The 57671-nt window shown below is 53.0% G+C and carries 43 protein-coding genes (1 of these 43 running past the window's edge); 19 read left to right on the top strand and 24 right to left on the bottom strand.

Annotated features, from left to right (window positions below; genetic code table 11):
• Window positions 1–2420 carry the end of a hypothetical protein gene (locus Q0W37_RS06025; RefSeq protein ID WP_297699730.1) on the top strand. It extends 5104 nt beyond the left edge of the window, so only the last 2420 of its 7524 coding nucleotides appear in the window; its start codon lies off the left edge, out of view; the stop codon is at window positions 2418–2420.
• Window positions 2421–2547: 127 nt separating this feature from the next.
• Here the strand turns inward: Q0W37_RS06025 and rfbA are convergent, their stop codons facing one another.
• Window positions 2548–3435, bottom strand: coding sequence for a glucose-1-phosphate thymidylyltransferase RfbA (rfbA, locus tag Q0W37_RS06020; RefSeq protein WP_297699728.1), 888 nt, complete (start codon window positions 3433–3435; stop codon window positions 2548–2550).
• A gap of 25 nt (window positions 3436–3460) precedes the next feature.
• On the bottom strand, window positions 3461–5557 hold the full coding sequence (locus Q0W37_RS06015; RefSeq protein ID WP_297699726.1) for a polysaccharide biosynthesis tyrosine autokinase: 2097 nt from the start codon (window positions 5555–5557) through the stop codon (window positions 3461–3463).
• Window positions 5558–5636: 79 nt separating this feature from the next.
• Here Q0W37_RS06015 and Q0W37_RS06010 point away from each other — a divergent pair, with 79 nt between their 5' ends.
• From Q0W37_RS06010 to Q0W37_RS06000, 3 genes are all read left to right on the top strand, one after another.
• A complete protein-coding gene (locus Q0W37_RS06010) occupies window positions 5637–8237 on the top strand; it encodes an RNA helicase (RefSeq protein ID WP_297699723.1) in 2601 nt (866 codons plus the stop codon).
• Between the two features lie 156 nt (window positions 8238–8393).
• Window positions 8394–9686: an aminotransferase class I/II-fold pyridoxal phosphate-dependent enzyme gene (locus Q0W37_RS06005; protein ID WP_297699721.1), complete on the top strand. Its 1293-nt coding sequence runs from the start codon at window positions 8394–8396 to the stop codon at window positions 9684–9686.
• 98 nt (window positions 9687–9784) lie between these two features.
• Window positions 9785–11074 (top strand): citrate synthase, encoded by a 1290-nt coding sequence (locus Q0W37_RS06000; RefSeq protein ID WP_297699719.1) that lies wholly within the window; start codon window positions 9785–9787, stop codon window positions 11072–11074.
• Window positions 11075–11230: 156 nt separating this feature from the next.
• Here Q0W37_RS06000 and Q0W37_RS05995 read toward each other — a convergent pair whose 3' ends face one another.
• Complete coding sequence (locus Q0W37_RS05995) at window positions 11231–13423, bottom strand: NADP-dependent isocitrate dehydrogenase (RefSeq protein ID WP_297699717.1); 2193 nt, start codon at window positions 13421–13423, stop codon at window positions 11231–11233.
• 373 nt (window positions 13424–13796) lie between these two features.
• On the opposite strand from Q0W37_RS05995, the gene pelA reads away from it, so the two are divergent.
• The 5 genes from pelA (at window position 13797) to Q0W37_RS05970 (ending at window position 21314) form a co-directional block, all read left to right on the top strand.
• On the top strand, window positions 13797–15533 hold the full coding sequence (gene pelA / locus Q0W37_RS05990) for a pectate lyase (RefSeq protein ID WP_297699716.1): 1737 nt from the start codon (window positions 13797–13799) through the stop codon (window positions 15531–15533).
• A gap of 1 nt (window position 15534) precedes the next feature.
• On the top strand, window positions 15535–17631 hold the full coding sequence (locus Q0W37_RS05985; RefSeq protein WP_297699714.1) for a pectinesterase family protein: 2097 nt from the start codon (window positions 15535–15537) through the stop codon (window positions 17629–17631).
• An 84-nt stretch (window positions 17632–17715) separates the two neighbouring features.
• Entirely contained in the window at window positions 17716–18630 is a 915-nt protein-coding gene (locus tag Q0W37_RS05980; RefSeq protein WP_297699712.1) for a hypothetical protein, read from the top strand.
• Window positions 18631–18644: 14 nt separating this feature from the next.
• Window positions 18645–20129 carry a pitrilysin family protein gene (locus tag Q0W37_RS05975; RefSeq protein WP_297699710.1) on the top strand — a complete coding sequence of 495 codons (1485 nt, stop codon included), beginning with the start codon at window positions 18645–18647 and terminating at the stop codon, window positions 20127–20129.
• A gap of 63 nt (window positions 20130–20192) precedes the next feature.
• Window positions 20193–21314: an adenosylhomocysteinase gene (locus Q0W37_RS05970; protein ID WP_297699708.1), complete on the top strand. Its 1122-nt coding sequence runs from the start codon at window positions 20193–20195 to the stop codon at window positions 21312–21314.
• Window positions 21315–21352: 38 nt separating this feature from the next.
• Here the strand turns inward: Q0W37_RS05970 and Q0W37_RS05965 are convergent, their stop codons facing one another.
• From Q0W37_RS05965 to Q0W37_RS05935, 7 genes are all read right to left on the bottom strand, one after another.
• Window positions 21353–22948: a lamin tail domain-containing protein gene (locus tag Q0W37_RS05965; protein ID WP_297699707.1), complete on the bottom strand. Its 1596-nt coding sequence runs from the start codon at window positions 22946–22948 to the stop codon at window positions 21353–21355.
• A gap of 14 nt (window positions 22949–22962) precedes the next feature.
• A complete protein-coding gene (locus Q0W37_RS05960; protein ID WP_297699705.1) occupies window positions 22963–23811 on the bottom strand; it encodes a polyphosphate polymerase domain-containing protein in 849 nt (282 codons plus the stop codon).
• Window position 23812: 1 nt separating this feature from the next.
• Window positions 23813–25213 carry a hypothetical protein gene (locus Q0W37_RS05955; RefSeq protein WP_297699703.1) on the bottom strand — a complete coding sequence of 467 codons (1401 nt, stop codon included), beginning with the start codon at window positions 25211–25213 and terminating at the stop codon, window positions 23813–23815.
• Between the two features lie 62 nt (window positions 25214–25275).
• Window positions 25276–26340, bottom strand: a complete 1065-nt coding sequence (locus tag Q0W37_RS05950; RefSeq protein ID WP_297699702.1) for an HlyD family efflux transporter periplasmic adaptor subunit — start codon at window positions 26338–26340, stop codon at window positions 25276–25278.
• A gap of 10 nt (window positions 26341–26350) precedes the next feature.
• Window positions 26351–27034 carry a DUF4956 domain-containing protein gene (locus Q0W37_RS05945; RefSeq protein WP_297699700.1) on the bottom strand — a complete coding sequence of 228 codons (684 nt, stop codon included), beginning with the start codon at window positions 27032–27034 and terminating at the stop codon, window positions 26351–26353.
• 240 nt (window positions 27035–27274) lie between these two features.
• Entirely contained in the window at window positions 27275–28303 is a 1029-nt protein-coding gene (locus tag Q0W37_RS05940) for a VWA domain-containing protein (RefSeq protein WP_297699698.1), read from the bottom strand.
• 12 nt (window positions 28304–28315) lie between these two features.
• Window positions 28316–29419: a VWA domain-containing protein gene (locus Q0W37_RS05935; protein ID WP_297699696.1), complete on the bottom strand. Its 1104-nt coding sequence runs from the start codon at window positions 29417–29419 to the stop codon at window positions 28316–28318.
• Window positions 29420–29741: 322 nt separating this feature from the next.
• Here Q0W37_RS05935 and Q0W37_RS05930 point away from each other — a divergent pair, with 322 nt between their 5' ends.
• From Q0W37_RS05930 to Q0W37_RS05910, 5 genes are all read left to right on the top strand, one after another.
• Complete coding sequence (locus Q0W37_RS05930) at window positions 29742–31457, top strand: TolC family protein (protein WP_297699694.1); 1716 nt, start codon at window positions 29742–29744, stop codon at window positions 31455–31457.
• 48 nt (window positions 31458–31505) lie between these two features.
• Complete coding sequence (locus tag Q0W37_RS05925; protein ID WP_297699693.1) at window positions 31506–32504, top strand: HlyD family secretion protein; 999 nt, start codon at window positions 31506–31508, stop codon at window positions 32502–32504.
• Between the two features lie 52 nt (window positions 32505–32556).
• Complete coding sequence (locus Q0W37_RS05920; RefSeq protein WP_297699691.1) at window positions 32557–33804, top strand: ABC transporter permease; 1248 nt, start codon at window positions 32557–32559, stop codon at window positions 33802–33804.
• Window positions 33801–34991, top strand: a complete 1191-nt coding sequence (locus Q0W37_RS05915) for an ABC transporter permease (RefSeq protein ID WP_297699689.1) — start codon at window positions 33801–33803, stop codon at window positions 34989–34991. The genes Q0W37_RS05920 and Q0W37_RS05915 overlap by 4 nt, the downstream gene beginning before the upstream one ends.
• Before the next feature lie 113 nt (window positions 34992–35104).
• Window positions 35105–35821 carry a zinc metallopeptidase gene (locus Q0W37_RS05910; RefSeq protein ID WP_297699687.1) on the top strand — a complete coding sequence of 239 codons (717 nt, stop codon included), beginning with the start codon at window positions 35105–35107 and terminating at the stop codon, window positions 35819–35821.
• Between the two features lie 57 nt (window positions 35822–35878).
• Here the strand turns inward: Q0W37_RS05910 and Q0W37_RS05905 are convergent, their stop codons facing one another.
• The 3 genes from Q0W37_RS05905 to pgk form a co-directional block, all read right to left on the bottom strand.
• Window positions 35879–37384, bottom strand: a complete 1506-nt coding sequence (locus Q0W37_RS05905; RefSeq protein WP_297699685.1) for a segregation/condensation protein A — start codon at window positions 37382–37384, stop codon at window positions 35879–35881.
• 121 nt (window positions 37385–37505) lie between these two features.
• On the bottom strand, window positions 37506–38111 hold the full coding sequence (locus Q0W37_RS05900; RefSeq protein ID WP_297699683.1) for a hypothetical protein: 606 nt from the start codon (window positions 38109–38111) through the stop codon (window positions 37506–37508).
• A 218-nt stretch (window positions 38112–38329) separates the two neighbouring features.
• Window positions 38330–39586 carry a phosphoglycerate kinase gene (gene pgk / locus Q0W37_RS05895; protein WP_072801299.1) on the bottom strand — a complete coding sequence of 419 codons (1257 nt, stop codon included), beginning with the start codon at window positions 39584–39586 and terminating at the stop codon, window positions 38330–38332.
• 581 nt (window positions 39587–40167) lie between these two features.
• On the opposite strand from pgk, the gene Q0W37_RS05890 reads away from it, so the two are divergent.
• Both Q0W37_RS05890 and Q0W37_RS05885 read left to right on the top strand, forming a co-directional pair.
• The gene (locus tag Q0W37_RS05890) at window positions 40168–41202 is read left to right on the top strand and encodes a hypothetical protein (protein ID WP_297699680.1); all 1035 of its coding nucleotides are present in this window, start codon (window positions 40168–40170) and stop codon (window positions 41200–41202) included.
• Window positions 41196–41561: a dihydroneopterin aldolase gene (locus Q0W37_RS05885; RefSeq protein WP_297699678.1), complete on the top strand. Its 366-nt coding sequence runs from the start codon at window positions 41196–41198 to the stop codon at window positions 41559–41561. The genes Q0W37_RS05890 and Q0W37_RS05885 overlap by 7 nt, the downstream gene beginning before the upstream one ends.
• A 3-nt stretch (window positions 41562–41564) precedes the next feature.
• On the opposite strand, the gene Q0W37_RS05880 is transcribed toward Q0W37_RS05885, so the two are convergent.
• Entirely contained in the window at window positions 41565–43100 is a 1536-nt protein-coding gene (locus tag Q0W37_RS05880; RefSeq protein ID WP_297699676.1) for a YifB family Mg chelatase-like AAA ATPase, read from the bottom strand.
• A 9-nt stretch (window positions 43101–43109) separates the two neighbouring features.
• Window positions 43110–43433: a SpoVG family protein gene (locus tag Q0W37_RS05875; protein WP_297699674.1), complete on the bottom strand. Its 324-nt coding sequence runs from the start codon at window positions 43431–43433 to the stop codon at window positions 43110–43112.
• Between the two features lie 222 nt (window positions 43434–43655).
• Here Q0W37_RS05875 and Q0W37_RS05870 point away from each other — a divergent pair, with 222 nt between their 5' ends.
• A complete protein-coding gene (locus Q0W37_RS05870) occupies window positions 43656–44186 on the top strand; it encodes a carbohydrate-binding family 9-like protein (RefSeq protein WP_297699672.1) in 531 nt (176 codons plus the stop codon).
• A gap of 26 nt (window positions 44187–44212) precedes the next feature.
• Here the strand turns inward: Q0W37_RS05870 and Q0W37_RS05865 are convergent, their stop codons facing one another.
• From Q0W37_RS05865 to Q0W37_RS05830, 8 genes are all read right to left on the bottom strand, one after another.
• Window positions 44213–44968 carry an acyl-[acyl-carrier-protein] thioesterase gene (locus Q0W37_RS05865; RefSeq protein WP_297699670.1) on the bottom strand — a complete coding sequence of 252 codons (756 nt, stop codon included), beginning with the start codon at window positions 44966–44968 and terminating at the stop codon, window positions 44213–44215.
• Between the two features lie 197 nt (window positions 44969–45165).
• On the bottom strand, window positions 45166–46896 hold the full coding sequence (locus Q0W37_RS05860; RefSeq protein ID WP_297699668.1) for a maltotransferase domain-containing protein: 1731 nt from the start codon (window positions 46894–46896) through the stop codon (window positions 45166–45168).
• Window positions 46897–46939: 43 nt separating this feature from the next.
• Window positions 46940–48259, bottom strand: coding sequence for a carbohydrate binding domain-containing protein (locus tag Q0W37_RS05855; RefSeq protein WP_367186246.1), 1320 nt, complete (start codon window positions 48257–48259; stop codon window positions 46940–46942).
• Window positions 48256–49104, bottom strand: a complete 849-nt coding sequence (locus Q0W37_RS05850) for a TIGR02147 family protein (protein WP_297699666.1) — start codon at window positions 49102–49104, stop codon at window positions 48256–48258. Before Q0W37_RS05850 ends, Q0W37_RS05855 begins: the two co-directional genes overlap by 4 nt.
• 56 nt (window positions 49105–49160) lie before the next feature.
• Window positions 49161–49790: a GNAT family protein gene (locus Q0W37_RS05845; RefSeq protein ID WP_297699664.1), complete on the bottom strand. Its 630-nt coding sequence runs from the start codon at window positions 49788–49790 to the stop codon at window positions 49161–49163.
• A 77-nt stretch (window positions 49791–49867) separates the two neighbouring features.
• A complete protein-coding gene (locus Q0W37_RS05840) occupies window positions 49868–50635 on the bottom strand; it encodes a tetratricopeptide repeat protein (RefSeq protein WP_297699662.1) in 768 nt (255 codons plus the stop codon).
• On the bottom strand, window positions 50632–52440 hold the full coding sequence (locus Q0W37_RS05835; protein WP_297699660.1) for a BatD family protein: 1809 nt from the start codon (window positions 52438–52440) through the stop codon (window positions 50632–50634). The genes Q0W37_RS05840 and Q0W37_RS05835 overlap by 4 nt, the downstream gene beginning before the upstream one ends.
• A gap of 820 nt (window positions 52441–53260) precedes the next feature.
• Complete coding sequence (locus tag Q0W37_RS05830; RefSeq protein ID WP_297699658.1) at window positions 53261–54295, bottom strand: CofH family radical SAM protein; 1035 nt, start codon at window positions 54293–54295, stop codon at window positions 53261–53263.
• An 80-nt stretch (window positions 54296–54375) separates the two neighbouring features.
• Here Q0W37_RS05830 and Q0W37_RS05825 point away from each other — a divergent pair, with 80 nt between their 5' ends.
• A complete protein-coding gene (locus Q0W37_RS05825) occupies window positions 54376–55452 on the top strand; it encodes a hypothetical protein (protein ID WP_297699656.1) in 1077 nt (358 codons plus the stop codon).
• Window positions 55453–55506: 54 nt separating this feature from the next.
• On the opposite strand, the gene Q0W37_RS05820 is transcribed toward Q0W37_RS05825, so the two are convergent.
• Complete coding sequence (locus Q0W37_RS05820) at window positions 55507–56097, bottom strand: hypothetical protein (protein ID WP_297699654.1); 591 nt, start codon at window positions 56095–56097, stop codon at window positions 55507–55509.
• Between the two features lie 278 nt (window positions 56098–56375).
• Here Q0W37_RS05820 and Q0W37_RS05815 point away from each other — a divergent pair, with 278 nt between their 5' ends.
• The gene (locus Q0W37_RS05815; RefSeq protein ID WP_297699831.1) at window positions 56376–57431 is read left to right on the top strand and encodes a branched-chain amino acid aminotransferase; all 1056 of its coding nucleotides are present in this window, start codon (window positions 56376–56378) and stop codon (window positions 57429–57431) included.
• Window positions 57432–57671: the final 240 nt, after the last annotated feature.

Below are 57671 nucleotides of genomic sequence, written 5' to 3'. Positions count from 1 at the left end.
AGTTTGATGAATGTGTAGAAGACGCCAATTTGTTGAGTGAAGATCTGGAATTGGGCTCGAATTTGGAATCGACGGTTACGTTTGACCCTCCAGTAAATTTGCGTGCAACGACATTGAATATTTTGTTGGAAAATAATTATAACAACGAAATTGAAATATGGTTGGAAAGTAAACATGATGGAGAATTTGAAACGAACTGGATTGATTTCAAGGGATTTATTAAGAGCCAATCCGCGTTGATGAAAACGAATGTGGGCGGTTTTGATGTCAATGCTGAAATGACTGCCGGCGCCGATGGCTTTGACCCTGAAAAGGTTGGAAAGCTTGTTTTCAAGAATTTGGGAACCGCGACGAATGTTGTTGTGAAGCAGGTCGTTGCCAATTGTAAAAATACAGTGGGCGTTTCGGAATGTAAGGCAACTTATAAAAACGATGACGGTCAATGGGAAATCTTAGCTGAAATTGTCAATAAAGACAAGGTGACCGCTTATGCTGTCAATGCCGTTGTGGAAGAAGGTACAGGGTGGAGCATTCCTTCTACATCTGCAACGCCAACCTGGGAAGGTGATGGAAATCGAGCGAAATTCACCAAGGCGGATAACCCTTATGCAGGTAATCAGGGAAAATCTTACAAGGTGTCTGTGTCTGTACGTAATAAGGCCGGTACAGAAACGGCGACAGCTTGCTCTGTTTCTCCGGATCCAATCAGTTCTATTTATGCAAGTTGCAGTGTAACTCCTGCGAAGAAAAAGCAAGGAGAGGGTTTGCCGCAATTCTCCTTTACGCATAGCGGTTGCCCGGAAGCAGGATGTGATTATGACATTTATCTGAATTCTACTCAAAAGCTAAACGATTGTTCTTCTGTAAACGATTGCTCCGGAAATAGTAAGAATGTTACGGTGAACAAAACCCCTGCGGGAAATACGGAAACGGATAATTACCCTGCGGGAACGTACACCTATACGGTGCGAAGCCCAGAGGGATCGTCTGCGCCATTCCCTGAATGTAGTGCAACTTTTGAAATCGAAGAAAAGACTGTCACGAATGACGATGTGAGAACGGAATGTGCGTTCGATGCCGCTGTGTCTCAGCCTGGTGCCCAGGCGACATTCAGATTCTCTGTGAATGAAAAGGGTATCAACATCTGCAACCGAGATTATAAATTGATGCGCGGAACAGATAAAGTTGCTGAAGGAAGAACCAGTTGTGGATCCAATGAATCGATCAATATTTCTGGTGCGCTTACTGTAAAGTCTGAATCGTTTGTGCTGTATGTGAAAGACAATGATCAAAACTACCAGACTTCTTGCACAGCAACAACCTCGGTTGCGGACATTGGATTGACTTGTTCAAATAATGGAAGCTTCCATATTGATGTAGCAAACCCCTGTCAAAATAATGCCTGTGCGTATCAGGTGAAGAAAACATATAAGGGTACTACAACCTCTTTGTCTGGGGCGTCTGGACAGAATCTTGGCAATGCAAGCTATAATTTTGATTTTACAGGTTATGGCACATATGTGTTGTGGTTGAATGGTGAAGCGACAGATTGTTCTGTGGCAATGTCCATAAATAAACCTAGTTTTTCGTGCCCGACCGCAGTGGGTGTTACAATTGGGGATCCTGTGACGTTTACTTTAGGAAGCGTTACTGGATGTGATGAAAATGAAAACGATTGTAGCTATGCAATTGGTGGTACCAGTGTGACAGGGACGGCGTACAAGAGTGGCGCTTTGACAGCGTTTACTGACAATACTGTAACTACTGCAGGAACCAAGAGCTATACTGTTGAATTGACAAATGAATCTGGAACAACCTCTCATGATTGCTCGGTTGTGTATGATGCCGGTAATACTGGTGGAGGAAATGCAACGTGTAAGGTTCGTAATAACAATAATAAGGATAGTGTTATGGTGGGTGAAACGAATCTTAAATTAAGTGTTTCAGGAATGAAACCTGCACCGACTAGTGACGTAAAGATTCCTATGATTTGTGCAAACCAAACGTTGGCAGAACCTTTGTGTAGAACGGGTGGTTCCTGTGATGATGTTAATTTTACGGCGCCTTCCACACCTGGAAAGTATATATGTTCTTTCCAAAAGGACGGCTTTAATCCTTGTAAAACATTGCCTACGTTCTATGTTGTACCTCCTGTTAGCTGTAGCATTTCTGAAGAGAATGTCGCTGCAGGTACACAAATCACCTTCTCGGGTACAGCAAATACAAATTATGGAGCCCAATCGAATTCCTGCGGATTTAAGATAAATGGAAATTGGCTGAATAATGACCAAAACCAGAACTTTACTACGAAAACATTGAATTATACAGTTAATTCAACAACGACATTTAGTGTTGTTTGTACGCAAGGACAAGCTCCAGAAGCAACGAGAATCTGTTCGAAGACTGTAACTGTGTACTAACCTTTCTTAAATCAGTAGAGCCCCGCCCGCATTTTTTGCGAGGCGGGGTTTCTCTTTAAAAAAAACGAGTCGCGTTTATGCGGCTCGCTTTTGCGTATAGTCTTTTGAATGGGTTGAGGCTTGTTGCTTAGTAGCGGATTTTGCCTTCGGCGACCTTGCGCAGGTGCTGGCCGTAGGGGGACTTGCCGTACTTGGCGGCGGATTCCAAAAGCTTTTCCTTGCTGATCCATCCGTTGATGTAGGCGATTTCTTCGACGGCGCTAATCTGAATGCCCTGGCGGTTTTCGACCATCTTCACGAATTCGCCTGCTTCGATGAGGCTGTCCATGGTTCCGGTGTCGAGCCATGCAAATCCGCGGCCCAGGAGTTTCACGTCGAGTTCGCCCTTGTCCAGGTAGACGCGGTTCAGGTCGGTGATTTCAAGTTCGCCGCGGGCGCTGGGCTTCTGGTTCTTTGCAAAACCCGATACGCGGTTGTCGTAGAAATAGAGGCCCGTGATGGCGTAGTTGCTCTTGGGTTCCTTCGGCTTTTCTTCGACCGAAATGACCTTGCCACTTTCGTCGAATTCCACGACGCCGAAACGTTCGGGGTCTTCTACGTAATAGCCGAATACGCTTGCGCGACCTTTTTCTTCGGCGTTCTTGACGGCTGCCTTCAAAAGCGGGCTGAAACCGTTGCCGTAGAAGATGTTGTCGCCGAGTACCATGGCGCAGCAATCTTTCCCGATGAATTCTTCGCCGAGGATGAATGCCTGGGCAAGTCCGTCGGGGCTGGGCTGTACTTTGTATGAAAGGTTCAGACCCATGGCGGAACCGTCGCCGAGCAGACGTTCAAAGTTCGGCAGGTCCGTCGGGGTAGAAATGATAAGGATGTCCCTGATGCCCGCGAGCATGAGTGTCGAAAGCGGGTAGTAGATCATGGGCTTGTCGTAAACAGGCAGAAGCTGTTTGGACGTCACCATGGTGAGCGGGTAAAGCCTAGTGCCGGAGCCCCCGGCGAGAACGATTCCTTTCATATTTCTCCTTCGTCGGTTAATTCTGTTAGTACTTTCCGTACTTGTAGCCATACCCTTCAGTGCGGCTGTGTTCATATTTGTTGATGACGAACGATGCGTGGGCGGTGCTGTTGCCCTTGAGAATCTGCGACATACCGTCCTTGATAGCTTCGATCGAATGCTTGTTGTATTCGATGACCATCACCACCTGGGCGGCAACGCGACAAGCAAGGGCTGCGTCGGTCACCAGCATAATGGGTGGCGTGTCCACAATGACTAGGTCATATTCGCTCTTGAATTTTTCGATGAGTTCGGCGTAGTGCTTTGAACCGAGGAGTTCTGCCGGGTTTGCGGGAACGTTTCCGCACGGCATGACGAACAGGTTTTCGACTTCGGTGGCGAAGATGACGTCTTCGGCCTTGACCTCGCGGAGCAGGACCTGCGAAAGGCCCTTGTTTCGCTTGATGCCGAATTCCTTGTGGAGGCGGCCCTTGCGCAGGTCTGCGTCGATCAGGAGAACTTTTTTACCGAGCCCGGAGAACAGGGCGGCGAGGTTCACGGAGATAAAGCTCTTGCCCACACCGGGGATAAGTCCACTTACGCCAATGACGGAGCTGCTTTCGTCCATCATCGAGAATTCGAGAGAAGAACGCAGGGCTCGCAGGGCTTCCACGGCGACGTCGTCGGGTTCCACCACGGCAAGCGGTCTTGTTCCCTTGGTTCCTTTCGGATTTCCCTTGGGGACCTTGGCGTACACGGTGTAGCCCGTTTCCTTTTCGATGAAGTTTGCGCTCTTGACACCGCTGCTGAGCTTGGACTTGATCGAAACGATGGATGCTCCGAGCAGGAATCCGATGAACAGGGCGATGCTTAGAATCATGCGCTTTTTGGGCTTTGTCGGCTTGGAGACTTCTTCGGCGAAGTCGACGATTCTGACGGAGCCAACTTCGCCTGCTGAAACGAGCCTTAGCTGCTGGATGTTGTTGAGGAGAGAGGTGTACATCACCTTGGTGAGTTCAACTTCGTTCTGCAGCTTGAGAACTTCTTGCTGGGTTGCGGGCAACTTGCGGACTTCGTTGGAAGTGCCGGCGAGTTCACGCTTCAGGGCATTTTCCTGGTCTTCGAGGGTCTTTACGGAGGGGTGCTCGGCGTGGAACAGGCGAATGGCTTCTTGCTTTCTTTGCTGCAGGTTAAGAATGTCCTGTTGCAATTTCATGCGGCGTTGCAGCACCAATTGTGTTTCTGCATTGATGTCGACCGAACCCACGCGGTTGCGGTAGGTGTTGAGGTTCAGCAAAGAGGAGTCCATTTGGGCCTTGACGTCGGGCAATTGCTTTTCCAAGAATTCAAGCGTCTTTTGGGCTTCGGCGTTGCGTTCTTCGACGTTCTGGCGCAGGTAGGACGAAGCGACTTCGTTCAGGATTTCGACGCCACGGTCCGGATAGATGTCCTGGTACGAAAATTCGAGAATGCCTGTCTTTTTGCCTTTTTCGTGGACATCGAATGCCGCGCGGAATCTGTCGATGGCGTCAAGGCGCTTGCTCTTGGTGACAGCGAAACGTTGACCTTCGCGGACTTCGGCCTTGAGGATTCCGAACGAGGCGGAATCACCGGCATAAGTGAAGTGATAGGTCTTGGCGACTTCGCCCGAAAGAACGAGACTATCTTTGTAGTCGTGCAAATCGAAATTGCCCAGGGTGTCCTTGATGACCAGAATCCAGGGCTCTTCGCGGAAGTCGGAAGGCAGGTTGTCTTTATTGTAGTTGAAGTTGCTGAGTTCGACGCGGCCTTCCCTATGGAGGAGTCGATCGAGTTTGTTCAGCGGCTCGGCATTTATATCGAGGCGCATTTTCTCGACGGCGGAGCCCATGACCTGGCGGCTCTTGATGAGTTCCATTTCGGTTTCGGCGGGGCTGCTTGTTGCAAACAGGCTGCCGAGTCCACCGATAAGTCCACCGGTTTTGTCGTTCTTGGATTCTATCTGCAAGAGTGCGTCTACCTGGTAGACGGGGCGAATCCACATGGCGACAAAGAGTCCTACGATTCCGGCTAGAAATAAACAAGGTACCATGATGTACCAGTTTTTAGCCAGTTCTTTTATTAGTTCGTTAATATCGGTTTCTTCTTTTTTCTTTGTCGCCATAAAATGGTTGTCCTCTAACACAATGTGGTGCAAAATTTAGAAAAAACGCAAAGCCCGTAAAAAATCTATCTTTGGCATTATGAGTGAAAACGCCCGTGCAATTCTTAAGGATTTCTTACCTAAAACTCCGCTTGGTAGCGGGGATGGCGCCGAGGTACTGTTGGAGTCGTTCTTGTCGTGGGCCGAGGCTCGCGGGACAACTCTTTACCCTGCACAGGAAGAGGCTATCCTGGAATTGTTGGATGGGAAAAACGTTATCCTGAATACGCCTACGGGTTCCGGAAAGTCGATGGTCGCTTTGGCTCTCCACTTCGACAGCTTGGCCCATGGCCGTCGTAGCGTTTACACGTGCCCCATCAAGGCCTTGGTGAACGAAAAGTGGATGGCTCTCTGCAAGGAATTCGGTGCTGAAAACGTGGGCCTTTCTACGGGCGATGCAACGGTCAATCACGATGCCCCGATTCTTTGCTGCACGGCGGAAATTTTAAGCAACATGGCGCTGAACGAAGGCGAACAGCTTACGATTACCGATGTGGTGATGGATGAATTCCATTACTATTCCGACAAAGAACGTGGTGTCGCTTGGCAGGTGCCTCTGTTGACGCTTCCGCAGTCGCGTTTTCTGCTGATGAGCGCCACTGTTGGCGCTACGGAATTTTTCGAACGCGACATGACGAAGCATACGGGCCGCGAATCGGTGACGGTGCGCTCTTCGCAGCGTCCTGTTCCGCTTGATTTCAGCTATTCAGAAACCGAAATTTCGAATACGGTGCAGAAGCTTGTTTCGGGCGGAAAGGCGCCCGTTTACGTGGTGCATTTTACGCAGGCGGCCGCGGCGACCAATGCGCAGAATTTCATGAGTCTGGACCTTTGCACCAAGGAAGAAAAACAGGCGATTAACGACGCAATCAAGGAAGTCCGATTCAGTAGCCCCTACGGCCCCGAAGTCAAGCGTTGGCTTAAGCAGGGTATCGGTCTGCATCATGCGGGACTTTTGCCCAAGTACCGCATTCTCTGCGAAAAACTCGCGCAAAAGGGCTTGCTCAAGGTTATTTGCGGTACCGATACGCTGGGCGTTGGCGTCAACGTGCCCATTCGAACGGTGCTGTTTACGCAGCTCTGCAAGTACAGTGGTGACAAGACGGCGATTCTGACCGCTCGTGATTTCCACCAGATTGCAGGCCGTGCGGGCCGCAAGGGCTTTGACGATATCGGCTACGTGGTGGCGCAGGCTCCCGAACATGTCATCGAGAACTTGAAACTCGAAGCGAAAACGAAACAAACGGGTAAAAAGTTCCAAAAGAAGAAACCGCCTGAACATGGTTACGTTCCCTTTGACGAAAGTACATACAAACGATTGATTGCCGCTTCGCCGGAACCGCTGACATCGAGTTTCCAGGTGAATCATGGAATGCTTTTGAACATTCTGAGCCGTCCTACGGATGGTTGCGTTGCCATGCGAAACTTGCTCAAGGATTGCCACGAAAGCGCCGCCAGCAAAAAGCAGTTGCAGCATCGTGCCTTCCAGCTTTTCAAGAGTCTCGTCAAGAAGAATATCATCGAATTCGTGACGCCGATTGCGCCGGGTTATAGCAAGCTCCGCGTGAATATGGACTTGCAGGACGACTTTTCGATGAACCAGCCGCTTTCGCTGTACTTGGTCGATACGCTCCCGAAGCTAGACCGTGAAAGTCCCGAATACGCTCTCGATGTAATTACTTTGTGCGAAAGTATCGTCGAAAATCCCGAAGCGATTCTGCGAATCCAGCAGAACAAGGCACGAAACGCCCGCCTCGATGAACTCAAGGCGCAGGGAATGGAATTCAACCAGCGCATGGAAGAAATCGAGAAGGTGGAATACCCCAAGCCGCTTCGCGATTTCATTTACGACACCTACAACGCCTTTGCCGAAGAACACCCGTGGGTCGACGTGAACATTGAGCCCAAGAGCATCGTGCGCGAAATGTTTGAGAACTTCAGCACCTTCAGCGGCTACGTGAAGCAGTACGGCTTGCAGCGCATGGAAGCGATTTTGCTGCGTCACCTGAATAGCGTTTACAAGGTGCTTTCGCAGACGGTTCCCGATGGTTACAAGAACGAGGAACTCCTCGATATGCAGGACTACCTCGGCGACATGATTCGCCGCACCGATTCGAGCTTGCTCGAGGAATGGGAAAAGATGGCGCACCCCGAAGATTACCAGAAGCGCCTGGAAGCGGCGGGGGCTACAGAACTCGAAACAGCTTTTGGTGCAGACAAGGTGGCCGCTGACATCACCTACGATAAGAAACATTTTATTGTCATGGTGCGCCAGCGCATTTTCCAGCTGATGTCGGCCTTGCAGAAACGGGCCTACGGCGATGTGCTTGATATGCTTGCCGACGACCTTGCCGAAGGTCAGATGCTCGTGGACGGCGAAGGGAAACCTTGGACTGAAAACGGCCTTATGGAAATCATGGCGGCTTACACCGCGGAACATCACAATTTCCGCCTCGATGTCGAGGGCCGCTCGCTGCACCATACGATTGTCACCTACGAAGGCGAAATCATGTACGTTCAGCAGATGCTGCAGGACGAAGAAGATTTCAACGACTGGAGCATCGATTTCGAAGTGAATCTTGCCGAATGTCGCGATGCCGGTATGCCGCTCCTTAAAATGGTCCGCATAGGCGAAGTGTAAGCAATTTGCAATTAGAAAAAACAGGTGATTTTTTCTATCGCTGCCCTAAAGGGCAAGATAGGGCAGCTCGGCAATGCAAGTTCTAGCAAGCTAGCCCTTGCGCTGCACTCGCTTTTTTCTATCTTTGCACCCGCAAAAATTTAAAAGGACACCACTATGAACTACAATCCTTTAGCACAGGCTCTCAACGCCGAACTTTCTGCCAACGGCTGCAAAGTTCTCGACATGCTCTCTGAACAGGGCAAGGCAATCTTCTTCCCCCGCAAGGGAATCTTGGGCCAAGGCGCCGAAGCCAAGGGCTCCGAGATCAATGCTACGATCGGTACCGCCCTCGAAGACGATGGCAGCCCGTTGGTGCTGGATTGCGTTCTCAAGTCCTTGAACCTCCCGAAGACTTCTTTCTTGTATGCCCCGAGCTTCGGTAACCCGGACCTCCGCAAGGCCTGGAAGGAACAGGTCATCATCAAGAACCCGACCCTCAAGCAGAAGAGCTTCAGCAACCCGGTCGTGACCTGCGCCCTCACTCACGCCATCAGCTGCGCTGGTTACATGTTCCTCGACGCTGGCGACGAAGTGATTATCCCGGACCTGTACTGGGACAACTACGAACTCGTGTTCGAAAACGCCCGCGGTGCCAAGATCAAGACTTTCAACACCTTCAAAAACGGCGGCTTCGACACTGAAGCCCTCAAGGCCGCTCTCGAAGCCAGCAAGGGCGACAAGAAGGTCGTTCTCCTGAACTTCCCGAACAACCCGACCGGTTACACCGCTACCGAAACTGAAGCTGTCGAGATCGCCAAGATCCTCACCGAATGCGCAGCCAAGGGCAACAAGGTGGTGGCCCTCCTCGACGATGCTTACTTCGGACTCGTGTACGAAGAAGGCGTGACCAAGGAATCCCTGTTCGTGAAGCTCGTGGACGCTCACGAAAACCTCCTCGCCGTCAAGCTCGACGGTCCGACCAAGGAAGATTATGTATGGGGCTTCCGCGTGGGCTTCGTGAGCTTCGGCTTCAAGGGTGCTACCGAAGCACAGCTCAAGGCTCTCGAAGACAAGGCCGCCGGTACCGTCCGTGGCAACATCTCCAACGCCCCGAGCATCAGCCAGAAGATCCTGCTCGCCGCTTACCAGAGCGAAGAATACGCCAAGCAGAAGGCTGAAAAGTACGCTACCCTCAAGAAGCGCTACGACATCATCAAGGAAGTCTTGGCCGTCCATCCGGAATACAAGGACGCCTTTGACCCGATGCCGTGCAACAGCGGTTACTTTATGTGCATCAAGCCGAAGGGCGTTGACGCAGAACAGCTCCGCGAAAAGCTCATCAAGGACTACAGCACCGGTACGATCATGCTTTCTGGCCTGATTCGCCTCGCATTCTCTGCCGTGCCGACTGAAAAGCTTCCCAAGCTGTTCGACAATATCTATAATTGCATTTTGAAGATGAAGTAAACAGTGGTTAGTAAACAGTGAGCAGGTACGCAAATTGAAATTTTCTTTAGCGTTCCTAACCACCAACCACTAATCACTAACCACTCATTGGAGGAATAATGTCCGACAACGCCATTTTAAGTTACAACGGAAAGAGCGTCGAGCTCCCTGTTGTTGAAGGTGCTGAAAACGAACACGGTCTCGACATCTGCAAACTCCGCAAGGAAACCGGCCTGGTGACCTTGGATTACGGCTACCTGAACACCGGTAGCACCCGTAGCGCTATCACTTACGTGGACGGCGAAAAGGGAATCTTGCGTTACCGCGGCTACAGTATCGAAGACCTTGCCGAAAAGGCGACCTTCCCCGAAACCGCCTGGCTCCTGATTTACGGTGAACTGCCGACTCAGCAGCAGCTGGCGCGTTTCCGCACGTTGTTGACCGAAAACGCCCTCCTCCACGAAAACCTTCTGCACTTCTTTAGGCAGATGCCGCCGAGCGCCCACCCGATGGGCATTCTGAGCTCTATCGTGAACGCCGTGGGTCTGTTTACGCCGCGTTTCTACGACGACGAAAACATCGCCGACGTGTTCGACCTCACGACTGCAAGCCTGATTTCGAAGATCCGCACGATTGCCGCCTTCTCTTACAAGGCGAGCATCGGCGAACCGTTCGTGTACCCCGAAGCGGAACGCAGCTACTGCAGCAACTTCCTGAACATGATGTTCAGCAGCAAGGCGCGTTCCTACCACCCCGATCCGATCATGGAAAAGGCGCTGAACACGCTTCTGATTGTACACGCCGACCACGAGCAGAACTGCTCTACGTCTACGGTGCGTATGGTGGGTAGCTCTCACGCTAACCTGTATGCAAGTATCTGCGCGGGCATTTGCGCCCTGTGGGGCCCGCTCCATGGTGGTGCAAACCAGGCCGTGCTCGAAACGCTCCTGCGCATCCAGCAGAGCGGCATGACCATCGAACAGGTGATGGACAAGGCTAAGGACAAGAACGATCCGTTCCGTCTTTCCGGTTTCGGCCACCGCGTGTACAAGAGCTACGATCCGCGCGCGAAGGTTCTCAAGAAACTCATGTACCAGGTGTTCGAACGTGAACATTTCCACGATCCGCTGCTGGACATCGCGCTCAAGCTCGAAGAAGCCGCCCTCAAGGACGACTACTTCATCGAACGCAAGCTCTACCCGAATGTGGACTTCTACTCGGGCATTCTCTACCGCGCCATGGGCATTCCGACGAACATGCTTACGGTGATGTTCGCCATCGGCCGACTCCCCGGCTGGATCGCCCACTGGAAGGAAATGCACGACGATCCGAATTCCAAGATCAACCGTCCGCGCCAGATTTACACGGGCCACACGGCTCGCGCCTGGGTCGACCGCGACAAGCGATAGGTATTTGGCTGTCGCATAAATCATAATTGCGATTTGCGATAAATTAAAAAGCCGCCGACAGGTTTCTGTCGGCGGCTTTACTATTAAATGTTTCGACGCATTAGACGCATTATGTGCGACCACCTTGAAGTGGTCGCGCATTTTGCGGAGTGCGAATTACAGCGCGTCGATGACGGCGTTGAATTCTGCAACCGGGCGGAGCCACTTCTTCAGAAGTTCCGGCTTCGGCAGGTAATAGCCACCGATGTCGGCGGGTTTGCCCTGCTCGGCAGCAAACGCGGCGACAATCTTCTGCTCGTTTTCGGCGAGGGCCTTTGCGACCGGGGCGAACTTGGCGGCAAGTTCCGCGTCATCCTTCTGGGCGGCAAGAGCCTCTGACCAGTAGAGGGCCAGGTAGAAGTGTGAGCCGCGGTTGTCGAGTTCGCCAATCTTGCGGGCGGGCGTGCGGTTGAATTCGAGAATCTTGCCGTTCGCCTCGTCGAGCGTGTCGGCAAGGACTTTAGCCTTCGCGTTACCGGTTGTCGAGGCGACCTGTTCGAATGCGGGCACGAGCGCGAAGTATTCGCCGAGGGAATCCCAGCGGAGATAGTTTTCGGCGAGGAACTGTTGCACCTGCTTGGGAGCGGAGCCACCTGCACCTGTTTCGAAGAGTCCGCCGCCAGCCATGAGCGGAACGATGCTGAGCATCTTGGCGGAGGTTCCGACTTCGAGAATCGGGAAAAGGTCGGTGAGATAGTCGCGCATCACGTTGCCGGTGACGCTGATGGTGTCGAGACCGGCCTTAGCGCGGGTCATGGTTTCCACGATGGCGTCCTTCGGGCTCATAATCTTGATAGAAAGACCGTTCAGGTCGTGGTCCTTCAGATAAACTTCCACCTTCTTCTGGATTTCGCGGTCATGGGCGCGTTGCGGGTCCAGCCAGAAAATGGCAGGCGTGTTGCTCACGCGGGCGCGCGTGACGGCGAGCTTGACCCAGTCGCGGATCGGAGCGTCTTTCGCCTGGCACATACGGTAGATGTCGCCAGCTTCGACTTCCTGCTGCAGGAGCACTTCGCCGTTTGCGTTCACGGCGCGGATGACGCCCTTGCCCTTTGCGATAAAGGTCTTGTCGTGGCTGCCGTATTCTTCGGCGCCTTGGGCCATGAGGCCGACGTTCGGAACAGTGCCCATGGTTTTCGGGTCGAAGGCGCCGTTCTTCTTGCAGAATTCAATGGCGGCTTCGTAGATGCCGGCGTAGCAGCGGTCCGGAACGCAGGCTTTGACTTCCTGCAGCTTGCCTTCCTTATTCCACATGCAGCCGGAGTTGCGGATCATCGCGGGCATTGAGGCGTCGATGATGATGTCGCTAGGTACGTGCAAGTTGGTGATACCCTTCGCGGAATCAACCATCGCGAGGTCCGGGCCAGCGGCGAGCGCGGCGTCAATGGCTGCGCGAACTTCTGCCTCGCGAGCATTACCTTCCAGGCGCTTGTACAAGTCTCCGAGACCGTTGTTCGCATCAATGCCGAGTTCCTTGAACAGGTCGGCGTACTTCACGAATACGTCCTTGAAAAACACGCGCACGAATGCACCGAACAGCACCGGGTCGGACACCTTCATCATGGTGGCCTTCAGGTGCACCGAGAATAGCACACCCTTCGCCTTGGCGTCGGCCATCTGTTCAGCGATAAACTTTTCAAGAGCGGCCATGCGCATCACGGTCGCGTCGAGGATTTCGCCTTCGAGGAGCGGCTTTGCAGCGCGCAGTTCCGTGACGGCGCCAGCTTCATCCACAAATTCAATCTTGAAAGTGTCGGCCTTCGCAAGCGTGATGGACTTTTCGTTGCCGTAGAAGTCGTTTGCAGACATGCTCGAAACGTGAGTCTTCACCGATTCGTTCCACACACCGTTGCTGTGCGGATTGTTGCGGGCGTAATTCTTCACAGCCTTGGGAGCGCGACGGTCAGAGTTACCCTGGCGCAGCACCGGGTTCACGGCGGAGCCCTTCACCTTGTCGTACTTGGCGCGGATGGCCTTTTCTTCGTCATTGGCAGGTGCGTCCGGATAGTCGGGCACATCGAAACCGTTCTTCTGTAGCTCGGCAATGGCTGCCTTGAGCTGCGGCACCGAAGCAGAAATGTTCGGGAGCTTGATGATGTTTGCGCTCGGGTCTAGCGTGAGCTTGCCCAAGAAATCCAGGTCGTCAGATGCCTTGCCGAAAGCGGCCAAAATGCGGCCCGGCAGGGAGATGTTCTTGGTTTCGACATCGATGTCAGCGGCCTTTGCAAAACCGCGCACGATGGGGAGCAAGGATTGAGTCGCCAAGAACGGCGATTCGTCAGTCAGGGTATAGTAAATCTTGGTATTCATACGAGCCCAAAGATAGAAAATTCAGGGCGTTCCCCTGCTTGCCGGGTCGGGCTATACTCGCTCCGCTCGCCGAGCCTGTAGTCTCGGCCCTTCGGGTAACTATCCCTAACGCTATATCGGCTCCAGAGATAAGCTCATCTCGCTCACATGGCCTCGGGCTTCGCCCGACGAATGTTCGCTCAATGACTTATCTTCTTCCGCCTTGCGTCTTTAATCGTGGACTTCTATTCGTGTAAAAATCTGGGAAACATTGTCGTTTCTGGTTAATTTTTGTCTTAAAATGTAGACAGAAATATTTTTGTAATTACCGCTTTTCCCGAAAATAACATAGATTTAGAAGAGAATTTGCGCGGTTTCGCGGGATGAGGTTTTTATGAGTGTTTGGAAATGGTCGGCGCCGGTATTGGGCGTGCTCGGTTTAGCGTTGTCGTCGTTTGCGGCGGATTATGTTCCCCCTTCGACGGCTGTTTCGAAGATTAATTCTTATCGCGGTTATTCGGAGCTTACCAAAGCCGCGGGCAGCATGGATATCGACCAGTACACCTACAACATGACCACGTGGCAAATAAGCAACGGCGGTTTTTACAAGGCGATGGCCGACAAGTACAAGAGTGCCTACTCCGGCGGACAAAAGTCGGAATGGCGCGCCAAGGATGGCAGCGACCTCGGCACAATCGACAACAACGCGACTATTCAAGAAATGCGCTTGCTTGCAGTGCGTTACAAGGAGACGACTAACAACAATTACAAGGTCGCTTTTAAGACGAGCTTCAACAAGGCAGTGAACTTTTTGCTGACCATGCAGCGTTCCAAGGGCGGGCTTCCGCAGGTGTGGCCCAAGCGCGGTAACTATTCGGACCAGATTACGCTGAACGACAACGCCATGATTCGTGCAATGGTCACCATGATGGACATCGCGAACAAGACTTCGCCTTTCGATAGCGACATTATTGACGAGGCTACTCGCAGCAAGATGCAGGGCGCGCTGGACAAGGCGATTGACTACTTGCTCAAGGCACAGATTGTGAACAACGGGAATCTGACGGTGTGGTGCGCCCAGCATGACACGAACAGCCTCGCTCCGGTAGGTGCCCGCGCCTACGAACTCCCGAGCAAGTCCGGCAACGAATCGATGGGCGTAGTGTGGTTCCTGATGAACTGGCCGAAACAGACCGAAGCGATTCAGAATGCAGTCAAGGGCGCCATTGCTTGGTACAAGAAAAACAGGTTGAAAGACAAGGCCTTTAGCAAGACGGCCGGCGTTGTAGACAAGTCGGGCTCTTCGCTGTGGTTCCGCTTTTATGAAGTGAATAGCGACGACTACTTCTACTGCGACCGCGGTGGCGCAAGCACCAAGACGCAGGACTTCAGTAAAATTAGCGAAGATCGCCGCACGGGTTACCAGTGGGCGGGCGACTACGGCAGCGCAATCCTTTCGACGGAAGCTGCATATTTGGAAGCGCTTGAAAAGGCGACGGGCACTTATGTGGAGCCGCCTCCGCCGGCGGCACTTTGCGGGAGTGATTCCTGCAAGTCATTCATCGATGGCGTGAGCTTTGTAGATATCAAGGGCGTCAGGGAAACGACAAATTCGGGTTTTGTGGGCGAGGGTTATGCCAACGTGGATAACGAAAAGGGTAGCTTCGTAACTTACGGTGTAACGGCTGCGAAGGCGGGTAAGTACACGCTGTACATCAACTTTGCAAATGGGAAAACAGATGCTCGTGGCTACAGCATTAGCGTGGGTGACAAGGAACTTTTGACCGACGGTAGCATGGAATCGACCGGTGCCTGGACGTCCTGGAAAACGCAGTCGGTGGAAATCGATCTTGATACGGGCTACAGCGAACTCAAGTTTACAAGCCTCTCGAGTGATGGTATGGCGAACATCGATTACATTGGCTGGATGAGCGAGGACTTGTACGCTGGTAAGGTGGATTTGTCGGAGCTGGGAGATAGTACAACTGCGATTGGTGCGCGCGGCTTCCGTTCTGTTCAGCCGGCGAAGGACCGCTATTACATTGTCTTTGGTCGCGTGGGTGGTGCAAGTGCAGGCGTTTATCTGCAACGCAAGAACGGCAAAATTTTCCGCGTGAACGGAGCGAGATGACATGTTGAATAAAGTTTTTCTTTGTGCCACTTTGGGCGTGGCGATCTCCGTATCCGCTGTCGAAAAAAAGAAAATCAATTTTGTGCTTGGTGTCGATGGTGACTTCAAGGCAGCGCTTGCGGCTGCAAAAAGTTCGGGCGCATCTGAAAGCAACCGCTTCGTTATTTTTGTTCCCGATGGCGAATATAATATTAGGCCCGTGACGGGTGATGGAAACGGCAAATCGGTTTTTGACGCTTCAAACGTCTCTATCGTTGGACAATCGGTAGACAAGACGATTATCTGGAATACGACGGACTCCGAAGGCATCAGCACCACGGCGACGCTTTATTTCCCTAAAAACAATAATATGTACATGCAGGATATTACCCTGCAGAATAGGAGCACTGCTTGCGGACAAAGTGCTTGTAGGCAGGTGGCTCTGCAACAGAACGAAGGCGACAAGTTTGTCTTCAAGAATGTGCGGCTGCTGAGTGGCCAGGATACCTACTACACCAAGAAGGGACGCACCTATTGGGAAGGCGGCGAAATCGATGGCACGGTAGACTTTATCTGCGGTGGTGGCGATGTGTTCTTTGAAGGAACCAAGCTCGTGATGACGCGAGACGGCGGCTACATTACCGCTTCGCAGAATCCGGGGAATTGGGGGTACGTATTCAACAACGCGATCATTACCGTAAGCAATGGCGGATTCAATGGGACTTTCTATTTGGGACGTTCCTGGGGACATGCAAAAACGGTCTTTTTGAATACGAAGATGATTGCGCAGCCCAAGGGCGAAGGCTGGGCCGAAGATATGAATTCCGCTCCGCAGGTATTTGGCGAATACAACAGCAAGGATGGTAACGGCAATGCGGTAAATACAAGCTGGCGCAAAACTTACTTTAACGGCGGTAAAGACAAATCGACGGCGACTACGCTCAAGACGGTTTGGAACGCAAACGATGCTGCCAACTACACGCTCGCAAATGTCCTCAAGGGAAGCGATGATTGGGATCCGACCCAGTTGACGGCTCAGGTGAGTGCTCCGAAAATTGAACAGGAGGGCGCCGAAATTGTCTGGAACAATGACGATAATGCTCGCGCCTGGGTTGTGTTCGTAAACGGCAAGTACAAGGCGAATGTCATTACGCCGAGTTTCTCGCTTGATGGCGTTGCGACGGGTTCCAAGATTACGGTGCGTGCAGCGAACAGCGTGGGTGGCCTCGGTGCCTATTCGAACGAAGTTGAAACTGTTGAAGCGAATGTGAATTACTACAAGGTAACGCTTGGTGATGCCATTGGCGGCAAGGTGGAAACCTCGCTTTCGGGAAGCAAGGTGGCAGAAGGTAAAACTGCGACATTCACAGCGAAGCCGAACGAAGGTTGGGCTTTTGCGGGCTGGAGCGGAAAGAGCGCTAGCTTGATTGATGCAGGCGAAGCCTCGGTCGAAATCACGGCAATGGGCGACATCGAACTTATCCCGAGTTTTTCAGCAGAGGGAACGACGGTGTTCCAGGTGGAAGACGGAATCATTACGAATGCCGCTGCAGAAAGCAACAATGCGGGCTTTAACGGAAACGGCTTTGTGAACTATGGGGCGGGAGACCTCAGTATGGTCTTGGTTCCTGTTTATGCCGAGGTGGGGGGCCAGTACGAAGTTGTGGTACGCTATGCGAATGGAAGTGGCAAGGCCCGTAGTCTCGCGGTGGCCGCTCCAGGAACTTGCTCTGCCGGAATTGACGGTTGCGAAGATGCCGAAACATTGACTTTCGAGGCGACGGCCAACTGGACAACCTGGGAAACGCTTTCGCTCGATACGAAACTTCCCCAGGGTGCAAGCTACATGACGTTTGCGACCATTGGCGGTAACGACGGCCCTAACCTCGATCAGCTGGAACTGAAGCTAATCAAGGCGGACGAAACCACGTCAATTCGCGGGCTTGCAACGCCTACTCTGCAGCGAAATCCGACAACTCGCGTGCGGCTGTTTACTTTGACGGGACAGTTGCTGCGCGAAGGAGCTTCGCTAGAGACGGAAAATCTTGCTCCGGGCTTGTATTTGATGCAGAAGGGCTACGGCTCCGTATTCCGTCATCAAATCATCCGCGTGAAATGACTCGTCCGGTTTTTCTCTCGTCTTTCGTCTCTCGTCTGTAGGGCGTAGCCCGTTCTTTTGTGGATTTACTATATTGCTCCCTGTATGTTAGGTATTGAGCAGAAAAAAGGAAACGACGATAACCTGTGCGGGCGCATGATTGCCTACGCCAAGATTTTGCCAAACCCCGATGAACAGGAAAGTGGCTCCCCGTTCGATGACATGATCAAGAACGGGCTCTTGGCGCTCGAAGGGGATTTCCGTATGTTCTCGCCGCGTGTACCTAGCAAGAAGGCGATTGACCGAGCTGTCGACGACAAAATCAACGACATGCTGGAATCGATGCAGGCCGACGGCGTGGAACTTCCGCCCGATATGGATGTTGATACTGTGCGTGAACGCCTGCATGAACTTTCGAGCATGGAAGTCATCCCGATTCCGGCAAAGATTGGAAACTTTACCCGCGAAGAGGACATTCTCGCCGAAGATGCCGACATCTATTACATCGGTGAATTTATCGGTGCGGGGCAGGCGCATTTCTGCCTTACGACACTCCCGATTTATTACCAGGCGCGATTCCGTGAACAGGCCCGCAAAAAGGAAATGGATTTCTTGAACGATGCGCTTTCGCAGCTTGAAACGGGCGAATTCGTGGACACCGACGACTTGCAGAAAGATTCCGAGGAACTATTCCCGAAGGGGGTCACGCTGAATACTTTCATGGGCGATTTAGGTACGCTCCTGAATACGCGCGTGATTCCGTTTTTGCTTGCTCTCGAAACCGAGGAACAGTACAAGGAACAGATCAAATTGTTTTATGAATTCATGAAGGGCTACCCGGTGCAGGCCGATGTCAAGTTGATTGACCTTGCGCTCCGCGACTTGCGTGCAAAGCGTGATTCGGCGACTGCCCGCAGACTTCTGGAACTCGGTTGCCAAAAGATTGATGCTATCTACAACGAAAATCCGCAGAAGGCTCGCGAAATCGGTCAGGAAATAGCGAAGTTTGCGGAAGGGTAGGAAAGGTTGAGTTTATGCAGTGCAAGAATTTGAATCGGAAATTTTCGTGGCTGGGCCTGGTCCTTTTCGGGGCTCTTTCCTTGATGGTGCCGGCGCAGGCCGAAGTGAATTTGAATGTCCATAAGGAAGTTCTTCCTAACGGGCTCACGGTTCTTTTGCATCCAAACAAGCAGGCTCCTACGGTGAGCTGCCGCCTGTTCTATGTGACGGGTTCCGTGCACGAGGTTCCGGGAAAGTCCGGTCTTGCCCATATTCTGGAACATGAACTTTTCAAGGGTTCCAAGAAAGTCGGCATTACCGACAGCATTGCCGATGCCAAGTTCATGGCGACGCAGGATAGCCTGCAGGCCCTTATTCGCCCTGCTATTTTGGCCGGTGACACGGCAACGGTGAAAAAGCTCACCGCCGAACACGATTCCGTGCTGAATGAACACCGCAAGATTTTTGTGAAGGACGAACTTTGGAGCGCCTACCAGTCGGCAGGGGGCACGGGTCTGAACGCCTTTACAACCGACTTGATGACGGCCTACATCGTGACCCTTCCCAAAAATAAGGTTGAGCTTTTCATGTGGCTGGAATCCGACCGTATGCAAAATGCGGTGCTGCGTGAATTCTATTCCGAACGCATGGTGGTGCGCGAAGAACGCCGTATGCGCTACGACGACCGTCCGACAGGCCGGTTCTCCGAGACGCTCAATTCAATGATTTACGAGGCTTTCCCCTACCGCGTACCGACAATCGGCTGGCCAAGCGACATCATGAACCTCACGCGTGAAATGGCCGATGAACATTACCGCAAGTATTACAAGCCGCGCAATGCGATTCTGGTGCTTGCAGGTGACCTCGACACGGCCGAGACGATGGAAATGGTGAAAAAGTATTTCGGCCCGATTCCGACCGGGGAGGCTTTCCCGCCGCTTACCATTCGCGATCCGGAGCAGGCTGGCGAAAAGCGCCTGACGGTGAAACGTCCCGATGCGCCGAATATGTATACGCTGACCTTTAAGACCCCCGAAGTGGGCGACAGCATCCTCTATCCGCTCGACATCGCCGAAGGGGTATTGAACGGCCGTTCCGGCAGGCTCTACAAGCGCCTGGTAGAACAGGAAAAGCTTGCCGTGAGCGTGTCTGCAAGCAATAGCCCGAACAAGTACATTTCGGAATTCGGCGTGACGGTGAACATGCGGCCCGATGCCGATCCGGCAAAGGTCGAAAAGGTTGTATGGGAAGAACTGGAAAAGCTCAAGACCGAAACGGTTTCCGAACGTGATTTCCAGAAGGTGAAAAACCGCGCCTATGCGGGCCTTGTGCGTAGCCTGACCGATATGGAAAACGTGGCCACGATGCTTGCATGGTACGAAATGTTTGGTGACTACCGCATTTTCCTGAAGTGGGCCGATCGCCTGAACCAGGTAAGTGCCGCCGACGTGCAGGCAGCGGCGCAGAAAACATTTGTCCGCGAAAAGTCCGTTGCCGGTTTCTTGCTGAAAAATAAGTAAATCAATTTTGCATGCCCGCTCTCTTGTTTGCCATGGGAGTGGGCTTTTTTTAAATTTGTCGCCATGCTTTTTTCGGATATCATCAGCGAAAATTACGATCCTAGGGAATATCCCGCTTTAGCTTTACTTGCCGACCAGTGGATTTCGACCCGTCCTTTCGAGGGCCTGAAAATTCTCGTGGGCACGCCGATTTTTAGGAATACTTTGGTGCAGTACATGGCACTTCTGGCCGGTGGTGCGCACTTGACGGTGGGCTATGCCGAGTGCGACGGGGCCGCGTCGGTTCCCCACGACCAGAAGGTGATTGACCTGATTCGTAAGAATGGCATTGCCGTGATTACGGACATGGATATCCGTAATGGAACGGTCAAGGACGATTTCGACCTGATTCTGGATTGTGCGGGTCAGTTTTCTTTCTGCAAGCCGAAAAAGGGCTTTGTCGAACTGACACGTAGCGGCGTTCAGTTCTATGAAAAGTCGGAACTTCCGGTGTATGTCGCGGATAGCGGAATCGTAAAGCGCGTCGAGACAGTGCTTGGAACGGGTGACGGCTTTTTCCGCGGCCTGGAAATGTCGGGCTATGGCCAGTTCGAAGGCAAGCGCCTTGTGGTATTTGGAAGTGGCAAGGTCGGCTGCGGTATTGCGCTCCAGGGAGTGCGCCGTGGTATGGAAGTTTGCGCCATTACCGATACGCGCGTGGTGAATACGGCTTCGGATTTTAGCGGAACGCTTTCGAACAATGATGTTCGAATCGAAAACTTCATGGACGACAATGCGGTCTCGAAAGCGATTGCCGAGGCTGATTTTTTGGTGACGGCGACGGGCGTAAAGAGTGCCCTGACTTGGGCCGCCATCTCGGCGATTCTTGCAAAGCCGAAACTGGTCGTTGCCAATATGGGTGTCGAAGACGAATTTGGCGAAATCGTTCCCAAGTCGCGTGTGCTTAACGGAAAGGCCCCGCTGAATTTTAAGCTGGAAGAGCCTACTCACCTGAAGTACATCGACACAAGTCTTGCCTTGCATGCTGCACTAGGCGAACGCCTTCTGCTTGATTATTGCGAATCGAAAGGAGAAATCCCGTTTAAGGGAACCTTCGATCCTCCTGCCGAAATTGAACAGCGCCTGCTGATGACGACCATACAAAATGGCGCCATCGGTCAGGAAATCTGCGACATGATGCGATAGCCTGACTTAAGGCGCCGTTTGAGCTAGAAAAGCCGGGATTACTTTCCGGGGGTCGGTTCTCCTACGGTCCACGCGGAGGCTTCGTAGCCCATGGTGCTCGTGTCTTTGCGCTGTAGACTGTATCCGTAACCGTCTGCGCGCTTGTAGTCGATTCCGTTACCGCTCCAGTTATCGCTATAGAGAGTCGCATCGGACCAGTCGTAGAACCACTGGTCGTTCAGCGGATTGCTTGCATCTTTCTGGTGGAAGTAGGGCTTTTTCACGGCGATTGTTTCGCCACGGTTCGAAAGCTTGCCGCTGTAGAACTTGACCTTGACTTCGTTTCCGATCGAATAGCGGCTGCGAATCACGTCTTCGCCGAGGACGGTCTTGAGCGATTCAGGGAACAGCACGGCAAGGCCTCCGGCAGGAATGGTGTCGGTATTTGCGAATTCGAAGTTGATACCTTCCACTTTCCAGCCTCTGACGTCACCGCTCGTCAATTTTTCGTAGGGCACTATAGCTGCATCCGACGTGTTCTTGAGTTCCAGGAATTCCACCTGGTTCGGATCGTCTGCGTTCGGGTGGTACTGGATTTCGTTGATGATAAGGCTTCCGATGTAGAGCGCGGAGTTCGCTTCGCCCTTGGTGGCGGTCTTCAGGGCGCCCTGTGCCGTAGAACCGTCGCTCAGGTCCACAACACCGCTCGAAAGCTTGCTGGACGGAAGCAACAGACTGGATTCGTCACCGTCGGTGGCACCGTACAGGTAATAGGCGCCGCCGATGTCGCTTACGATCAGTTCTTCGTCAAAGCTGGTCTTGGCTTCCAGGACAAGGTATCCGCCTGCGGGAACGGTGCCTTCCTTAATAGAAAGCTTCTGATCGCGGATTTTCGATTCGAATACCCAGCCGGTCACGTCAACCGGTTCGGAACCGGCGTTGTAAAGTTCAACCCACGCATCCGAAGTCGTGGTCGTCGGCATGATTTCGTTCAGGCGGATGTTAGAGGTCGTAAGCCACTTGTCGTCTCCGACGCCAGGCTTTCCGTTGGGTTCTGCGCTTGCTCCCCAGGACGCCGCCTGCGCGGCGTTACCGCCCTTGTACACCAGGGTACGTCCCTTGCCGTTTGCAAGAGAGGGCCACGGAGGATCCTTGCTGTACGAACAGCTGATGTCACCTTTGTTCGAAAGTTTCACGTCAATCACGTCGCCTTCGTTCGAAAGCTTGGCGACCGATCCCGTGGAGGGGTCGTTGTCCCAGGGACCGAAAAGTCTTCCGTTAAAGTCGGGATAGGTTTCCTTGAACAGGTCCCTGTTGTTCGTGACGACGATGTATTCGCCCTTGGCAAGCGGTTCGTCGGGGAATGCGAAGCTGACTGCTCCGTCCAGGCGCATGTTCATGGCGAGCATGCTCTTGAGGTCGGGGCCGCTTGCGATGGTGACTTCCACCCATTCGAGTTCCGAACCCTTGGGCGCGTTGTACATGATTTCGGTAATGGCCATCGCCGTTATCGTTTCCCCGGAGGAGGCGGGTTCGCTGCTTTCGGAGGAATCTGCTTCAGGTTCCGTTGCAGAGGAGCTGTCGTCGGAACAGGCCGCAAAGAATGCCATTGCGGATACTCCGAGACCCATTGCAAATAATTTTTTGATATCCATAGAGGTATCCTTTGTTATACACATTCTCTATTTAACAAATTTTCTTCGATCGGTAATCCGAGTTTTGTCCAATAGGGGGTCTTGAAACGTCTCGGATTTTCGTACACGCGTTTCCATTCGGCGGCTGCATTGCCAAATTTCGAGAACGCGGCGTGTTTCAGGTTCAGGAACTTGATGAGGTCGAACATCCAGTACGGCACCTGCGAACACGGACACTTGAGTTCGAGCACGGCGTCGCAACCGGGCTGGAAAAAGCGGGGAATTCCTGTGGAATGCATGTAGTGCGGGTCTACCGTGTAGTCGAATCCGTTTTCTTCCCTAAAGCGCATTCCGGTGTCGATCGTTACACGCGAGTACTCTTCGCGGAGTCCGAACCAGGCGCGACGCTTGTATTGCGTCAAAAGGCGCGGGTGGGCGTTGTAGAGTTCGGTCTTATACAGGAAATCCTTGACGTACTTGCGGTCCTTTTCGCCCTTGCACGGCCAGTCCTCGGGTTTCATGTGCCAGACTTCGCCGGGGTTAATCCCCTTGACGGTTCCGCGGCTCTTGTAGCAGATATTCTTGATTTTCCGCTTGCATTCGAAATGGAACGTTCCTTCCTGGGCGGGGTGTTCGCCGTAGGTGCGGATGCGCATGTTGAAACGGTCCAGGAGCTGTTTCTTTTTCCAGCCGAGGAAAGTCCAGGTGGGCGAGTCCAGGTAGAGGTTCGTAATCCAGTAGAAACCGCCCGGGGTTATCTTGGAGTAATAGTCTTCTTCGCAGTAGGGGGCGAGGAATGCGCCGATACGGTCCGCCCATTCCACGGGAATGTGGTACTTGAGTTCGAACCTTTCGAGAAGACTGAATCCGCGGGCTTCGGCCATACTACTTGAGCCCCCTTACTAGGTGGTTCTGCACACCTTCCTGGGAAAGCACTCCCGCATACTGCAAGAGTTCCAGGTACAGGCTGAAAATGTCGTCTTCGAGCTTGGTGGCGCTCAGTTCGCTTTCAATGGCGCTTTCACGTGCACGCAGCAGGAGCAGCGGATCGGAACCGGCGTCCTTTGCAAACTGTTCGAAAATGCTTCCGGCGTTCACCTTTTCGACGAATTCCTTCTGCACCTTCCACTGGGCCATGAGAACGTTAATTTGTTCTACGATCTTTCCGACCTTCTGGTTCACGTCGCGGACTTCGTCCATGTAGTCGCCTTCGGCATCGAGGTCAGCCACCTGGTTGCGCAGGTCATTGTCCTTGTTCGAATCAAAGAACGGAAGCTTGATGGCGACGTTTGCAAAGAACTTGTCGCGGGTACGGCGGCCATCCTTGTCGTCGACGAGCGCTTCGAGCAGGTAGTCGTTTGCGTAGGAACCCTTACAGACGGAGTTTTCGTAATCGCCGTCGCAACCGCCGCTTTGCATGTATTCGTCGTAGAAGTCGGTGTAGTCGCCTGCCGTTACATCCTTGTAGCTGATGTCCTTGTACTTTTTCATCAAGGACTCGATCTTCATGGAATATCCGATTCCGATATGCGAAATGTAGTCGCGGCGGCTAGCGACGTCCTGCTTGCCGCGTGCCTTTTCGGAATCCATCCTGCTTTTCGCCTTGGCGAGCAGCGGGAACTTGTCATTGACTTCTACACCGTCTTTCAGCTGAGCCTCGATTTCTTCCATGGTCGGAAGCCAGCTGGTATCGAGTTCGATGCTGTCGAAATCCCCTGCGAACAGGTGGAGTTTTGATTCGGAGTACTTGAGCGAGTTGGTGTCGTTAATGAGGGCTGCCTTGATGGAGGCTTCCTTTTCGAGAGCGGACATCAGGTCTTGCGGATTGAAACTGGCGGAACCGGCTTTCATGTGGAGGACTTCGATGCGGTCAGAGTTCACCTGCAGGAGTTCTGCGTTCAGCTGGTTGATGCGCTTGCGCAAGACGTAGTGAATGGCGCGCTCGTAACGGTCGTAAAGCAGTATGGCGCGGTCTTCGGCAAGGTGCGCGTTCGCGTATGCCATCTGGGCCTCGTAATGGGCGCGGTCTGCAGCCCCTTCGCCGAATGCCTTCGGGGTGACGCGGAGTTCAAAGTCGTGGCTTGCAAAGCTGAAGCCGTCGAGCTTGTAACGGAGTTCAAGCTTTTCCCACAACTTGGTGTTGCGGGAGGTCGCAATGTTTGCACGCTTTTGAGAAGCCTGATAACGCACATCCTGGTCTGCAGACTGGACAAGCGTTTCCCAAGTCAAGGGAGCGGCCATCAAGGGAGCTGCGACAAACAAAGACATAAAAGCAAAGCGATTCATAAAGTATTTCATTCAATAGATTGCTTCGCACTCTACGGTGCTCGCAATGACGTTAATGGAACTTACTCCGAAATAGTGACCATTTCTCCCAGAAGGAACGGATTTTCGGCAGGAATCGTAATGATGACTTCGCGGCCGTGGATTGGCATTTCGGGCATTTTCCACATACGCACCGGGAATTCCACGATGCGGCTAGAAAGACCGACCACCTTGCCCTTGATTGCCTTGCCGGTTCCGCTCAGGGTTTTCACCTTGACCTTTTCGCCGATATCCATGCGCTGGTGCATCTTTTCGTGAATGTAGCCGCGCACAAGCGTCGGGGACTTGTGGGTGAGGGTGACAATGGGAGCAAAGCTTGAAACCTTTTCGCCGTCATGGACGTTCACGGAACCCACGACCCAGCTTTCCTTGGCAATCTGTACCAGTTCTTCTTGCTGCTTCTTGAGTTCTTCGAGTTCCTTCTTCAGGTTCTCGACTTCGCTCTTGCCGGCATCCTTCTGCAGGCGGTTGCTGCTCTTCAGGAGCTTGATCTGTTCGTTCGCGTTAGCGTTTGCGACAGCCAGTTCGTTTTTCAAGCTCTTGATTTGCATGGCCATGGCGTCCTTGCCGTCGCTATCGGCGCTGGAACCCTTCAGGCTCTTGAGCTTGGAGGCAATTTCCTTGTTCTTCTTGTACTCGGCTTCGAGTCTGTTGATTTCGGACTTGAGCGTGAGAGTCTTTGTGGCAAGTTCTGCCTTGACCGCTGCGACCTTCTGGTCGATGTCTGCGGCGGAAAGATTGCTGCGGCCTGCACTTGCGTCCAGTTCGCGGGTCACTTCGGCGATGCGCAGCGTCAGGTCCGGGCGGTTGAGTTCAACGATGGTGTCTCCGGCTTCGATGGCCTGACCCGGCATCACGTGCACCTTGACCACTTCGGTCGGGCTCGGTACGCTGATCGTCGTTTCGGCGGCTTCCGCAATTCCCTGGAAGGTCGCAATCTTGCCCTGGTACATGAACCCAAGGACAATCGCGATGATGACGCAAAGGATCCAGGCGATTGAAAGCTTGTGTCCGTAAACGTAGGCGACGCCGGCGTTAGACTTGTGCGTGTTCCAAAAATTATCGAGCATATCACTAAGCTTGTTCATACGGTCTCCCTTACATTTCCGTCGTGGCGTCCTGCATCATGAACTGCACGTCCGAGATGCCCTCGATCTTGGAAAGATCACTCAGGATTTCTGCTGCCGGCTTGGTGGCGCGCAGGCGAATCTGGTAGGCGACATCGAGGCGGGCACCGCCGTCCACTTCGCGCATCGTAATCAAGATGAATGTCTTGAGGCTGCTTTTCATGATGTCTTCGATCTGGCCGCGAACCTTGGGCTCGTTCGGGAGAGCAAAACGGAGCATGCCGTCAAAGAAGTGCTTGGTTCCAAGTCCCGTGCGCGAAAGCAGGAAGGCGACGATGCTGAAGGCGATTGTTCCGCCGACGGCGGCTCCCCAGGCGTACACGCCGCAACCGATACCGGCGCCGAGCGATGCGAACACGAACATGATGTCGCGCGGGTCCTTAAAGCTTGTTCTGAAGCGAACCACGGAAAGAGCGCCCATCATACCGAGACCGCGGCCCACGTTGTCGCCAATGGCCTGCATCACCGTTGCGGCGACCACGGCACTCAGCACGATTGCCTGCACAAAATTGCGCGAATACGAAAGTCCGAGGAACGTCTTTTCGTAGGTCCAGGCGATAATCGAGGACAGGATAAACGTAAGGATCAAAGTGTACGCCAATGTAATAAGGGAGGCATTGGCGGTGCCGGACTGGACGGCTAATAGGTCGAGCATAGATACTCCGTTGGTTAACTTTTTCTTTTCACCCAAAATTTACTTTAATAAGGAGTAAATTTAATACCTATTTGTGTAAAATTGGATGAACAAAAACCAAACTAACCTATTTAAATAGGGGGATTCGGGGGAATTCCACCCTATTTTTTTACACCATGTTGGAATAATAGCAAAAAAGGTGTAGAAATGCACCTAAAAAGATTTTTGCATTTTAATCAAACGTGCAAATAGCGTGTAACTTTAGTTGAATCGTCCGGCTCCGATGCGACGCTTGCGGCCCCTTTCAGACACGAGCGCTTCGATCAGGAACAGGAGGGCGGCCAGTCCGAGGAAAATCTGGTAACGGTCCTGGTAATTTTCCATGCGGTCGGATGCCTGGTCCTTTTTTTCGAGGCTTGCAATTTCAGTCAGCACCTTCTGCAACTGGAATTCGCCGGGGCTTGCGTAAAAATACAGGCCACCGGTGACGCTTGCGATTTCTTGCAGTGTGCCGTCTTCGAGGCGGGTCGTGACGATGTTTCCCTGCATGTCCTTCTTGTAGGCGACTTCGCCATTCTTCGAAGGTACGGGAATAGGCACGCCTTCGCGGGAGCCTATGCCGATGGTGTAGATGCGGATGCCCATCTCGGCGGCTTCCTTCGCGGCGTTGACGGCGGCGGCTTCGAGTTCTTCGCCGTCGCTCATCAGGATCATCACGGAATACTGCCCTGCGCTACCGGAATTCTTGTAAAGGGACATTCCCTTGCGGATAGCGTTTTCGAGGTTCGTTCCCGGCATGAGCCAGCCCGGAGTAAGTTCACGGAGCATCATCTGCACGGTGCCGTAATCGAGGGTGAGTGGTACCATCACCTGGGCTTCACCGGAGAATGCCACAAGTCCCACGCGGTCGCCCGAAAGCGATTCCAGGAACGAAGAAATTTCGTGGCGGCTACGGGTGAGTCGGTTCGGCTTCACGTCCTCGGCGAGCATCGAAAGAGAAATGTCCTGCAACAGCACCAGGTCAAGGCCGCGGCGCTCGATGTGTTCCATCTTGCGTCCCCATTGCGGGCGTGCAAGGGCGACGAACAGGAAGGCTATCGCAAAAAGAAGCAGCGTTACTTTCGCAAGGCGGCGCCACGGCGAAACGGATGTCGAAAGCTTGGGCAACATCGAAAGCGAAACAAAGCGGGCGGCAAGCTTCTTGCGACGGTGATAGGCATACACAAAAAGGAGCGCAAACAGGGGGAGCGTTAAGAGTCCCCACAGGAACATCGGTTCAGCAAATCGCATTCAACACCTCCATTACGGAATGCGCACGAAGCGCGTATTCGCAAGCAACAGTTCAAGTAAAATGAGCAGGGCGCCTGCCAAAAGCCACGGGTAGAACTTTTCGGCGTAGCGGGCGTAGGCGACTGTCTCGATTTCAGTCTTTTCGAGTTCGTCAATTTCGGAATAGATCTTTTCGAGTTCTTCCTTGTTCTCGGCGCGGTAGAAGCGGCCTCCGGTCTTTTGGGCAACGGATTTCAGCACACTCTCGTCGATGCCTTCTTCGGGAGTGATGTCGCGTTCGCCCCAGGAAATATCGCCAGTCCACGGATTCTGCTGGAAGGCGAGAATCTTGCCGCTTTTCTTGCCTACACCGACCGTGTAGACCTTGACTCCCAGCGACTGCGCTACGTCGGCGGCACGCATCGGGGGCACGAGGCTTGCGTTGTCGCGACCGTCGGTCAAGAGCACCACCACCTTGGACTTGGCTTCGGATTTCTGGAGCCTTGCAAGGGCGTTCATCAGGCCGTCGCCAATGGCGGTACGGCTGTTCATAATGGAATCGCGGGCGAGGTCGTCGGTGGCTTTCAGAATTTCAAGCAGCGAGCCGTAATCGAGCGTGAGCGGGCACTGCGTAATGGAGCGGGCTCCGAAAGCGGAAAGGCCGATTCGGTCGCTGTGGCGTTTCTGGATAAAGTCTGCAATCACCTGCTGGGCGTAACCCAGGCGGCTGTATTTCCAGTAGTCGCCGGATTTCAGGAGGCGTTCGGCGTTCATGACGCCGAGTTTCGCCTGTTCCATGCGGGTGAGCATGTCGAGCGTGCCCATGGAGCCGGAAACGTCGAGTGCGAGCATGATGTCGACTCCATCGGTAGAGGTGTATTCCACCTCCATGGCGTTCTGTGGACGGGCAAGTGCCATGACAAAGCACACAAGGGCGGCAAGGCGCAAAATCGGCACGATATGGCGGAAACGGACGCGTCTGCTCGGGACGGCGCGTTTGGCAATCGAAAGGGCCGGAAATTTGATGGTACTCTTGCGGCGGTGTTCACGATAGACGTACCAACCGACTAAAACAGGGACCAAAAGTAGGAGCCAGAAGGCCTCGGGATTCTGAAAATGAAGTGCACCTAAATCCATAAAATCTCCGAAAAAACGCAAAAATTAAATCTTTTCGCGGAAGAATATACAAAAAAAGGAGAATTGCGACTTTGCTTTGGCCCTTCGGCAAGCTCAGGGACCTTAGTAAGGTTAGCGAGCCTGCGAAGCGTGAGTTTGTCGAACCACAGTGCAGGCAGGAACCTCATTCAACTAGAGATTCTTCGACTCCATCACTTCGTGATTTCGCTCCAGGATGACACGTTCGTGTCTAGGTCTCTTTTCTACCATTTTTCAATGTATGTAAAAAGAAATTATGAAACGGGTGGCTTAATTCCTTTTTTTTATGTATCTTTAGAGTGTTATGAAAAAGTGCGTGATTTTGGGTTTGGCGACGTGTGTCGCTGTTTCTGCTGCGCCCATTTCGCTTTCCGATGCCATTAGTATGGCGAAAGCGGGGAATTCGCAGATTAAGGCCGAAAGGGCAAAGGTCGATATGGCTGAAAGCGGACAATCCGAGGCTTTGTCACGTTTTATGCCTCAGTTGACGTTGTCGGCTAGCGTTACAAAGATTAACGACCCTATTTACATTGACCTGGGCGAAATTCAGAATGCCATGAGTGGCCTTGCTGGCGGCCTTGCAACGGTGGGGCCTGCCGCAGCCTATTCCAAGGCGTATATCGATGCCTACAACAAGGCGGATGCGGGCTATCAGCAGGCTTATCAGGGGGCTAAGGCCAAGGGACTTTCCGACGAACAGGCGGCAGCTTTTGCTAGCGATAAACTAGGTGGAAAGTCGGCGAAGGAAATTGCGCAAGAAAATGCGGACAAGTACGAGGCTGAAACTCGGCTGCAGTTAGAAGGTGCCAAGTCGCAGATAGACGATGCCGATTTTAGGATGAAGGTCCAGGATGACGTGTTTTTCAATGCGCGCCTGACGGCCATTTGGCCGATTTTTACGGGTTTCAAGATTTATTCTGCCTACGATGCGGCCAAGGAGAACGTGAATGCGAAAAAGGCGGCGTTCGACATGGCGCAAAATACAATCCTGATGGATGTGGCGACCAAGTATTTTACGCTCCGCTTGGCGGAAGAGTTGACGGTGCTTCGTGAAAGCACCAGGAAAAATCTGGAAGAACACCTGGCGCGTTCCAAGAAACTCGAAGAAGGTGGCCAGATCAGCAAGGCGGAACGCCTGCGTGCCGAAGTCGCCTTGGCGGAAGCTGAAAACGCCCTGGAAGATTCCTATCGCGATCAGACGCTCGCGAAGCTTGCCCTTGCAAGCCTGTTGCATACCGATACGAACATCACTGCAATTACGCCGGTGATGGCGCCGGAGCAGACAATCGACATGGACGAGTATAAGCGCCTTGCCTTAGACAGACATCCGGGATTGCGCCAGTTGCGTACCGAGCGCAAGCGTAGCCAGGATGCCGTGAGTGCAGCCCGTGCCGATTACTACCCGACGGTGGCCCTGTTTGCTTACAAGGAACTCTATACCCGAGACTTGACTCTCTTGGAACCGGACTGGGCCGTGGGTGCCAAGATGCAGTGGGACTTGTTCAAGGGCGGCGAAACACGTTCTAAGGTGAGTAACGCAAAGGCTCTTGACCGTTCGCTTTCAAGCATGGAAGAACAGACGATGGATAACATCGGGCTCCTCGTGGAAAAGCGTTGGCGCGAAATGGAACATGCCAAGAGTCGCCTTGAAAGCTTGAAGAAAACCCGTGAACTTGCCGAAGAGGCTCACCGTAGTCAGACTTTGGCCTACGAGGCGGGGCTTGCGACAGGCCTCGATGTGGTCGATGCCGAACTAGCCCTTTCGCGCTTGCAGGTGGCTGACCTTAAGGCCCATTACGATGCCGTGCTTGCATGGCTTGGACTTCTGGAAGCGAGCGGCGAGGTGGCGAACGCCGGTGAAATGATTAAGGATGTAAAACCGGTAGAGGAAACGAAGGTTGAGGAACCGAAGCCCGCCGAACCCGTTGCTGTTCCCGCTGCCGCACCGGTTGCCGATTCGGCAAAGATTGCTGAGCCTACACCTGCTGATACGGCGAACCCCGCACTCCCTAACCACTAACGGACTTCGTCCTACTGCCAACTTCCTACTTTTTAACTGGAGTCAACCATGAACGTTTTAAAAGCAATCGGTAAAATTCTGGTCGTCTTGGCATTGATTGCCTTGATTGTCCTTGGTATCGTCACCTTGCAGAAGTTCGCGACGGAACCGCGAAACGCTTACCTGCAGGGACAAATGGAAGCTCGTCGCGTGCTTGTGGCGGGCAAGGTTCCTGGCCGTGTCGAAAACCTCTTCTTCCGCGAAGGGGACGTGGTTGAAAAGGGTGCCATTGTTGCCCTTATCAGTAGTCCCGAAATCGAGGCAAAAAAGATTCAGGCCCAGGGTGCCCTAGGAGCGGCTCGCGCCCAGGCGAACAAGGCGAAGAACGGGGCGCGTTCCGAAGACATTACGGCGTTAAAGGCGATGGCTGACCGTGCCCAGGAAGCGGCGAACCTTGCAAAGAATACCTACGACCGTGTGCAGAAGCTTTTTAATGAGGGTGTACTCCCGCTCCAGAAGCGTGACGAGGCTGAAACGCAGATGAAGGCGTCGCAGTCTGCCGCTGACGCGGCCAAGGCCCAGTATTCACAGGCCCTTGCCGGTGCCCGCACCGAAGACCGCGCCGCCGCAAACGCCCTGGTGCTCCAGGCGAAGGGCGCCAACGCCGAGGTCGACGCCTACCTCGAAGAAACGAAAATCCGCGCGCCCATCGCCGGCGAAGTTTCCGTCAAACTCGTCGAAGAAGGCGAAGTCGTAGGCTCCGGCATGCCGGTGGTCGCCATCACGGACCTCGACGATTCCTGGGCGGTATTCCACCTGCGCGAAGACCTGCTCAAGAACATCACCAAGGGAAAATCCTTCAGCGTTTTCATTCCGGCACTCGACAAGAATGTCGAAATGGAAGTCAGCTACATAGCCTCGGTAGGCGACTATGCCACCTGGCGCAGCTCCAAGGAAAGCGGCGGTTTCGATCTCAAGAGTTTCGAGGTGCGCCTGCGTCCGAAGCAGAAAATCGAAAACCTGCGCCCGGGCATGAGCGTCCTTTTCCCGGTGGAACAGATACAATAAATTTTCTTCTAGAACAGGAGATGCCCGACTAAATCGGGCATGACAATTCGGTTTGTTTTTATCGTTTTTTAAAGCAGTAAAGAAAATCTATGTCAGTCACAACATCGTGCTGTGGCTGGTACTCCTGATTTTGCCCCTGTTCACTTCTACGTTCATGGTGAATTTTTTCTCGGCAGAAATCATCCAGCATGTGCCCATTGGAATTTTAAAGCAGGACCGATCGCAACTTGCTGACGAAATTACGATGGCGCTCAAGGCGGACCCGGTTCTGGAAGTGGCCCTGGAATGTGAAGATAGGAGCGACTGCGAACATGCCGTAATCCGTGGCGACCTGCAGGCGTTTATCGTTCTCCCTTACGATATGGAACACCGTGCCCTTCGCCTGGAGGCGCCGGTAATCCCCGTTTATTCTAGCGGGCAGAACTACCTCACGAATACGTTTGCCGTAAAGGAAATCCGTTCCGTCATTTCTACAATCGGGGCGAACATGTTTACCAAACAGATGGACGATCCCGTTCGCGTGGAACTCAAGTCGGTCGGAAACCTCAGCGGAAACTACCAGGGATTTTTGGGGCTCGGTCTTGTGACGGCGATCTACCACCTGGCAGGAATCCTTGCGGCGGTCTACCTTTTCAGTTTCCCGTTCCGCGATCACCGCGTCCGCGAATTTTTGCAGGCGGCGGGCGGCTCGCGCGTGGTGCTTGGCGCTGCGACGGTTTTGCCGCTGGTCGTGATTCAGTGGCTGTCGATGGTGGCGGTGTATGCGTATGCTCGCCGTGCGCTTACCCCGATGACGTTCGATGAATTTGTGGTGGTGTCTGCAGGGCAGTTGGCGATGATTCTCGCTTGTTCCGGAGCGGGGGCCGCCTTTGTGGGCATCACGGGTAACATGCGTATGTCTTCGAGCGTGGCGGGCGTTATCGCCGGCCCCGCGTTTGCGTTTGCAGGCCAGACATTCCCGGTGATGGCGATGCCCTTGGTGGTGCGCGGTTTTGCATTCCTGCTTCCGCTCACGCATATTTTGAAGGTGCAGTCTACCATGCTCTTGGGCTCGGTCGGCAAGGCCCATGCCTGGGAATCGATTGTGGTGCTTTTGTGCATGGCTTTATTCTGGCATTTGCTCGCTGCCAAGCTTTTGATGCTTCGCTGGAAAGTCGCCGAAGAAAAAGAGGCGGACTGGGAAGCCCGCGAAAAGTTGCACCTTAAGGATAAGTTGAAGAATGTTGCTGACGCAGTCTATTCGGACTTAAGCATTCGCAAGGCGGTCGCTTCTGATATGGCTGAAAGGGGGCGCAAATGATTGACCTCTTTAAGCGACTTTTCAAGGTGGCGTTCGCCGAATGGAAACTTTTCTACACCGACCCTGCGGCAGTGCTGTTGTTGGTAGTGGCAGGCGTACTTTATGCCTTCTATTATCCGACTCCTTACATGAACCAAACCGCGTCGAAAATTCCCGTAGCCGTTGTCGACTTGGACCATACCGTTATGTCCCGCGAACTCACGCAGATGTCTGCCGCGGCCCAGCAAATTGATGTGCGCTATGTATTTTCGGATATCCGCGAGGCCGAAGACGCCCTAGCGAACGAAAAAATCTACGGTTTCATGGTAATTCCCAAGGACATGGAAAAGACGCTCCGCAACGGCGGCAAGGCGAACGTGAACGTGTTCACGCACGGTGCCTACGTGATGCTCCACGGAAACATCGGGACAGGCTTTGCGACCTGCGCCCTCACCGTCGGTGCCACCACCAAAGTCAAGCGAATAGCCCTCGGCAAGAAAGTCCCTGCGGCCAAGGCAATTGCCATGCGCGACCCGATTCCCATCAGTGTGCAGACCATGTACAACAACACGGGTAGCTACTCCAACTATGTGGTGCCGAGCGTACTCGTACTGATTTTACAGCAGACGCTGGTGATTGGCATTTGCATTCTGGGCGGAGCTCGTGCTCACCGCAAGTTCCGCAAATTGCAACGCGACAGCTCCGTCGAAAATGAGCTGATGCCTTACCGCTACTTTGGCCGCTCGCTTGCGTACTTCTTGCATTACTGCAGCTTTATCTTGTTCTACCACTTTGTGGTGTACAACGTGTTCGAATTCCCGCGCCGCGGCGAAATTTTGCCGATGGTGGCCTTTGCGATCGTGTTCCTGTTCTCGGTCATCAATTTCGGGATGGTGCTTTCGCAGGTATTCCTGCGCCGCGAAACGAGCATGCAACTGTTCCTGTACATGAGCATCCCGATTCTGTTCCTTTCGAACTTTAGCTGGCCCACCGAACTGATTCCGGCCTGGATGAAGGGTTTCTCTTGCCTGTTGCCCTCGACATTTGCCATTCCGGCATGGCTTGCGATTGAACAGCGTGGCGCCGACATTTACGATGCGGCATCGCTTCTGTTGCCGCTCGCTATGCAGGCGGTATTCTACCTGTTGCTCGGGCTCGTGCTCACGAATCTCCGCGACGGAAGCAAACTGAAAACCGGCGACATGTAGGTATGAGGTTTTGAGCTCGGTGCAACGCACCTTTGAGGTTTATTACCGTCTACTTTTGTATATTATAACAGGAAAATAAACCCTGTTTACTTATAACTGCGCCGGAGGCGCCTATGATGTTCGATCCTTTATACATGATGATTCTTTTGGTGACGCTCGCCCTTTCGGGGGGTGTTTCCTGGATGGTCAAGTCTCGTTTTAGCGCAGGCCAGAAAGTCGGCATTTCCAGCGGCCTTACCGGTGCCGATGTCGCAAAGGCAATCCTCATGGATGCTGGCATTACCGACGTGAAGGTCTTGCAGCATCATGGATTCCTGTCGGACCATTACAATCCGCTGAACAAGACTCTGAACTTGTCTCCCGAAGTTTATAACGGCCGTAACGCGTCTGCCGCGGGCGTTGCCGCTCACGAAGTGGGTCACGCCATTCAGCATGCGCAAGGGTACTTCCCGCTGTGGCTGCGTTCCTTTATTGTGCCGGCGGCAAACCTCGGTTCGAATCTTGGTCCGTGGCTTGTGATTCTGGGTATCGTGCTGATGAGCGCGGGCCGCGCTCTCGGTTATTCCCTCGCTGTTGCGGGCGTGGTGCTGTTCGGCATTGCAACGCTCTTTACGCTGGTGACCGTGCCGGTGGAATTCGATGCTTCGTCCCGTGCCAAGAAGGTGCTTGCTCGCCTCGACATCGTGGCGCAGGGCCGCGAATACAATACGGTTTCGGGGGTGCTGTTTGCCGCAGGGCTTACCTATGTGGCAGCCGCCATCGGCTCCATTATGCAGTTGCTCTATTGGGCGTACCGCGCCGGATTAATTGGCGGCAGTCGGCGAGACTGATACGAAGGGAGTACCAACCTTGTAAGGTCCCTGAGCCTGCCGAAGGGCCGATATGAATTAATCGTTTGAGTGGACTTCGATAGACGGGAAGTCGTCATCGTCGTCAGAGCTGTCGGAGTCGTCAGAATTTTCAGAAGCCTGGGAGTCATAGAACGCCTGGGCCTTTTTCATGAACGCTTCGAATTCCTCGTCCGTCATGTTAGGCTCGTTATTCGAACCGTCAGACGGCTGCTGCTCTTCAGCGGGAGACTCATCGACTGGCTCTTCTACCGAGGAATTGTCATTCCCGACTTGATCGGGAATCTCCTTTTCTACTGATGCAACATCTTCTGTATTGTACAAGGGAGGTTCCGGCTCGGCAGCCGGAATGACATCCGTAACAGGCGCAACGATTTCTTCGACGGGTGCTTCCTCAGACACAGAGGTTGCTTCCGCAATCGTTTCTGTTGTCGGTGTATTCTCCGCTTGAACCGGCGCATTCTCTGCCGGAGTGGAATCGGTAGGTGATTCGGTTGCTGATAGGGTTGGTGAGCCTGTCGAACCATCTGCCGCATCGTCTTCCTTCATCATCTCGGCGAACGGGTTTTCCTGCACTTCGCTCAAGTCTTCGCGGCCTTCGAGCATGGCTGTCAGGTCGTCTTCGGTCACGTTCCTGCCGCGGCTGGTCCACAGCACGGCTTCGCGCATCACGGCGGCAAGGTCGCCCACGCTCTGTTCCTTGGAACGTGCGAGCGCCTGGTTGCGAATCGCTTCCACAAGGCCCGGTTTCACGTCCGGATCCTTGCTGAAGAACACGGTCTCGTGCGCCATTTCTTCGGCGTAGTCGGCGTTGTTCTTCTTGCGGTAAATCCAAATGGGGCCGAACAGTTCGCTCTGGCGGAACACGATTTCATCGGTCTTGATCATTTCGAGCATGGCCATGAAGGTCACTGCCGCCACAATCGGGTGAGAATCGTTGTCGAGCAAGTCTTCGAACAGGGCGCGGCCATTCACCGACAGGTAGTTGTTGATGGCCTGCTGACGGTCCTGAATCGTCACGTAGTCGAGTTCGATGTGGTGAATCGTTTCCGAAATCTTTGTCTTCAGGCTCTTCTGGTAGGCGCGGAAAAGCTGCCAGATGTTCGCATCGGCCAAAGTCTCTTCGTCAGTCTGCGTCTTTTCCAGGCGACCGCGGGAATACGTACCGAAGTTCTCGCCTTCCATTTCCTGAAGACCGCTCGCGACCTGCTTGAATCGCTGGTATTCCAGCATTTCCTTCATCAACTGTTCGCGGTCTTCGTTGTATTCCGCTACCATCTCGGGGTCGCGCTGTTCGGCCGGCAAAAGTTCCTGCACCTTGAGAGCCATCAGTCGGCTCGCCATGTACAAGAAATCGCCCGCCTTTGACAGGTCGGTACCCTCGTACTCGTTCACCCACTTTAGGAATTGGTCTGCAATCTCAGCAATCGAAATCTGCTCCAGAGGAACTTCCTTCTTCTGGACAAGATACACCAGCAAGTCCATCGGGCCATTAAACGCCCCAATGCGGACTTCGTATTCTTCCTGTTCTTCGACTTCGGTCATTACAAGGAAAATGTAGAAAAAAAGGGGCTTCCGCTGACTTTCTATCTTTTAATCTTGTTTAAAATCTGATTCGCCCATTCAGGAATACCGTCTTGTCAGAACCGTTTGGCTTAGACATATTTTAAAAATTAAGCAACAGATTGCCGCCGAAAGCCTGTCCTATGGGATTTATCAAGGGGACAATGCTCAAGCTCGTCGAACGCTGGTTGTATTGTCTAAGCTGCTCTTCGTAACCGTTGGCTCGGTCTAACCTTTTCTGTCCATTGGACCTGAAGATAATGCCCGTTATGATGGAGGCTCCACCAACGAATATGCTGCTGCCTCCCAACAAAAAGAGATACGCGCTACCGCTGTCACCTTCTTCATACGAATACTTTTCTGCATCGTGTTCGTAATCAATATGGTTTTTTATTGCATAGGCGGTAACGACAGCACCAGCACACAGGCCCACGCCCCCTGCAATAATCAGCCCTGTCCCGAGATTCTTATGACGATTCCCTATTTTGGTAGCACGTTCGTAGTTGTGCAAAATCCTTGCGATACTGTCATTTTCCAGGGCCGGGGTGTTGTAAACTGCCTGAACATACGTGGAATTCATCTCCTGGGCATGCGCCAAAAGAGCCACAAAGAAAATAAAAAACAGGCAAATGATTTTCATAAGGTCAATGTTACAAAAAAAAGACTCTGCAAAATGCAGAGTCTTTACAAAAGTCAGGAATTTGCGCATGCGCAAAATTCTGGGCTCAGTTATGCGAAAACAAGTTTTCGCGCAACTGAGCCCTACGTATTTTTGGTTAGTTGCGAACGAATGCAGACGGAAGCCTTTATTTAATTAATAAACCGTAATTCGTCTAGAAACGAGCAAGACAAGAAACGCGAGCCGAAGCTGTATAAGACATACAGCGAGAGCTCGCGTGACGCAGTATTGCGAAGTTTATCGACGAATTACTTGTCGGTGAGGACGGCAACGCCCGGAAGCACCTTACCTTCCAGGAGTTCGAGGGAAGCGCCACCACCCGTAGAGGTGTGGGTTACCTTCTTGTCTGCGCCGTACTTCTTGGCAGCCGTAGCGGTATCGCCACCACCGATCACGGTGATTGCGCCAGCAGCGGTAGCTTCGACGATAGCGTCGGCCATAGCCTTGGTGGCCTTTTCGAAGGCTTCGAATTCGAACACGCCTGCAGGACCGTTCCAAACGATGGTCTTGGCGGACTTGATAGCGTTCACGAAGAGCTTGGTGGATTCAGCGCCCACATCGAGGCCCATCCAGCCAGCCGGAATGCCTTCGGCGTCAGAGACAGCCTTGGTAGCAGCGTCGGCAGCGAACTTGTCAGCAGCGATGTAGTCAACCGGGAGGATGATTTCCTTGCCAGCAGCCTTAGCCTTGGCCATCAGATCCGGAACGAGCTTGGCACCTTCTTCGTCAAACAAAGAAGAACCGATTTCGATGTTGTTGAGAACCTTCTTGAAGGTGAAAGCCATGCCACCGCCGATGATGATCTTGTCGGCCTTGTCGAGGAGGTTGTTGATGAGCTGGATCTTGTCAGCGACCTTTGCACCGCCGAGGATGGCGAGGAACGGACGCGGAGGATTGTTGAGCACCTGGTCGAATGCCTTGAGTTCCTTGTTCATGAGGAAGCCAGCAGCACGCTGCGGCAGTTCAACACCAGTCATGGAAGAGTGGTCGCGGTGAGCGGTACCGAAAGCGTCGTTCACATAAACGTCAGCGAGCTTGGTGAGGCTTGCGCGGAAGGCCTTCACGGCTTCCTTGTCGGCCTTTTCCTTAGTTTCGGTGCCATCGGCGTTCTTGATCTTGCGCTTGCCTTCTTCTTCGATGTGGAAGCGGAGGTTTTCGAGGAGGATGATTTCACCCGGCTTGATAGCGGCGCAGGCGGCTTCAACTTCCGGACCAACGCAGTCAGGGAGGAACTTCACCGGCTTCTTGATGAGTTCTTCGAGCTTCTTAGCAACCGGAGCGAGCGTGTACTTCATGTTCTTTTCGCCATTCGGACGGCCCAGGTGGGAAGCGAGCACGACGGCTGCACCCTTGTCGAGAGCGTACTGGATGGTCGGGAGAGCGGCTTCGATACGCTTGGTGTTGGTGATTTCGCCAGTCACCTTGTCCTGCGGAACGTTGAAGTCAACACGGATGAACACGCGCTTGCCGGCGAGTTCGAGATCTTCGATAGAAAGCTTTGCCATTATAGCAATCCTCTTTTTTAGGTTAAAATTTTACGGGGGAAAATATAGTAACTTTTGCGTAGGGCGAACAAAGCGAAGCTGCTTGCAGATTCATTTTTGAGCCCAGCAAAAGACGCTCAAAGAGCGTCAAAGGCGAGTGCTGCGACAAAAGTGTGCAAAGCTAGAAAGCGCAAAAAACTTTTTTGCATTTTCTAGCCGCAGCCACGGACGTCGAAGACGTCAAAAAACGTATGTTTTTTGGCATAGCCGAGCCGTATTATATGCGTTCTGAAAGAACGCCATATAGTAAATAGTAACCTATAAAGGGTAGGGAGACGCCTCCCCCTCGCTTCCATCGCCATCCTCAGGAACATAGGTCCCTGAGCCTGTCGAAGGGCGCTACCCCTTCGAACGGGGCCTCAGGCGCCGGCCCCGTAACGCCCCGCCTGCAATTTTCCGTGATGCTTGTAAATATTGCTTAACAAAAGAGGACGCATGATGAACAAAGTTTGTGTTTGTATGTTACAAATGCATTATGTTTGTGCAAATATTGCTTTTTTTTTATATATTTCCCGAAAAAATTAGACATTTTGGAGTGATAAATGAAACGTTCACTTTTGATGGTTCTCTGCCTTTCCGTAGTATCCGCCTTTGCCGGAGTCTATGATATCGAGGAATTCACCGCGAAGGACGCCGGTGCTCCCGATGACTATATCGTTGCCGAATTTGGTGGAACACTCAAGGTTGCTCCTGCAGACGAAGTTGAATCTCTCCAGGATGGCCGCCTGGTTGTCCGTCAAAAGTTCGAAGATCCGTTCGGCGAATCCGAAACTTCCTACCAGCTTTATCAGGGCGGTGCCGGCGACTTGAGCTCCATGACGGCGATGACTGCCGACGGTGTTGATTACTCCAAGCTGGTTTCCGCTAAGCTTTATGCCCGCCGCGGTATGCCGGCCGACGAAGATGTCGAAAAGGTTTACTTCGATGGCAAGGCAGTTTATGCCCCCGGTCTTACGACTGCGGTCGTCTTTATCGATGGTTCTCCGGTGACGCTCAAGGGCGATGCCCCTGCTGCTGAAGAAGAGGAAACCGTGGCTGCAGCCGAACCTGCCGTTGCCTCTAGCAAGGGTGAAGAATGTGACGAATACGATCCGGATTGCGAAGATGATGACGATGAAGATCTTTCTTCCTATAAGACTTCCGCTCCGGTAGACAACACCGCCGATGATCGCGACTACGCCGCAAGCGATGCAGCCCGCGATGTGGGTGACCGTTTCGGTATTGCTGACGAAGTTCGTTTCTGGACGGCTGTCGGTCTTTCCGCTCTCGCTGTTACGGGTGCCGTTATCGGTATCATGCAGCACAGCAAGGCTACCGAAGCTCAGGACGCTTACGACGACCTGAACGAGCTGAACGAGCTGATTCTGTCTGAATGTGCCGGAAATCCCTCTTGCGAAGCGATTATGCACGATAAGGCGCAGATGGAAGGTATGGACGGCATGTGGACCCTCGCCAATGTGCAGGAACGCATGGCCGAAAACAAGAAGACGCATGACTCCTATGCAACCGGCCGTAACATCTGGTTCGGTATTTCTGCCGCCGCTATCGCCGGTGCAGTCGTTCTCTTCGTATGGTAGTCGAGACGGGTAAAATCTCTATACGGGATTTGGAATTCAGCTGCATCATTGGAACGCTCCCTTTCGAACGTGAAAATGAGCAGCCGATCGTCATGAATATTTCCGTGTGGCTTGACTTTACCCTTGCCGCCCGTAACGAAGACCTAGCCCATTCCATTGATTATGTCCAGCTGGCTGATGACGTACAGGACTTCGTTTGCAAGTCCCGTTTTCAGTTAGAAGAAACTTTGGTGCTGGAAACCGCCAAGCATATCTTGAACCACTACCCGAAGACCGTCGCGGCAGAAGTTTCTGTCCGCAAGCCCCTGGCAATCCCGCAAAGCGCCGGCGCCGAATCTAGCATCAAGGTAATCCGCTAGGTCCTAGCTCCTGAAGGCGCGGTAGCGCAGGGCTTCGGAGAGGTCCATTATTTCTACAGGTTCGGCATTACGGAGGTCGGCGATAGTGCGTCCGACCTTTAACAGTCTATAGTAGCCGCGGGCGCTCAGGTTCATTCGGTCGGCGGCGTTGATGGCGAATCTTTCGGTGGCAGGTGAGAGCTTGCAGCTTTCCTTGGCGAATTCGGATGTCATTTCGGCGTTTGTCTTGAATCGGGTCCCCTTGAATCTTTTGCGCTGAATTTCGCGGGCGCTGCAGACCCGCTTGCGGATATCTGCCGAGGACTCGGCCTGAGTGCACTTTGCAAATTGAGAGGCGTCGATGGGCGGTACGCTTACCTGGATGTCGATGCGGTCGAGGAGCGGTCCTGAAATTTTTTCCTGGTACCGTTTGCGGGCTTCGGGGAGGCAGGTGCAGCTGCGTTTAGGGTCCATCGCGTAGCCGCAGGGGCAGGGATTCATGGCGGCACCCATCATAAAACGTGCGGGCCAGGTGACGGTGCCGCTTGCTCGGCTGACTGAAATGGCGCCTTCTTCCATCGGCTCGCGCAACGCCTCTAGGACGCTGCGGTTGAATTCCGGAAGTTCGTCCAGGAACAGCACACCGTTGTGCGCGAGGCTCGCTTCACCCGGCTTTAGCCGGGTGCCACCCCCCACTAACGAAACCATTGAAGCGCTGTGGTGGGGGCTGCGGAACGGGCGGATCATGACGGGCTTGAATTCTTCGGAATCTCCGGCGGTCCGTGCGCAAGAATGAATGCGTGTGGTCTCCAGGATTTCGGTCTCGGTCATTTCGGGTAAAATTCCCGGCAGGCACTTTGCGCACAAAGTCTTGCCCGCTCCGGGCGAGCCTACGAGCAGAAAATTATGGGCACCCGCGGCGGCCACTTCTAGCGCCCGCTTGACGCCCTCCATCCCGACGACATTTCTAAAGTCGGGAACATCCCGAATGGTGTTCGATAAACGTTTCTGATTCCTGAATCCCGCTGCCCATACGGCGTTGTTTGCAGCTCCGGATTCCATCTTTTCAATACACTCCTTAAGGGAATCGGCGCATACGTAACGGATTCCTTCGACAAGAGAAACTTCGCTTTCGTTCGCGTAGGGAATCACCAAGATATCCTTGCGCTTTTCGGATAAACTCATAGCAATGGAAAGGGCGCCCCGGATAGGTTTCAGCTGGCCGTCGAGTGAAAGTTCCCCGACAAAGACGAGGCTTTCCAACTCGGGGATTTCGATTTCGCCGGTAGCCGTCAATAACCCGATGGCGAGCGGTAAATCCAGGGCGCTTCCTTCTTTCCGCAAATCCGCGGGTGACAGGTTTACCGTGGTACGGAAACCTGTCACCACCTTGTCTACGGAGCGTATGGCTGAAATGACGCGCTCCCTAGATTCTCTTACCGCATTGTCGGGTAACCCTACCAAGGTGAACCCCGGCAGTCCCTGCGACGCATCGACTTCGACACTCACGGGGACAGCCTTTATTCCAAACAAGCAATAAGAGCGGATTCGTCGGAACATCGGAACTCCTTAGGCGATTGCCGCCTGGTATTTTTCCAGGACGCAGTTTTCGATATGTTCGCGCAGATTGCGTGCCATCGGGCAACAGACGCTACGGTAGTCTTCGCCCTTGAAGAACGGGTCAATCGGGTACCCGACAAACATCCCGTTTTCGCCTTCCGTGATACGCAGCCCGCGCACCAGGAACTGGTCATTGAGAACGACGGATGCCATTCCCTTGATGTGCCCCATGGAAGGTCCTTCCTTGAAAGGGTAAACCTGTACGCTGGTGACGGCGAGGCAGTCAAAGGCGCCCGTCGCATTCCATTCCTTTTTCTTTTTTTCTTCGGCCATAAAGGTCTCCTAGTTTGTATGTGATTCTTGCAGGAGCGGTGTAAATCACCACCCTGCGGTTGCCCCTTTATATGCAATTAGTATGCCAAGCCGAAAATGTGGCGAAATTTGCCTGAAATCGCCATTTTTAAACAGATGAAAAATTCTGGTTACTGATTAATCACTGATTAATCAGTGATTAATCACTTTTACTAACTTTTGAACATGCTGTTAAAACCGAATATGAACTGGATACAGAACCAGGGAATTGCGCTCCCGACGGTCCTTGCCGAAGCGGATCTTTCGCCCGAATTTTTAACTGTCCATTTTTCTGTCGAGGAACCTTCGGACTGTTTTCGCGCCGAAGTCAAGGAAGACAATGGTTCAAGCTGGGAAGATTCCTGCGTCGAGATTTTCTTGCAGAATCCGACAAATCCTGCGGAGTACTTCAACTTCGAAACGACTAGCCGCGGCTACCTCTTGGCAGCGAGGGGCCCCGATCGGAGCAACCGCACCAAGCTTTCTCAGGCAGAAATCGATTCGGTGGTGCGTACCAAGCAGTTGGCGAGTGTCGCTGGTAATTTAGTTTGTTGGGGAATGTCCATACAAATTCCTGCATCGCTTCTTGGCATCAAGAGTTTCGAGGGCGTTACGCTGAAGGGAAACCTCTACAAGTGCGCCGACAAGGCGAAAACGCCCCATTACCTGAGCGCTTTCCCCGTAGAAACAGAAAAGCCGGATTTTCACCGGCCGGAATTCTTTCTGCAGTTCTAGTTTTGCCGCGGTAGAGTTCCGCGCGCTTACTTCATTTTAAGTTTCATCTCGAAGACCTGACGACCCGTGTCATCTTCGATTTTCATATAGGTCGCGCCCATCTTGTCGGCTCGGAAAATGGTGACTTCCTGACCTTCGCGGGTTTCGCCCAAAAAGTGGACTTCGAGCATCGAGGGAATGCAGAGTTCCAGATCTTCGGCGCTGAACACATTCAGCGCGAGTTTCACGTACTCGATGTTGTTCATGTGGTGCGACATGTCGATATGCTGCGGGAGCACCTTTTGACGGTAGACTTCCTGGTATTCCTCGTTCTGTACGGGGAACTTCGTGAACTTGCTATCGAGAAAATGCTCCGGGGCTCCTTCCATTGGAAAATCGACAGCGGAAAGCTTCATGGGACGGTGCTTTTCCAGATCGAGGCAGCACGCTTCCTGCGCCGCAAGGATAATCGGCTCGCCTTCGACGGTCGTAATGGCGGTGTTCACGTAGGTGCGGATAGGCGCATTGTCTGCAGGGAAAGATGTCGTAATCACCTTGTCGCGCCAAAAGGGACGCTTGAAGAATTTGAACTTCGCTTTGTAGATGGCCCAGTAACCGCCTTTCTCGTTGACGCAGAAGTTGTCCATCTTGAGCGCCCCGAAATTTTCGGTGAGGTTGTCCTGCACCATAAGGACCGTCTGTGCGATTCCCATTTTTCCCGACACGTCAATGTAGGCCGAGGTGATGGTGCGTTGTTTCTGGAATACCAGCGGATTCTTGGCAAGCGAATAAATATCAATCATACTTTCAATATAAATAAAAAAGACTGCCGTGGGAGCAGTCTTCTGTACAAATGTATCTGTGGATCCCCTCCCTTCGGTCGAGGATGACATTATATGAAACCGCCATCTTGGAGGTCCGAAGGACCGACGGCGGACAGCACTTGGTTACTTGTAACCTTAGTGCGCATGGTCCCCGAATGGGGAGGATCCAGAGTTGCCTAGATCTTCTTGAGCACCAGCAAGTGGCCGGGAGCCTTGGCGGGGTCGAGGCGCACAAAGTTCTTGTTGCCACGCCATACAAAGCTTTCGTCGGTAATCAAGTCGCGCAAGAAGAAGAAGGAATCCTGGTTGAGGCCGAGTTTAGCCATGTCCAGTTCCACCATGCCTTCCTGGGCGTTGTCCATGTCCATGTTGCACACGCAGAGGATCACGTCTTCGCCAGACTTCTTGGAGTAAACCATCAGCTGGTCGTTGGCGCAGTAGTGGAAGTCGAGGTTGTCGTATTCCTGCAGGGCGACGTGTTCCTGACGGGCGGTGTTCACGCGGCGCACGAAGTCCTGGATGCCCGGGCCACTCCAGTTGTGGACCTTGTACTGGTACTTTTCGCTGTCTTGCAGTTCTTCCTTGATGGGGCTCGGAATGTTTTCGCAGAGTTCGTAGCCGTTGTACATGCCGGTAAGGCTAGAAAGCGTACCGGCGAGGAAGTAGCGCTGCTTGAAGGCGTTCGGTCCCTTGTAGGCGAGGTACTTCGGGAAAATGTCCGGAGTCGTCGGGAAGAAGATTCCGCGCATGTATTCCTTGGCGTCGGACTGCGTGAGTTCCTTGAGGTACTGTTCGAATTCCCACTTGGCAGAGCGCCAGGCGAAATAGGTGTAGCTCATGTCGAAACCGGACTTTGCCAGACGATGCATCATCTTCGGGCGGGTGAACGCTTCGGCGAGGAACACGAGTTCCGGACGCTTTTCCTTGACGTCTGCAATCAGCCATTCCCAGAACGGGAAGGGCTTGGTGTGCGGGTTGTCGATACGGAAAATTTCAATGCCCTTGTCGGCCCAGAACAGGATGATGTTCTCGATTTCCTGCCACAGAGCCTTGTAGTTCTTGTTGTAGTAGTCGAACGGGTAGATGTCTTCGTACTTCTTGGGCGGGTTTTCGGCAAACTTGATGCTGCCATCCGGTTCGTGGTAGAACCATTCCGGGTGCGACTTCACATACGGGTGGTCGGGGCTGCAGTTGAGCGCGATATCGAGAGCAAGGCGGAGTCCCTTCTTGCGGGCTGCCTTCGCAAAATGTTCAAAGTCCTTCATGGAACCAAGTTCGGGGTCCACATCGTAGTGGCCGCCGTTCTTGTTACCCACGGCATACGGGCAACCCGGTTCAAGCGGTTTGCCCTTCTTGTCGACCTTGGCATGCAGGGCGTTGTTTGCGCCCTTGCGGTTCGTAACACCGATCGGATGAATCGGCACCAGGTAGACGGTGTCGAAGCCGAGGTTTGCAATGTAGTCGAGCTGGTTCTCGCAATCCTTCCAGGTTGCGCTCTTCTTCGGGTCGGTACCCTGGCTCTTCGGCCACATTTCGTACCACGTACCGATGCGTGCGTAAGACGGATCCACGCGGAGCTTCATCACGGGGCTTTCGGTCGGTTCGTCCTTGGGTTCCACGGTCCAGGCGCAAATCTTGTATTCGTAGTAGCCGATATTGTTGACCGTGAAGGAACCTTCCCACTGGTCGTTATCGACAAAGTGCATGGGAGCCTTTTCCCATTTTTTCTTGGAGTCGTGGCGGTAGAAAATCGCCGCGTCATACTTTTCGTGGCTGTGGCGGAAAATGTCCGCAGTGAGCGTGACGGTGTCGCCCGGTTCGCGCTTGAGCATAAAACGCCCACCTTCGATCTGGGGGCGAATGTTTTCGATGACGAGATTGTCTTTACGAGTTGGAATAGTTGCCATAATGACACAAATGTAGAAAAGTAACCAGAAGGTTACAGGGACGTTACTTCGAAAGTCTTATCACTTGCACTTCCTTGATCCAGAAGGTGCGAACCTTTCCGCCAAGGTTGAGTTCGAATCGTGCAAAGGGATCGCTCACTTTGGCCGTGAAGGTGATGGCGACGGAATGCCCTGTCTTGTGAACGAACACGTGCTGCTGGAATCCTTCGGTTTCGTAGGTGTTGTACGAACCGATTCTTGCTGTGATTGAGTCCTCGACGTCGGACCAGATGGTGAATACGCACTGGTATTCGACATCCTTGATGAGAGCCACGTTTTCCTGGATGAGCTGGACGCTGTAGGAGCGGGTGCCTCCCTGGGTCACTTCCACCTTCATGATGCGGTCTTTTTTGTTCTCGATAATGACCGAGGTGTCCGCATGTCCGCCGAACTGGTTCATCAAAATCCAGTCGGTCGTGAACGGAGATTGGAAATTCCCGTTGATGATCGTGTTTTCCTTGACGTCCGCTGCGATCCCTTCCCAGATGTCGATCACGTATTCCGAGGAATTGACTCCTTCGGAGGTCGTGTAGTCATAGCGCAGCGGCTGGAAACTCGGCACAAAGTTTTCGTTCAGCTTTTCCCAAATGTCGATATTGGAATTGGGGTCAAGATGGAGAATTCCGTCGGTGCCAATCTGGGCCGAAGCAAGATCAATATCCTTTATCCATTGCTTGACACGGAATATCACAGACAAATTAGCCTTTCCGTCCGCGGTGTCTATTTGAGAATAGTGGTAGCGGAGCATGAGCGACTGGAAATGGGATAGACTATAAACGAATGGCTGGTATTTTTTCCCGATAAGGACATGGCCGTAGATGGAGTTTTTCTTCGCGGGGCGGAAACTGACGCCCATTTCCTTGAGGTAGCCTTCTTCCTGCAAATCGATGTTCCTGAAGGCGTCTTCGACGGCGGAACCACCTGCAAATTCGATGTTGATTTCTTCGTCGGGATCGTCTTCGTAAGGCCAAAGCTGGAGGCCCAGTACGGGGTCGACCGAAACGCTGGAGTAGTAGCTGGAGAACGAACGCACCTCGGTCAAGACAAGTGCAAAGCTGTCTAGCAAGACCGGTTCGTCCTGGGGAACCGCCTTTGCGAGTCCCTTTTTTGAAATTTCGGAATAGTCAACAGAAAAATCGGCGACCAGCGGGAGCGCCGGCTGTTTCTTGTTCGCTGTGTCGCTTGCCACAGTATCTTGATCGGCTAGGTTCGGATTGCCTATTTCGATGCCAGCAGTGGAATCCTCCTTGGAACACGCAACCAAGGATAGTGCTGAAAACGCACAGGCGGCAATCATCGCTATGGGCAAAAAGAATTTCATCACACTCCTCGGGTAAGTGGGAAAAGCTGGATGTTGATCTGTACGACATCCTCCGCTTCTCCAGCTTTTGCAGAGAAATCTAGTAGTTCTTTTCGCATTAGTTGTAAGTGTTTTTTCAAATTGGGGAAATCTGAGCGCTTAATTCCGAAGGTGAGCGCCGAAACGTCCCTTTCTGCTCCTGGAAGGTCGCTAAGCATGGTGGCCGACAGTTTTAGCATCTGGAAATGATAGAGCTTGACCATCATGTCCTGGACTTCATCATCGGTGGTAATCAGGGGGTCGTGCTGGCGGTACCCGTTTGCGGTCTTGACCAGGAGGCCCAGTTCCAGCAAAAGGTTGAGCGATTCGGTGACCTGGGCGGGAGTGACAAGGCCGCGGAGTTTCTTGGATATCTGGTCCGGAATAGGCCTGAAATCCTTGAGCCCCACCATTTCCAGAATGACGGAGTGGTGCCATTCCTGGAAAATGCGGAACTGAGCCTTGTCCATCTTGTGCAACTTGGACCTTGGGCTTGCCTTGATGAGCTGGGCGTAGTAGATTTGCTTGTCGGCGTCGGTCTGCGCCTGGTTGAAGAATACGAGGCTTTCGAAATAGGCGGCGCGCTGGTTTTCAAGTCCCAGGCCGTGAATAAGCTTAGTGACCGTGTTCTTGGTAATGTTGCGCTTGCCGTCGATAGCGAGTTTTAGGTGGGCGTGGCTGGAAAGGCCTGCCTTTTCGGCAAAGAAGCGCAAACTGAAGGCGCTGGTCGTCTTCTTCTTGTATTCGTAGTAGTCGCGCAGGAAAACCCTGTAGTTTGTGTACTGCAGGATATCCGGTTCTACGAGTTTTTGCTTTTCTTCGATTTCCATAACATAAAAATAGAAGTCTTGAGCCTAAAAAAGCAAAAAAAGTTGATGATTCTCGTTTACTCGGGTAAACAACTGTAAACATCCCGGGCGAGGAGCGAAAAACGCCTGTGGTCTACGAATTTGCCGTTTATGAGCTCGAAATCGCGATTTATGCCCTCTTCGGTAAAGCCGCAACGCTTGGCGACGGCCGCACTTTTGGGGTTGTCTACGGAAACCAGGATTTCCAGACGGTTGAGCTTGAGCGTTGCAAAGGAAAAGGCCGAAATGAGCTTGACCGCCTCGGTCATGATCCCCTGACCCGTGTAGCCCTTGCGTAACCAGTAGCTTAGTGTCGCGGAATGGTTACGGATGTTCACGTCCATCATGATGGCGCCGGCAACGGGAGTCGTGGAATCTGTCGAAATCTCCCCGTCGGGGTTCTTGTAGATAAGCCAGCAGCCGCCCTGCCTAAATTTTTCGTTCAGGATCCACGAACGGATTCGCTTCTTGATGTCGAAAATGTCGGTGTCCCGTATCCAGGGAAGGTGCTCCGTGAGGTGTTCGCGCGATTCCTCGATTGCCTGCAAGATGGATTCCGGCGACGACGGCCCCGTGGCCGTTTCGCGCAGGCCCCTGAGCGTCACCAGGTTGTTGGCCAAGGTGGCGGTCTCGAAGGTCTCGGTGAAAAAATCGTCGAAGTTTTCCATGTTCCGAAATTCTTGTTTCTGTCATTCCCGCCCATTCGGCATGCTCCGGCGGGAATCTCCTTCTTATTCTTATATAGCTATTTTACGACGCCCACGTCGGAAAGTTTCACGAATCCGCGGACTTTTTCGCCCAGGCGGATTTCGGCGAAGTTGCCCTGTTCGCTAAGCACTTCGAAAGAGGTGCCTTCGGAAAGCGTGTTGAGCGTCTGGGACCTGTCGCTTGGGGCGCTCGTTACGTCGGCGTCCTTGGCGGTGACGACTCCCGTAATTTCGGTTTCGGCGACAAAGACCTTGTAGCCGGCACTCATCGCGATGATGCAGAAAATGCTGGAGAGCGCGAACATGCTACCAATCAGTGCGTTCTTGGTGCGTCCGCTGCGGCTGATGCGTCTAGCGATGGCCAGTAACGCGATTACCCAGAAGATTCCGAGGAGCGTCCACATCTGCGCCTTTAGGGAAAGCGCATGGTGCGCCTTGAAAAGGCCTGCGAGAAGCGGGTTTTCTTCGCCGTCTTCTTCCACCTTGTCGCGGGTCATGGCCTGTGCGTACTTGAGGTTGTGCAGGATATCGTCGTTGCTTGGGTCGAGGCGGAGTGCCGACTTGTAATAGTAGATGGCGAAGCCGAGCTTGCCGCCCCTGAAGTAGGCGTTGCCCAGGTTGTAGTAGAGGTCGGCGTTCTCGATGCCGTTGTCTGCGCAGGTGCGCCATTCGTCGACGGCGCGGTCGAAGTCTCCTTCGTTGTAGGCCTTGGCGCCCGCATCGATCCCGTTGCAATGTTCGGCTGCAAAACTCATCGTGGCGCATGCGACGATCAAAGCCATCAAGATAAGCGAAAATTTTTTCATTTCAAACCTCCGCAAAGTTTCTCGACATCCTTCAACATTTGTTCCTGTTCGTCCTTGGTGGGGTTCACCGGTGCGTACCGTGCGAACGCGCACTTTTCGAGCCAACTGTCGATGGCCGCAATCGTTTCGTCTTTCACGCCGAACTTTGCGAGTTCTTCCTTCATTTGCGGGCGGGTCATGCCTTTGAATTCCAGGTTCGTCTTGTCGCTCAGGTAGTTGATGAGTCCGTTTTCGAGGGCGGCGTAGAGTGCCTTGGCGTCACCCTTCTTAAGGGCTTCGCGGGCGTCGGCAAAGCGGGCCTTGAGCATCTTGTCGGCCTTGCCCTTTCGCACGAGGGCGGCGTCGCTGTTGTGCTTGCGGCGGCTGCGGACAGCTGCGGTCACAATCAAATAGAACGGGATTGCGGCGGCAAAAATCACCCAGTAGAGAATGTTCCTGTAGGGGGCGGTGTTGTCGCGGTTGTCGTTCACCTTGTGGATAAAGCGGATATCAGAGCCGAGAGATTCGATTTCCTGCTTCTGGACGGCGGCGGGGCCTTGGGCGACCGGTGCCTGGAAAATGGCTTCGGGGGCGGCTTCACCCTTTTCGACGGTGACGTTCCAGGGGCCTGCCTTTGCGGTTTCGTACTTCTTTTTTGCAGGGTTGAACCAGGAGTAGGTGATTTCGGGGATGGTGAATTCGCCCTTCTTCTTGGGGTAAAGGAACACACGGATGTTCTTGGTGGTAACCACCTTGTTTCCGACCACTTTCTTGTTGAGTTCGTTTTCGGGGGGCACGGAGCGGAATTCGCCGAAATCGGGGAGCTTGGGGTCGGTTATGGAACCGGGGAGACCGTCGCCCTTGATGCTTATGGATAGCGTCATCGCCTCGCCGACCTTGAGGCTTGTGCGGTCGAAATCGGCACTAAAGCTGTAGCTGCCGACCATGCCGCTGAAGTTCGCGGGTTTTCCTTCGGCGGGGAGCGGCTTTACGGTGATGTTCACGGTGGGGGTCTGGGCTTCAGATTCGACGGATTCCTGCTTGACGCTTCGGCTCGAGAACGTCATGCCGCCCATCTGCTTGTTTTCTTCGACCACTTTGGGCTCGCCGAGCTTGGTGTACTTGAACTTGAACGGCGGAATTTGAAGGTTTCCGCTCTTGGTGGGGCTGAGCCAGGCGAACTTGGCGCTAGCCTGCATTTCGCGGCGGCTACCTTCCACGGGTTCGAATTTCATGTTGGAAAGGTCGCTGCGGTGTACAATAAAGTCGTCGCCGGTGTTCATGTCGGTTGCCTGGAGGCCACCCTCGAAGTGTTCGTAGGTGTGGAAACCGAGCGTCACGCTGAACTGTTCGCCTTCGTAAATGGATTTCTTGCTCGGGGTGAGGCTTACCGAAAGGGCGTCGTCGGTGAAGGCGCGCTGGATGTTGACCGGTACATCGCCCGTGATGTTGCGCTTTTGCCCGTCAATGGTCAGGAAAATCTGCCCGACGCTCATACGGCCTGTCTTTTTCGGTGCCTTTAGCGTGAAGGTGTAGACGCGGGCCTTGTAACCGCCCCTGTTTCGGCCTCCGCCAAAGAAGGAATTGAACATGTCGTCGATGTCGGGACGCATCACCTGGTCGGCACTGTCGAGCTTCACGAGCGAAAAACCGTTTGCGGTTTCGATTTGCAAATCGCTACGGTTTTCGGGGAGATCAGAAAGCGGAAATACGAGCTGGAGTCCAAAAGTCTTGCCCGATTCGATGCGTTCCCGGTCCACTTGCAGGGACGGCCGTGCAGATACGCACAGGGCAGCGGCTAGGCAAAATAAGATAAATCGTTTCATGTCCCCAAATTTACGAAAATTTAACAGAAAAGACAAATATGGAGATGGTAGACAGTAGGTTGTGATTAGTGGTTGGTGGTTAGGGAAAAGTATTGATGGATCCCCTCCCGCCTCTATCGCTACGCTTCAGAGTTGGTTGAGGATGACTCTACTAGTTATGTCATCCTGAGCGGAGAGCCGTTAGGCTTGTAGTCGAAGGATCTCTACTTAAAAGTCATTCTCGGAGCAATGCGGAGGAAAAATGGGATTCAGGGCGGCCGTGTAAGACAAATGCGTAGGCCGAGAGTCGCGACAAAACTTGTTTTGGCATGACCGAGGCTAGCATTTGGGATTTGAGCGAAGCGATAATCCAAAAAGTGACAAAATATATTCTTTTTCCCCTTGAAACGTTAGTAAAATTTTGTTAAATTTGGCGCGCTATTTCAAAAAGACGATAAAACGTCGAAAATAAAGGATAAAAGGTAATATGTACTGCATTCTCGCTGCCCTCCTGATCAAGAGCTTCAAGAAGCACGCTAAGCGCGCCTAATTAGCCGCAAAAGCTGTTTTTCTCTCTCTATGGTTATCGCCGGTTACGCTGAACAAGCGAACCGGTGTTTTTTTTATCTGATGGGTCAGGTTTCAGGTGTCAGGCGCCTGGGGCGTGTCATCCTGAGCTTGCCGAAGTGCACCAACCTAAGGTCCCTGAGCTTGCCGAAGGGCCGCAAGGTTCGAAGGAGTTGGATCTCTAGTCAAAGTGGCGCTCCTGCGGAGCGCGCTTTGAAACGGCTCGGTCATAGAAAAATGGCGCTTGCGCGAGCATTTTTCTGCGACTCTCGCCTTAATCAAAGTTTAAAGAACGGCGGTAGGGGGTGAAGCCGGCGTCGGTGATGAACTTTTCGGCCGCTTCGATGGTTGTGAGTCCGTGATTTTTCAGCACGTTTTCTTCGATGACGATGCTGTTGATGTCGTCGGCGCCGCTATGCAGTCCGAGTTCTCCGAGCGAAAGCCCCATGCCAAGGAGTGATACCTCGATATGCGGGATGTTGTCGAGGTACAGGCGGGAAAGTGCGAGCAACTTGAGGTATTCGTCGCCGCGCACGTGGCGGATGGGGAACTTGTCGGTCTGCGGCTGGAAGGTCCACACCACGAAACTCTTGAATCCCTGCGCAATGTCTTGCGTCTTGCGTACGTAATCCAGGTGCTCGATGATTTCTTCGGGGGTCTCGATGCTGCCAAAGACGATGTTCGCGCTCCCCGGGAGCCCCTTCTTGTGGCAGGCGGCAAGTGTGTCGCACCACTTTTGCGCGGGGAGCTTTTGGGGGCTTAGCATTTGGCGCATGCGGTCGGAAAGGATTTCGGCTCCGGCTCCCGGAACGGAACTGAGACCTGCGTCCTTAAGAATATCTAGCAGCTCGTCGAGCGAAATTCCGTTGAATTCGGCGATGCGCACCAGTTCCACTGGCGAAAAACCGCGAACTTTTACGCCCATTTCCTGTGTAAGCATTTTCAGGACATCGGTGTAGTAGCTCAGCGGAATATCCTTGTTGACGCCCCCCTGCAAAAAAATCTGGTCGGCGCCCCTGGCCTTGGCTTCGAGCGTCTTTTGGCGGATTTCGTCCAGGCTAAGCACGTAGGCGTCTGCGCTGTGCGCGGGGCGGCAGAAACTGCAAAAGCTGCACGTGATTTCGCAGACGTTCGTATAGTTCACGATGCGAAACGCCGTGTAGCCCACCTTGTTGCCGGGGTTGATCCGGTGCCGTACGGTGTTGGCCGCCTGGGCGACTTCTGTCCACGGGGCGTTTTTCAATAAGTCGAGGGCTTCTGATGGAGTCAGGCGGTTTCCGTCAATCGATTTTTGCAACAGGGAATTCATCGGGGTATAAAATAACAAATTGTGAAATTGGTCACGGTGGAGATACCGGTAGAATAAATCTTTTAATATATTTAGGGGTGATGGCGCGGTATCTGGCAATCTTTTTTCTGCTTTTATTTTCTCTTGCGATGGCGGAGTCCCAGGAGGATCTTTATTACCGTGCGCTAAAGGCCGAAGAGGCGGGTGATATTGCACGTGCGCTGGAACTGTTCGAATCCGCCGTGGCAGAGCCTGGCCCCTATACCGCAGAAATCCAGGAAATTGTAGATGAATACCATGGTGCCTTGGGTGAAACCGCTGACGATTCTCTGGCTTCGGCGGAAAGCCCTTGGAAATTTCATACCTTCGGGAACGTTAGCTATATTGGGCTGCGCTACAAGAGGAGCGATGTTTCCGAGGCCGAAACGGGGAGCGAACTGTCGTCTTCGATAAGCGCTTCTCTGGAATATGAATCGATGGTCTGGAGCCACTCCTTTGAAGTCAATGCGTCGGGGGACTGGTTTGTGGACAAGGAGGATATGCCGAGCCTGGATACGAGCGCCTGGGAAGGATCGTTTGGCGTGGGGTATAGCCTTTTGGGGAATTCCCTGGTGCTGGATGTCGGCGCGAACTTGAATGTCTCGGAAGACGAGGGCTGGGTTCCCGATTTTTACGCTTGGCTTGAAAAATACTTTGTTCGAATCGGCTCGCAGAAGGTGGGCGCCGCGTTTATGGGCTATGACAGCTTTGACGGTCCCTTGTTCGTTACGGCCTACGCTTCTTGGCATAGGTTCGTGAAGTACGGGTGGAAAAGTTCCGTCTATCTGGGGGCGCGATTCGAGGCCGATTCTATCAGTACGCCCTATTGGCTCAAATGGTTTGGCCCGTCGTTCAAGCCTTCGTTCTCGTACAGGTTCAGGACGGATATTTCCGTTGACGCGAAGATGAATCTGTTTTACGGATTTGTCGTGGATGGTCCTGATGCGGAGTATGAGACGGTTGAAAAGTTCAGCGGTTCCTGGGGGCTTACGGTTTCGTGGAAACCGGGGGCTTTTGGCTTGTTTATCGGGGCGGAACAGTTCTATCGCTATTATGTGCTTCCGGCGGATTACGAAACCGGATATCCACAAAGCAGTTTCTATTCGCAGTTGAAAACGGGCGTCAAGTGGGATATTTAGGATACGTAAAGGGCGCGATGTCTCGCGCCCTTTCTGTACCTAATTTTTGGCTGATTAGTGGTTGCGGCTCTTGCTTGCCTTGCGCTCTTCTTTTTGCGCATTCTTTTCGGCCTTGCGTTCTTCTTTCGATTCGGCCTTCTGGCTTTCCTTTTCTGCCTTCTTGGCTTCTTTCTGTTCTGCGCGTTCGGCGTCGCGTTCTTCCTTTAGTGCCTTCTTTTCTGCCTTTCGACTTTCCTTTTCTGCCTTCTTGGCTTCTTTCTGTTCGGCACGGGCAGCTTCGCGTTCTTCCTTCAGGGCCTTCATTTCAGCCTTCCGGTTTTCCTTTTCAGCCTTCTTGGCTTCCTTCTTTTCGGCACGTTCGGCGTTACGTTCTTCTTTCAGAGCCTTCTTTTCGGCCTTGTGGTTTGCTATTTCGGCTTTCTTGGCGGCCTTGCGTTCATGGCGCTCCTTGCCACGGTCTGCCCTGGGGTCTTCCTTGTCCGCCTTTTTAGAAACGTCCTTGGAATCGCTTGTGGTTTCGTCTGTAACGACTTCCTCTGCGACGGATTCATCTGCTACAGGAACGGATTCTTCCTGGGCGAAGGTGGTGGTGGCGAAAAATCCCATGACGGACAGAGCCAATGCAGGAATGAGTTTGTTTTTCATTTTGTACCTCGTTAGTTAAAGATGTTTGCCCCAGTAAAAGCAAATCTTATGCCAATATTGCGCAAAATGGCTTTTTTCGATAAAAAAGGGCAATTCTCTTTTGAAAGGGCCTTATAGGGGCGCTAGAAAAATGGGAGTTATGCTCCCGTAGGGAATATTGCTCCCGTTTTTTTCGCGGGGTACTTTTTTTCGATAATTTTTAATGCGGAACAAGCCAAAACGACGTTTATAATTGTATTTTTCTGTGCGGTACCGAATGATACCTTTAAAAATGCACCATTGCAAAAAAGGTTAATACTATGCAAGTTGATTTGAATACTGTCGATTGGAAGACGCTCCCCTTCGGTTATTATGACACCGATTACAACGTTCGCTGCTACTACCGCAATGGTCAGTGGGGCAAGATCGAGCTGTCTTCTTCCAAGGACATCAGCATCCACATGGCCGCTACTTGCTTGCATTACGGCCAGGAAGGTTTTGAAGGCCTCAAGGCTTACACGGGCAAGGACGGCAAGGTCCGTATTTTCCGCGTCGACGAAAACGCCAAGCGCATGCAGAACACTGCTAACCGCGTACTCATGGCTGTGCCGCCTGTTGAACTGTTCCGCGAAATGGTCCACACCGTGGTGAAGGCCAACAAGCGCTTTGTTCCACCGTATGGCTACGGTGCAACGCTCTACATCCGTCCGCTCCTCATCGGTATGAGCCCGGAAGTCGGTGTGAAGCCCGCTGACGAATACCTGCTCATGATGTTCGTGACTCCGGTGGGTCCGTACTTCAAGGACGGGTTCAAGCCGGTGGACATGATGATTAGCCGCAACTACGACCGCGCCGCTCCGCAGGGCACGGGTACGGTGAAGGTCGGCGGTAACTACGCCGCTAGCCTCCAGTCCCTTGCAGAAGCTAAGAAGCTCGGTTACTCCAGCACGATTTACCTGGACGCAAAGGAAAAGAAGTACATCGACGAATGTGGTCCGGCAAACTTCTTCGGCATCAAGGGCAAGACCTACGTGACCCCGAAGTCCGAATCCATTCTGCCGTCTATCACCAACAAGAGCTTGCAGCAGCTTGCTGAATACCTCGGCTACACTGTGGAACGCCGCCAGGTTCCGTTCGAAGAACTCGCTGAATTCTCCGAAACCGCCGAATGCGGTACCGCCGCTGTGATCACCCCGATCAAGAAGATCGTGGATCCGGTTGCCGGCAGGGAATTCACCTACGGTGACGGCAAGAATCCGGGCCCGGTTTGCACGGAACTCTTCACGAAGTACACCGCTATCCAGTTCGGCGAAGCACCCGACCCGTTCGGCTGGACTGAAGTGGTGGACCTGTAATCGACGCGCTTTTTAAAAAGTAAAAGTCCCGCGGAGAAATCTGCGGGATTTTTTATGAGTTGTGAAAAATGCTTTTTCTTATTAAATAATATATATTAATAGATAATGCCCTTGCTTTAGAAGGAGGAGTGGTTATGACTTTTACAAAATGGTTTGCCTTCTTGGGCCTTGTAGTCATGCTCGCTGCTTGTGGTGGTGACATGGTAATTGAAAAGTCCTTCGATGCATCTGCCGAAGAAC

The sequence above is a fragment of the uncultured Fibrobacter sp. genome (assembly GCF_947166265.1).
Classification (GTDB): domain Bacteria; phylum Fibrobacterota; class Fibrobacteria; order Fibrobacterales; family Fibrobacteraceae; genus Fibrobacter.
Note: the sequence above shows the minus strand (reverse complement) of the source record. Positions and strands in the feature narration are given on the sequence as shown.

Excerpts from the sequence above, each read along its gene's own strand:
- Q0W37_RS05870 (WP_297699672.1), top strand. The coding sequence starts at position 43,656 with ATGAACTGGATACAGAACCAGGGAATTGCGCTCCCGACGGTCCTTGCC.
- Q0W37_RS05860 (WP_297699668.1), bottom strand. The coding sequence starts at position 46,896 with ATGGCAACTATTCCAACTCGTAAAGACAATCTCGTCATCGAAAACATT.
- Q0W37_RS05995 (WP_297699717.1), bottom strand. The coding sequence starts at position 13,423 with ATGAATACCAAGATTTACTATACCCTGACTGACGAATCGCCGTTCTTG.
- Q0W37_RS06010 (WP_297699723.1), top strand. The coding sequence starts at position 5,637 with ATGAGTGAAAACGCCCGTGCAATTCTTAAGGATTTCTTACCTAAAACT.
- Q0W37_RS05865 (WP_297699670.1), bottom strand. The coding sequence starts at position 44,968 with ATGATTGATATTTATTCGCTTGCCAAGAATCCGCTGGTATTCCAGAAA.
- Q0W37_RS05890 (WP_297699680.1), top strand. The coding sequence starts at position 40,168 with ATGAAACGTTCACTTTTGATGGTTCTCTGCCTTTCCGTAGTATCCGCC.
- Q0W37_RS05840 (WP_297699662.1), bottom strand. The coding sequence starts at position 50,635 with ATGAAAAAATTTTCGCTTATCTTGATGGCTTTGATCGTCGCATGCGCC.
- Q0W37_RS05910 (WP_297699687.1), top strand. The coding sequence starts at position 35,105 with ATGATGTTCGATCCTTTATACATGATGATTCTTTTGGTGACGCTCGCC.
- Q0W37_RS05825 (WP_297699656.1), top strand. The coding sequence starts at position 54,376 with ATGGCGCGGTATCTGGCAATCTTTTTTCTGCTTTTATTTTCTCTTGCG.
- Q0W37_RS06000 (WP_297699719.1), top strand. The coding sequence starts at position 9,785 with ATGTCCGACAACGCCATTTTAAGTTACAACGGAAAGAGCGTCGAGCTC.
- Q0W37_RS05830 (WP_297699658.1), bottom strand. The coding sequence starts at position 54,295 with ATGAATTCCCTGTTGCAAAAATCGATTGACGGAAACCGCCTGACTCCA.
- Q0W37_RS05885 (WP_297699678.1), top strand. The coding sequence starts at position 41,196 with ATGGTAGTCGAGACGGGTAAAATCTCTATACGGGATTTGGAATTCAGC.
- Q0W37_RS05955 (WP_297699703.1), bottom strand. The coding sequence starts at position 25,213 with ATGAATCGCTTTGCTTTTATGTCTTTGTTTGTCGCAGCTCCCTTGATG.
- Q0W37_RS05930 (WP_297699694.1), top strand. The coding sequence starts at position 29,742 with ATGAAAAAGTGCGTGATTTTGGGTTTGGCGACGTGTGTCGCTGTTTCT.
- Q0W37_RS05925 (WP_297699693.1), top strand. The coding sequence starts at position 31,506 with ATGAACGTTTTAAAAGCAATCGGTAAAATTCTGGTCGTCTTGGCATTG.
- rfbA (WP_297699728.1), bottom strand. The coding sequence starts at position 3,435 with ATGAAAGGAATCGTTCTCGCCGGGGGCTCCGGCACTAGGCTTTACCCG.
- Q0W37_RS05875 (WP_297699674.1), bottom strand. The coding sequence starts at position 43,433 with ATGGCCGAAGAAAAAAAGAAAAAGGAATGGAATGCGACGGGCGCCTTT.
- Q0W37_RS05915 (WP_297699689.1), top strand. The coding sequence starts at position 33,801 with ATGATTGACCTCTTTAAGCGACTTTTCAAGGTGGCGTTCGCCGAATGG.
- Q0W37_RS05820 (WP_297699654.1), bottom strand. The coding sequence starts at position 56,097 with ATGAAAAACAAACTCATTCCTGCATTGGCTCTGTCCGTCATGGGATTT.
- Q0W37_RS05965 (WP_297699707.1), bottom strand. The coding sequence starts at position 22,948 with ATGGATATCAAAAAATTATTTGCAATGGGTCTCGGAGTATCCGCAATG.
- Q0W37_RS05880 (WP_297699676.1), bottom strand. The coding sequence starts at position 43,100 with ATGTTCCGACGAATCCGCTCTTATTGCTTGTTTGGAATAAAGGCTGTC.
- Q0W37_RS05905 (WP_297699685.1), bottom strand. The coding sequence starts at position 37,384 with ATGACCGAAGTCGAAGAACAGGAAGAATACGAAGTCCGCATTGGGGCG.
- Q0W37_RS05945 (WP_297699700.1), bottom strand. The coding sequence starts at position 27,034 with ATGCTCGACCTATTAGCCGTCCAGTCCGGCACCGCCAATGCCTCCCTT.
- Q0W37_RS05835 (WP_297699660.1), bottom strand. The coding sequence starts at position 52,440 with ATGAAACGATTTATCTTATTTTGCCTAGCCGCTGCCCTGTGCGTATCT.
- Q0W37_RS06005 (WP_297699721.1), top strand. The coding sequence starts at position 8,394 with ATGAACTACAATCCTTTAGCACAGGCTCTCAACGCCGAACTTTCTGCC.
- Q0W37_RS05850 (WP_297699666.1), bottom strand. The coding sequence starts at position 49,104 with ATGGAAATCGAAGAAAAGCAAAAACTCGTAGAACCGGATATCCTGCAG.
- Q0W37_RS05960 (WP_297699705.1), bottom strand. The coding sequence starts at position 23,811 with ATGGCCGAAGCCCGCGGATTCAGTCTTCTCGAAAGGTTCGAACTCAAG.
- pgk (WP_072801299.1), bottom strand. The coding sequence starts at position 39,586 with ATGGCAAAGCTTTCTATCGAAGATCTCGAACTCGCCGGCAAGCGCGTG.
- Q0W37_RS05980 (WP_297699712.1), top strand. The coding sequence starts at position 17,716 with ATGTTAGGTATTGAGCAGAAAAAAGGAAACGACGATAACCTGTGCGGG.
- Q0W37_RS06015 (WP_297699726.1), bottom strand. The coding sequence starts at position 5,557 with ATGGCGACAAAGAAAAAAGAAGAAACCGATATTAACGAACTAATAAAA.
- Q0W37_RS05900 (WP_297699683.1), bottom strand. The coding sequence starts at position 38,111 with ATGCGCAAATTCCTGACTTTTGTAAAGACTCTGCATTTTGCAGAGTCT.
- Q0W37_RS05940 (WP_297699698.1), bottom strand. The coding sequence starts at position 28,303 with ATGCGATTTGCTGAACCGATGTTCCTGTGGGGACTCTTAACGCTCCCC.
- Q0W37_RS05985 (WP_297699714.1), top strand. The coding sequence starts at position 15,535 with ATGTTGAATAAAGTTTTTCTTTGTGCCACTTTGGGCGTGGCGATCTCC.
- Q0W37_RS05845 (WP_297699664.1), bottom strand. The coding sequence starts at position 49,790 with ATGGAAAACTTCGACGATTTTTTCACCGAGACCTTCGAGACCGCCACC.
- Q0W37_RS05935 (WP_297699696.1), bottom strand. The coding sequence starts at position 29,419 with ATGGATTTAGGTGCACTTCATTTTCAGAATCCCGAGGCCTTCTGGCTC.
- Q0W37_RS05975 (WP_297699710.1), top strand. The coding sequence starts at position 18,645 with ATGCAGTGCAAGAATTTGAATCGGAAATTTTCGTGGCTGGGCCTGGTC.
- Q0W37_RS05970 (WP_297699708.1), top strand. The coding sequence starts at position 20,193 with ATGCTTTTTTCGGATATCATCAGCGAAAATTACGATCCTAGGGAATAT.
- pelA (WP_297699716.1), top strand. The coding sequence starts at position 13,797 with ATGAGTGTTTGGAAATGGTCGGCGCCGGTATTGGGCGTGCTCGGTTTA.
- Q0W37_RS05950 (WP_297699702.1), bottom strand. The coding sequence starts at position 26,340 with ATGAACAAGCTTAGTGATATGCTCGATAATTTTTGGAACACGCACAAG.